The sequence below is a fragment of the Streptomyces adelaidensis genome, assembly GCF_016598475.1.
Lineage (GTDB): Bacteria > Actinomycetota > Actinomycetes > Streptomycetales > Streptomycetaceae > Streptomyces > Streptomyces adelaidensis.
The window spans coordinates 1-56,598 of record NZ_JAEMUX010000034.1; the positions used below are offsets into that span (position 1 = coordinate 1).

Genomic DNA, 56,598 nt, shown 5'->3' on the forward strand with positions numbered 1-56,598 from the left:
ATACGACTGGGCGGCCCTCCAGTTGCGCCCCGTGGCCGAGTACGACCACCAGGACGGCGTGTTGATCCGTCGGCGGTGGGCGCTGGCACGGCGCAGTCTGAGGCGGCCGGACGAGATCGCCTACTACCTCGGATACGCACCGCTGGATGTCGCAGTCGACGAACTGGTGCGCGTCGCCGGCGCCCGGTGGTCGGTGGAGGAGTGCCTCCAGACGGCAAAGAACGAGTGCCGCCTGGACGAGTACGAAGTCCGCCGCTACGTCGGCTGGTACCGCCACATCACCCTGGCCATGCTCGCCCACACCTTCCTCGCGGCGATGAGCGCGCGGGCAGCCGAAAAGGGGGATCCACCGGTGAGGATGCCGTGGTCATCGAGCTCACCGTGGCAGAAGTGCGGCGGCTCCTGGCAGCTCACACAACCCGACACCTTCACACCCTCACCCACGCGTTGAACTGGTCGCACTGGCCCGGACGACGCCAAGCGGTGGCCCGCCGCTGCCACTACCGACGTCGTGCGCACTCCTTCGAGGGGCACGCGGGCAGAAGCCGTCCATGACGGCATCCTGCCCGCTACACTCCCACCGCTCGACGTTCCCCCAGGTCAAGCCACAAAGTACTGCTGGAGTACTAGGTAGCTCACCTGGGCATTCGCCGGACGCTGAGGCGGCCTTCGTCTGACCATGTGCTCCGACCAAGGACGCACGTGACCACGACGAAGGCCGTGAAGGTGAGTTTGCTGCCTGATCATGTTCCGGGGGAAGCGTTCGCGAAAGCGTCACGCTTCCGGGAGGACTTATTCGACTGCCTGACCGTGCGCGGGGACGAACTGTTCGAGCTGGTCGACGCGTTGCTATGCGCGGACGGTCCGATGAGCGCCGCCAACGACGCCGCCGCCGCGGTCACCGGCCGCAAGCTGGTCCTGTCGCTCTGTGAGTGGGGCACCGGCAACCCCTGGAACTGGGGCGCGGGCACGGCGCCGATGTGGCGCACCAGCACCGACGTCATCTTCTGGGGCAACAGCCCGTCCACGGCCAACATGCTGGCCGGCTTCGACAAGGCGCTGCACCCCTCGTCCCAGCACACCGGGTACTACAACGACCCGGACATGCTCATGGTCGGCATGAACGGTTTCACAGCCGCCCAGAACCGCACGCACATGGGCCTGTGGGCGATCTCCGGCGCCCCGCTGCTGGCCGGCAACAACCTCGCCACCATGAGCTCCACCACCGCTGCGATCCTCAAGAACTCCGAGGTCATCGCCATCGACCAGGACGCCCGCGGCCTCCAGGGCGTCAAGGTCGCCGAGGACACCAAGGGTCTGCAGGTCTACAGCAAGGTCCTGTCGGGCACCGGCAAGCGTGCCGTGCTGCTGCTCAACCGCACCTCCTCCGCCGCGTCCATCACCGCCCGCTGGGCCGACCTGGGCCTGACCACGGCCTCCGCCTCCGTGCGCGACGTATGGACGGCGACGAACGCGGGCAGCTCCGCGACGAGCCACACCACCAGCGTCCCGGCCGGTGAAGCGGTACTGCTCACCATCTCCGGCACTGAGTGGACATTAAGTCCGTTTCTGGTAGCGGCCTCGTCCGGGTTCAGTGAGGAAGCCTTGTCGGACGAGACGTCCGAGGCGGCTGCGGGTGATGAGGACAGGCGCGTGGGCGTTTCTCAGCCGCCGTCGTCGGTGAGTTCGTCCTCGCTGTGGGCGATCCGCCAGAAAGCGACGGCGACGGTGGCGCGTTGACGCCCGCCCGGCTTCGTGACCGCGTAGCCGAGCTGGGTGGCGAGCCAGACCAGACGTTCCTGGAGTGTCGAGTGGTGCAGGTGGAGGCCAGTGGCCGCTTGCCGCAGGCTGGCATGGTCGAGCACTGCCTGGAGGGTGTCGATCACCCAGGGATGGGTGACCAGGGTCTGGTCCAGTCGGCGCACGTCGGCGATGCCGGCCGCCTCCTGCGGCGTGGTCCGCTCGGCGAGGACGGCGAGGGCTCCGAGATCGTCGTACGCCACCAGGGACGGGCCGGGGCCGTTCATCCGGTCGGTCAGCCGGAGCGCGAGACGGGCATGCTCCAGGGCGGTCGGCAGGTGTGCCGGCTCCTGGGCGATGGCTGTCCCGGCCCGCAGGTCCGATGGCGGGACCGCTGTCCCGGCGACCAGGGTGACCGCGTGCCGGCCGACCCGGGTGGAGTGGGGCGACGGTGGCTGGAAGGAGGAGATGACGATGACGGTCACCGGGCCGGTGAGCCCCAGCTGCTTGGCGGCGTCGCAGCGGTCGCTGTCGGGGGCGTCGGGGTCGCAGGCGATCCGCACCGCGGCGTCGGCGGAGCGATCGGCGGACGCTCCCGTGAGCGTCTGGATCGCTTTGGCCGAGCGTTCCAGGATGAGGGCGTCCAGCGGCCTCGCCTCGCCGGTCCGCTCCAGCCATACCCAGGCGCCGGGGCGATCGGGCACCGCCACGCGCGCCCACGAACCGCTCTGCACCTGGGGCAGAGAGTGCCCTTGGGGGTCGTACCGAGGGCTGATGTCCCGGCCGGCGTCGTGCAGTCCGGCGGGGCAGCCGGCCAGGGCAGCCACTGCCCGGACCATGGCCGCGACCGAGGCCCGTTCCGCGATCAGGCGGTCGAAGTGGTCGATGACGCGCAGCGCACTGGCCGCCGTGTCGTCGACGACTTCCAACTTGACGATGAGATCACGCAACGGAGCCTCCACGGCCATTGTCACACCGCTCACCTGTCAAGAGCCCGCCGGATGAACTCCTCACGGGTCGCGTTGGAGGCGCGCGACACAGCCGCGTGCCCCGCCGCCATGTCTGACCCGTGGAAGCCTCCGCCCCACAGGTGGAAATCGACGCTCACGCCCGCCTCGGACAGGCGGCCGGCGTAGATCAGGGCCTCGTCGCGGAACACCTCCACCGAGCCGGTGTCGATGTAGGTGCGCGGCAGCCCGCCGAGGTCCTCGGCGCGGGCCGGCGCGGCGTACTGCGACACCTCCGGACCGCCGCGCCGCTCACCCAGCAGGGAAGTCCACCCGTACAGGTTGCTGTGGCGGTCCCATCCGCACCCGCGGTCCACCATGCGACTGCTGTGCGTCTCGAAGCGGTCGTCGAGCATGGGGCAGATCAGAACCTGGTGGCTGAGCCTGGGAAAGGCACGGTCGCGGGCGAGCAGCGCGGTCCCCGCCGCGAGACCGCCGCCGGCACTGGATCCGACGATCAGGAGCCGCTCGGGGTCGATACCGAGCTCGGCCGCGTTCTTCGCCGTCCACACCAGCCCCGCGTAGCAGTCATCGAGCGGCGCGGGATCGGGGTGCTCCGGCGCCAGTCGGTACTCGACCGACACGACGACCGCACTCCCGTCGATCACATAGGGAAGGAAAAAGCTCACGCCCGTCCGGCGGGTCCCCGCGACCATCCCGCCGGAGTGGATGTGGAAGATGGCTCCCTTGGGGCCTCGGTCCTCGACGGGGCTGAGAATCAGCAGAGTGATGTCCGGCGCGCCCTCCGGCCCGGGTACCTGGCGCTCCTCCACCCGCACCCTGCCGCCCGCTGTCAGATCCTCCGGTTCCGGCCCGGAGGTCCAGTCGGCCAGCAGGCGTCGGGTCGCTGCCAGGGTCTCCTCCGACACGGTCGGAAACGCAGCGCGCATCGCCTCCTCGACGGGCGCGAGCTCCGGGTCCAACGGAGGCCGGATGGTCACGGCACCGAAGCAGTCTGCTGCTGTCTGGTCTGCCATCTGTTCTCTCCTTCGGGAACAACGGGGAGCGGGTGAACCCCACTCTCGGGTGCCGGTGCCCGCAGGGATACCCGCAGGTGGCTGGAACTGTCGCCGATGGCCCCGCCATATGGCGGGGCCATCGGTCAGGCGAGGGCGACCGCCCCTGCCGCATCCCCTCCCACTACGCCGCCGCGACCGCGTGAGCGACGCCGTCCAGGCAGTCGCCAGCGCGTAGACGGGTGGGTGTATACCACTGCGCCCACGTCCGGGCGGGCCACCATGATCTCCGTGTGGATCAGGCACCCGCTGTGTCGCGGCCCGTCACCGTCGACCACAGTGTCCGCACGGTCCGCAAGGTGCACCTTTGGTGCAACCCGACACCCGGTCAGTAGGAGGGTCCGCGCCTCGAAGGACTCTACGATGGCACCGGTCACGCCGGTGACGAGCCCGCGGCCCTGGGTGCGAGCCGGTCCGCGCATCGGCCGCGTCCGTTTCACCGCCGAGCTGCATCACAGTCGACCTGCGCTGAACGAGACGTGGGAGGAGATCGTCGAGGTGCCCTTCCGGCCTGTGTCGACGAAGACGAAGCTGGGTAGTGGAACGGGAGCGCCTCTTGGGAGTTGAGACTGGAGGAGTGCCTGGACGCCACCCGCGCCGACGGCGCCCGCATCAACGCTGCACTGCGGACCCGCCCGGACGAGGAGCCACCGCTGCTCGCCCACCACAATGCCGTCGGGGAGTGGCTCACCGCCCGTGACGCGCTCCGCCCGGCCGCCGCCGAGCGATGGCGCGCGCTGCTGCGGCTCGTGGACACCGAGCCGACGCTGTTCGCCGCGTACAAGCGGATCCGGGTCGGCACCCAGGGCGAGTCCGTGGCGATCATCGCCCATCGACTCGGTGTGAACCCCGCCCTGGATCTGCGTCCGGCCGTCGTCGTGGCGGCCGCCGCGGGGGTACTCAGCGCGGCCCTGCGTGGCTGGGCGCGCGAGGACCGCCGGGACGCGGGGGGGGGCCTGACCGGCTGGGTGAACCGGACCTACAACGCGCTCACCGAACAGGTGGACCGGAGCACGGTGTGACCGACCGCGACCGGAACCTCCACACCAGAAGAAGCGAAAGAAGAGGTGCTGTCATGAAGGCGCTGCAGTACAGGGAGATCGGCGCGCCCCCCGAGGTCGTCATGGTCCCCGACCCCCAGCCCGGCCCCGGCCAGGTACTGCTCAAGGTCACCGCCGCGGGTGTGTGTCACTCCGACATCGCGGTGATGAGCTGGCCCGCCGAGGGCTTCCCATACGCGCTTCCGCTCACCCTCGGTCACGAAGGTGTCGGCACGGTGGCCGCGCTCGGCACGGGCGTGACCGGGCTCGCCGAGGGCGACGCGGTCGCCGTCTACGGCCCGTGGGGCTGCGGGACGTGTGCCAAGTGCGCGGAGGGCAAGGAGAACTACTGCCTGCGCGCCGACGAACTGGGCATCCGGCCACCCGGGCTCGGGGCCCCCGGCGCGATGGCCGAGTACCTGCTCGTCGACGACCCGCGGCACCTGACTCCCATCGACGGCCTCGACCCGGTCGCCACCGTGCCGCTGACCGACGCGGGCCTGACCCCGTATCACGCGATCAAGCGGTCCCTGCCCAAGCTGCTCCCCGGCTCTACCGCCGTCGTGATCGGCGCGGGCGGTCTGGGGCATGTCGCCGTCCAGCTGCTGCGTGGGATGACCGCGGCCCGCGTCATCGCCCTGGACGTCAGCGAGGACAAGCTCGCCCTCGCCCGGGCCGTCGGCGCCCACGACACCGTGCTGTCCGACGCGCGAGCCGCCGCGACGGTCCGCGAACTGACGGGCGGTATCGGCGCGCAAGCCGTGTTCGACTTCGTGGGCGCCGAACCCACCGTGAAGACCGCAGCCGCCGTCGCCGCCGTGGAGGCCGACGTGAGCATCGTCGGCATTGGGGGAGCAGCGCTGCCCGTCGGCTTCGGCCATCTGCCCTTCGAGGTGTCCGTCTCGGCTCCGTACTGGGGCAGCCGCGGCGAGTTCATCGAGGTCCTCAATTTGGCCCGGGCGGGTGTCGTCGCCGTCCACACCGAGACCTTCTCCCTCGACGAGGCACCGCTCGCCTACGAGCGCCTGCACGCCGGAAAGATCAACGGCCGTGCCGTGATCCTGCCCAACGGCTGATCCCCGCATTGTGAAGAGAGGAGAGAAGAGAGGAGAAGTGAATACCGTGAGCCCCGCAGAACCGGCTGAGTACGCCACCGATTTCGCCGGGAAAACCGCACTCGTCACTGAGCTCTTTCAGCGTTGCCGCTCCAGGGTGAGGACGGCTGCGGCGATTGACGTCATTCGATTCGGGCTGCACCGGGATCGGCGGAAGATGCGCCAGGACTTCAGTCGTGCCACGCCGCGTTCGACCGGTGCCCGTGCTGCGGACAACGCACGGTTGACGGTTTGCTGCGTCGGCGTGAGCTCGCTGCCCGGCGGGCGTCTGAGGGGAGTCGTCACCCACGATCCGGCGCCCAGGTAGGCCCGGTCGGCGAGGATCGGGACGCCCTGGCGCTCACAGATACGGATGATCCGATGGGTGCGGGCCGACGTCAGGTCGTGGGCGCGGCCGGGCAGTGCAGGCGACAGCCACAGCAGCCGCCCCGCCGGGTCGGTCACCACCTGTACGTTCACTCCGTGCCGACGGTGCTTGTGGGAGTAGTCGGCCCGGCTGTCGCCGACCCGGTCGCACTCGGCAAGGGTGCCGTCCAGCAGGACGTACTCGGGGTCGGCTTCGCGCAGTGCGCGCAGCAGGCCGGGCGCGCGGTCGGCGAGCAGGAGGATCACTGCGGACGTGTAGGCGTGGGCGGTGCCGACGGAGATACCGAAGCCGGCGGCAAGCTGCGCAAGAGTGTCGTGCCTGCGCAGGTACACCAGACCGATCAGAGCACGCTGGTGCGGTGGGAGCTTGCAGCGGCGGTCACCCTCGCGGGTGACGATGAGCATGGTGACCCACTCGACCAGGGCATGGGGCAGATCGAGTGCGGCAGGACAGACAACCAACAAGGCTCCTGCGCTAGCGAGTTGGGAGGTCGAACACCTCGCTCAACGGCACGGGAGCCTTGTCCGTTGCGGACGCCTACTTCGTCACCCGATCAGTGGCCACGCTGAAAGACCTCACTGACTCCGCTCCAGGCATTGGCCTCGCCGTCGCCCGCCGGCCGGGCCAGGGCGGCGCCCGTGTCGTCGTCTCGCCGCCGACCACGACCTGGAAGGCGCCGAGAAGGCCGTCGAGCAGCTGAATGCGGAGGGCCTCTCGCTGCCGCTCCAGGGTGGCCTTGAATGAGCCGTAGCCGGGGTGTCTTTCCTGCAGTCGGAGCGCTGCCGCCGCGTAGGCGTCGTTGACCGCCTGGACCTCGACGAGAAGGGCTCCGGCGCGGGCGGCCGCGCCGGAGCGGACGATGGGGTTCATCACAGTGCCAGCTCCACGGGGGTGTGCCGTCGCGCCAAGGCAGGGCCCTGCCGAACCAGACCAGTTGGCCGTAGAGGGCCGGGGCGACGTGCTCGGCGAAGAACAGGTCGAACACGGCTTCGGCGGCCTGGGCGGGTGGCTGGGCATGGCTGTAGTCGCTGAACCAGGGCCGCGAGGTGGCGGTGTCGGCCATGCCGGGGCACACGGCCGCGATCAGTGTGCCGTCAGCGAGGTTACGGTCGCGGCGCTCGGTGGCGACCGCGCGGACGGCGGCGATCTGGGCCACCTGGAGGGCACGTTCGCCCGGCAGGCCCGGATGCGGGTCTGTCAAACGAGCGGCTCCGGCCCGTAGTCGGCGGTGACGCTGGGTGTCCGTCAGGGCAGGAGGATGCGGTGACGGATGCGGAAGGAGGTCGAATCCGGCGCGGCCGTGCATCTGTCTCATGATCCTTTGGTGCGGGTGTTGACGCCTTCGGTGCGGCCGTTGTGATAGGGCAGGGTGCGGCTGGAGTCCACGGCGGCCCGGTCGATTTCGAGGCCTCCTCGACGACCAGCACCGACAGCCCGGAAAACGCCGTGATCACCAGGGAATTGACATCCACCACAAGATCATCATGGATGACTACTCGGCGTCACCACCGACTACGGGCCAGAGCCAAACGAGCAGTGTAAATAGGGTTGTTGGAGTTACTGACGGGCTGCGGAGAGACGGCCGTCGCAGGTGATGTCGAAGGCGTTGCTCAGGTTGAACTTGCGGAGTCCGGTGGCCTGAGGGCAGGCGGACCCCGGCACGGCGCGGCAACCTCAGCCGAACGCGATCAGGCTGCGGATGCCGTCGGAGCCGTCCAGCTTTTCGAGACCCTGGTTGATGTCCGCCAGGTCGATGGTCTCGGAGACGAGTTCATCCAGCATGATCCGGCCGTCCAGGTAAAGCCTGCAGTACAGCGGGATGTCCAGGCGGAACTGGCTCGAGCCCATCTTGCTTCCCTGTATCCGCTTCTCCAGCATCATCGCCTCGGCCGGGAGCTGGATCGTCTCACCTGCCCGCGTCACGCCTACCACGGTGGTGGTCCCCCGGGTACGGGTCATGGCGAAGGCCTGCTCGATCGTGGCCGGGCGGCCGACGACCTCCAGTGCGTGGTCAACTCCCCCGCCGGTCAACGCCTTGACGGCCTCCACCGGGTCCTCCCGCGACGCGTCGACGACGTCGGTGGCGCCGAATCGGCGTGCCTGTTCCAGCTTGGCGGGCAGTACGTCGACGGCGATGACCCGCGCGGCACCGACGAACCGGGCGGCCTGGACCACATTGAGTCCGACCCCGCCGCAGCCGATCACCGCGACGCTCTGACCGGGCCGGACCCGCGCGCGGTGCCGGACGGCGCCCATTCCGGTGAGCACCGCACAGCCCAGCAAAGCGGCCCGGTCGAGGGGCATCTCCGTGGGCACCTTGGCCAGCGTCCGCTCGTAGACCAGCAGGTGCGATGCGAACGCGCCGAGCCCGGTGAGTACGTTGACCGGCTCGCCCGACCGGCTCAACCGCGGCGGCCTGCCCGTCGGGCGAGCCCGTCGCTTGGACTCGCAATGCTGAAGGAGGCCACGCATGCACCACTCGCACTCGCCGCAGAACGCCGACGCGCAGGTCACGACGTGATCGCCCGGGCGCAGCGTGGTGACGGCCGAGCCGACCCGCTCCACGATCCCGGACGCCTCGTGGCCGAGCAACAGGGGCAGCGGCAGCGGCTGAGCGCCCAGCTGCATCGACCGGTCCGTATGGCACAGGCCGGACGCGATGACGCGGACCAGCACCTCGTCCGGCGCGACCTCGTCGACCTCGATCTCACCGATGACGAGCGGCTGTCCGAACTCCTCGAGCACTGCTGCCAACACGGTCGTTCTCCTCCTGGTTGACGGCCGCACCATGACCCCATACGGTGCATTCCATTATCACAGATTAGAGGTCGCCATGAAAGACGCGGTGCGAACGAACATCACCGGCCTGCACCATCGCCCCCGGGTCTTCATCGGCGGTGCCTGGGCGGATTCCCGTGACGGCCGCGCCGTGGACGTGTGCAGCCCGGCGACCGGGGAGCCGATCGGCACGGCTCGGCTGGCCGGCACCGCGGACGTCGACCTCGCCGTCGAGGCCGCGCGAAGCTCGTTCGAGGCGGGGACCTGGCGCAGGCGGCCGGCGGTCGAGCGAGCGGCCGTGCTACGGGCCGCCGCAGACCACCTCGAAGGGCTGGGCGACGCCGTCGTGGACCTGCTCACCAGCGAACTCGGCTGCCCCCGGTCCTTCGCCGCACGGGCCCACGTCCCGAACCCGATCCGGCACCTGCGCTACTACGCCGACCTGATCGAGCGGACTTCGCTGGAGGAGGTGCGCGAGGACGGGAGCTACCGGAGCCTTGTCGTTCAGGAGCCCGCCGGCGTCGTCGCCGCCATCACCCCGTGGAACGGCCCGCTGAGCGGGCCGGCACTCAAGGTCGCCCCGGCGCTCGCCGCGGGCTGCTCGGTGGTGCTCAAACCACCGCCGGAGACGCCGCTGACCGCCTACCTGCTGGCGGACGCGTTCGCCGCCGCGGGGCTCGACGAGGGTGTACTCAGTGTCCTGCCCGCCGACCGTGAAGTGGGCGAGTATCTGGTCAGGCACCCCCAGGTGGACAAGGTGGCCTTCACCGGGAGCACCGCGGCCGGCAAACGCATCATGGCGCTCTGCGCCGACCGCGTCGCCCGGGTGACGCTGGAACTGGGCGGCAAGTCGGCCGCCGTCGTTCTCGACGACGCCGACATCGACGTGGTCGTACGCGGACTCGTGCCGATGGCGATGTCCGTCAACGGCCAGCTGTGCATCTCACAGAGCCGCGTACTCGTCCCCCATGACCTGCACACGAAGTTCATCGACGCGCTGTCGGCCGCGGTGACCGCTCTCGTGGTCGGGGACCCCTTCGACCCGGCCACCGACATCGGCCCGCTGGTCAGCGATGCCCAGCGGCACCGCGTCGAGGGCTACCTCGAGCTGGGCCGGTCCGAGGGGGCCCGCGTCGTCGGCGGTGGCCGCCCCCCTGGGCTGGACTCGGGGCACTTCGTGAATCCGGCCGTGCTCACGGACGTGCACAACGGCATGCGGGTCGTGCAGGAGGAGATCTTCGGGCCGGTCATGGCGGTGATCCCGTACGGCACCGAGGAGGACGCGGTGGCCGTCGCGAACGACTCGGTCTACGGGCTCTCCGGTTCGGTGTGGTCGGCCGACCCCGACCGTGCTCTCGCCGTCGCCCGTCGCATCCGAACCGGCATGGTGAGCGTCAACGGCGCCCCGCAGGCGTTCGGCACACCCTTCGGCGGCTTCAAGCAGTCGGGCGTCGGTCGGGAGATGGGCCCGGAGGGACTGCGCGGTTACCTGGAGCCCAAGTCCATCGCGCTGGGCCGAGCGGATCACTGATCGTCATGCAACAGCGCGGCGGCGTCGGCGGCGATCTGCCGGGCGGCGGTGACGGCGGCCGGCACGCGAGCCGTGAACCGCAGGAAGCCGTGGGTCAGCGAGCGGAACTCCCGCGTCTCGACCGGCACGCCTGCCGCTTCCAGTATGAGCCCGTAGGCGATGCCCTCGTCACGCAGGGGATCGTGGCCGGCGACCACGATCACCGTGCGCGGCAGGCCCGCCGGGTCGGCCGCGCGCATCGGTGAGACCAGCGGTGAGTCGCGCAGCCGGCGATCCGGGCAGTAGTGATCGAGGAACCCGGCGATCGCGGCATCGCTGATGACGAGGCCGGAGTTCGCACGGTACGAGGGCCGGCCGAGGTCGTGGTCGAGTACCGGGTAGACCAGCAGTTGGCCGGCCAGTCGGGTCCGCTCCTGCCGCGCACAGACAGCGGCCAGGTTTCCTCCCGCACTGTCCCCGGCCACCACGACGGGGCCCTCGAGGCCGGCCTGACCGGACAGGATCCAGCGCAGCGCGGCCGTGCCGTCCTCCACCGCGGCGGGGAAGGGGTGCTCCGGGGCGAGCCGATAGTCGACACTCACCACCGTCGCGCCCGCGACGTCGGCGATCCACCGGCAGATCTCGTCGGCGTAGTCCAGGCCGCCGCTGACCCACCCGCCGCCGTGGAAGTAGAGCACCGTACCCCTGATCGGCTTCGCGGCGGGCAGGTAGACGCGCCCCGTCGGCGCCCCCGCGGGGCCGAGGCGGATGACGCGTACGTCGGCCATCGTGGGACCGCCGGAGCACAGCGCGTTCCCACGCTCGATCCGTGCCCTGAGCTCCGCGAGCGGCAGCTCGGTCATCGGCCGGGGATCTGCCGCGGCCGCCTGCGTCAGCAGCTCGCACAACGCCGGGTCCAGTTCCGGGTAGCGGCCCGCCAGGCCGGTGCGGGTCATGTCGCGCTGAACGCGGGCAGGACCCGGTCGCGGAACATGTCCAGCGAGCGCAGCATGCGCTCCTGCGGCAGGTCGAACCACTGCATCCGCAGGATCACGTCGGTGATGCCCTGCCGCTCCAGTTCCTTGAGTGCCTGGACGCACGACTCCGGATCGGTGAACAGATAGGATTCCTCCGCGACGTCGGCGGCGGCGCTGTCGCTCTGGAGATGGCGATACGAGTCCGTCGCGTCCGGCGCGTTGAACGCCGCGTACTTCCGCGTGAGTTCACTGCGCGCGGCCACGCCGATCGCGCGTGCCCGTTCCCGGTCCTCGTCCAGCAGCAGCTCCCGCCGCACCACCAGCCCGCCGCCGTCGGGCCGGCCCAGCCGCTGCCGCTCGTCACGGTAGTGACCCATCAGCGTCCGGAGCCTTGTGGGCGAGACATGCGGCGGCACGATCCAGGCGTCACCGAGCCGGGCGGCCCGCCGCGCGCCCGTGCGATGCGGGCCGGCGCCGATCCAGACCGGTGGTCCGCCGGTCTGCAGCGGAGGCAGGCTGATCCGCTGGTCGTCGAGCCGGAAGTGCCGCCCGGCGAAGGTGACCGGAATGCCCTGCCACAGGGCCCGGATGATGTGGACGCTCTCCTCGTAGCGGGTGACCCGCTCGTCCATGGGGACGCCGAACGAGGCGAACTCGTTCTCGCGGTAGCCCATACCGAAGCCTGCGATCACCCGGCCGCCCGTGAGATGGTCGATCGTCGCGAACTCCTCGGCCACGGCCACCGGGTGCCGCAGCGGGAGGATGAACATGTTGGTACCGAGATGCATGGAGCCGGCGTCGGCGGCCAGCGCGCCCAGCAGCGGCACCGGCTGGAGCGTCGGCATGTTGCCCAGGTAGTGCTGCAGCACCCACACCGACGAGATCCCCGCGTCCCGGGCGGCGCGCACCTGCTCCCGAAGAGCGCCCACCCGTTCAGCCGGAACGGTCCCCGGAGGAAAGTCATTCATGATGGCCAGTCCGAACCGCACAGTGTCCTCCTCCGGTGGCGGGCGTCAGGCCCGCTGGTCGAACTTCAGGCCCAGCTTCTCGGACACGATCCTGATCCGCTGCATGGTCGGGGTGCCACCCGCGATCGCCCAGCCATGAGCGTCGCGGTGCAGCCGCTCGATGCCGTACTCCTCGGTGTACCCGTTGCCGCCGTGCAGCTGGATCGCCATGTCGGTGACCACCTTGCCCGCCTCGTTCGCGGCGCGTTTGGCGATCGACACCTGGAGCGAGTCGGGCAGCCCGGTGCCGGCGTCGGCGGCCGCACGGTAGACCAGCAGGCGTGCGCTCTCCATCTGGACGATCATGTCCGCGAGCGCGAGCTGAACCCCCTGGAACTCGATCAGCGGCTTGCCGAACTGTGTCCTGGTCCGCACGTAGTCGATCGTGCGGTCCAGCGCGGCCTGGCCGATGGCGAGGCTGACCGTGGCATTGCCCAGACGCTCCATCGAGAAGGCGGAGAACAGCGAGCGGAAGCCGCCCGCGGGCACGAGGAGGTTCGCCGCGGGCACCATCGCGTCCTCGTAGAAGATGTCGCACGACGGGATGCCGCGGAACCCCATGAGCTTCTCCCCAGCCCCGAACGACACCCCAGGGGTTTCCTTCTCCACGATCAGCGCCCCGATCCCCTTCGCTCCCGGGGCGTCGCTCAGCCGCACGTAGAGCAGGTACAGCTCGGCGTGCCCGGCGTTGGAGACCCATCGCTTCGCGCCGTTGACCCGGTACCGGTCCCCCTCCAGCACCGCATGGGTGCGCATGTCGGTGGCGGCCGACCCGGCGTCGGGCTCGGAGATCGCCACCGCCATCGAGGCCTCACCCTTGATGACCGACGGCAGGAACCGCGCCTTCTGCTCGTCCGTGCCCAGGTGCGCGACGACCTGCGCCGGACCGGTGTTGGACTCGAAGACCTGGAACGCCGCAGGGCGGCACACCTTGGCCAGTTCCTCGATGACGACCAGGGCGTCGACCACCGGAGCGCCGCCACCGCCGTACACCTCGGGCAGTGAGATACCTAGATACCCGAGATCACCGAGTCGCCCGCGCTCGTCGAGCGGGAACGGCGTGCGGTCCCGGTCCCACTCCTCCGCACGAGGCGCGTGCACGTCGGCCGCGACCCGCGCGGCGACCTCACGCAACGCACGTTGTTCCTCACTCAGCTCAAACGCCCGCATGCTCATCCTTCCGTCCGATACTGCTAATCATTAGCATCAATTTACGCCGCGTCAAAGGGATCCGACGCGTCGGGATCAGCGTTTGCCTTCCGTGGCGGCCCGGCAAGGCTCGGGATCACTTGCCGCTCCAGCGGGGCGGTCGCTTCTCCGTGAAGGCACGCGCGCCTTCTCGCGCGTCCTCGGAGGAGCGCACGTCCTCCGCCATCGGACGCTGCCGATCGAACGACTCCTCGGCGGACCAGTCCCGCGACAGCGTGATGATCCGCTTGGTCGCGGCCACCGCGAGCGGTCCGTTGCGAGCGATCGCCGCCGCCAGCTCCAGCGCGGCCGACGCCGCTTCGCCGGCCGGGACGAGCCGGTTGACCAGCCCCAGTTCGCGCGCCCGCTCCGCCGGGACGAACTCACCGGTCAGCGCCATCTCCATCGCCAACTGGTACGGAACCCGCTGCGGCAGCCGGAACAGGCCTCCCGCGGCCGCGACCAGGCCGCGCTTCACCTCGGGCAGGCCGAAGGCCGCGGTCTCGGAGGCGACGACGAGATCGCACGCGAGCACGATCTCGAAGCCCCCGGCGATCGCGTGCCCCTCGACCGCGGCGATCAGCGGCTTGTCCGATCCACGCTCGACGATCCCGGCGAACCCGCGCCCCGGCACCCCCGGGCGCTCACCGGCCAGAAACGCCTTCAGGTCCATCCCGGAGCAGAAGGTGGAGCCCGCCCCGGTCAGCACACCCGCCACCAGGTCCCGGCGGCGGTCGAGTTCGTCCAGCGCACCGGCGACGCCCTCGGCCATCGCCGTGTTCACGGCGTTGCGCACGTGCTCCCGGTTCAGGGTCACCACCAGGACGTTGCCGACGGCCTCGGTGAGTACCTCCGGCCGGATCGCGGCGCTCATCGGGGCGCCATCCGGAGCGCGCCGTCCAGGCGGATCGTCTCGCCGTTGAGCATGGGGTTGCCGATGATCGCCAGGGCGAGGTCGGCGAACTCCTCCGGCCTGCCGAGCCGCCGCGGGTGGGGTACCGCGGACTCGAGGGACTCCTTCACGTCGGGCCGGATGCCCGAGAGGATCGGGGTGTCGAACACGCCCGGCGCGATGGTGCACACCCGGATCTGCCGGCTCGCCAGGTCCCGCGCGGCGACCAGCGTCATCCCGACGATGCCGGCCTTGGCGGAGGCGTACGGAATCTGGCCGATCTGCCCTTCCCAGGCCGCGACCGACGCGGTGAGCACGCAGACGCCGCGCTCGCCGTCCGCCGGCTCGTTCCCCGCCATCCGTGCCGCGGCGAGGCGCAGCACGTTGAAGGTGCCGACCAGGTTCAGATGCACGATCTCCTGATACGTCTCCAGTGAGCCGGGACTGCCGTCCCGCTCCACCAGGCGCACCCGCTTCCCCTTGCCCGCGCAGTGCACGACCGCACGCAGCGGCCCCGCGGTCTCGGCCGCGTCGAGCGCCGCCTGCATCTGGGCGGTGTCGGTCACGTCCGCGGGAACGAAGGTCACCCGCTCCCCCAGCTCACGAGCGACCGCCTCACCCTCGGAGCCCTTCAGATCGGCGATGACGACCGACGCGTGCTGCCGGACCAGCGCGCGCACGGTTGCCAGCCCGAGACCCGACGCACCGCCCGTCACCAATGCCGACGAGTTCACTGTTCGCACACCGTCACTCCCTTCACAGCCCAAAAATCCATGCTTATGATTATCCTATCTGGCAAGAGTCGCCCGGTCCATGACATCGAAAGAGGCGGAAGATGAGCGATGCGCGACACCCCATCGACGGTCCCCTGCGCGGGGTCGTGGTCCTGGAGCTCGGCTCGATGTACGCAGCGCCCACGGCAGGCCGGATGCTGCGAGACTTCGGGGCGACCGTACTCAAGGTCGAGGACCCCGCCGGCGGCGACTACGCGCGAAACTGGACCCCGCAGAAGGACGGGATGTCGCTGGGCTTCGTCCGGATCAACGTCGGCAAGCTCTCGGTCGCCATCGACCTGCGCACCCACGCGGGCCAGGACCTCGTCCGGCGCCTCGCAGCCAAGGTCGACGTGGTCATCGAGTCCTTCCGCCCGGGCAAGCTGGAGGAGTGGAACCTCGGTTACGAGGTTCTGAGCGCCCGGAATCCGGGTCTGATCCTCACCCGGGTCAGCGGCTTCGGCCAGACCGGGCCCTACCGCAAGCGGCCCGGCTTCGGCACGATCGCGGAGACCCTCAGCGGTTACGCCTTCATCAACGGCTGGCCCGATTCCCCGCCGACGTCACCGCCGTTCGGCTTCGCCGACTCGATCGCCGGGATCTCGGCCGCGTACGGTACCGCGATGGCGTTGTACCGGCGTACGACGACCGGGCAGGGCGATGTCGTCGATGTCGCCCTGTACGAGCCGCTCATGTTCATGCTGGGCGACATCGTGCTGCGCTACACCGCGAAGAACGAGATCCAGCAACGGGAGGGCAACGCGTCCGGGGCCGCGTCGCCGCGTGGGATCTACGAGGCCGCCGACGGGCAGTGGTTGTCCATCGCCGCGTCCGCCCAGCGGATCGCACAACGGCTCTTCGTCGCGATGGGCCGTCCCGAACTGATCGAGGACGAGCGGTTCGCCACCAACGCCGCACGACTGGCGAACAACGACGAGATGCAGCGCATCGTCATCGGCTGGGTTCGCCGCAGGCCGCGCGCCGAGACGTTGCGGATCCTCGAGGAGCACGCGGTCGTGGCGGCCGCGGTGAACGACGCCCAGGACATCACCGATGACCCGCACTTCAGCGAGCGCACCCTGGTCGAACTCACCGATCCGGTCCTGGGCACCGTGAAGATGCCCGGTCCGATCCTGCACCTGGGCAGCTACGACGGCCCCGGCTACGGCGACGTACCGGCGGTCGGCCAGCACACCGACGAGGTGCTCGGCGACCTGCTGCGGCTGTCCGTCGACGAGCTGGCGACGCTCAGGAACCTCGGCGTCATCGGTGACCCCGTCGCACACCAGGTGTGATCGCGGGTGGAATCGGAGTGGCACCAGAAAGGGGGCCAGGCATGTTCGAGCTGATCCGGCTCGATGTCGCCGACCGGGTCGCGACGATCACGTTGAACCGCCCGGACACACTCAACGGTTACAGCGTCGCGATGAAGGACGAGCTGATCGCGGCCTTCGACGCCGTCGACGCCGACAGGGAGGTCGGCGCCGTCATCGTCACGGGTGCAGGGCGGGCGTTCTGCGCCGGGATGGACCTCTCGGACGGTTACACCTTCGCGCGGCTCGACGAACCGGAGCACGACCGTGTGCGGGACAGCGGCGGTGAACTCGCGCTGCGGATCTACGCGTGCACGAAGCCGGTCATCGCCGCGATCAACGGCGCCGCCGTGGGCGTCGGCATCACCATGACGCTTCCGATGGACATCCGGCTGGCCACGGAGAACAGCAAGTTCGGGTTCGTCTTCGCGCGCCGCGGGATCGTGCTGGAAAGCTGTTCGAGCTGGTTCCTCCCCCGGATCGTCGGCGTCTCCCGAGCAGCCGAATGGGCATACACCGGCAGGGTCTTCAGCGCCGGGGAAGCCCTCGCAGCAGGCCTGGTCCGCAGTGTCCACCCGGCCGACGAGCTCATGCCCGCCGCGCGCGAGCTGGCCCTCGAGATCGTCCGCAACACCTCCCCGGTGTCGGTCGCGCTCAACCGTCAGCTTCTGTGGCGGATGCTCGGCGCCGGGCATCCGATGACGGCGAACGTCGCCGAGTCCCGCGCGATGTACTCGCGTGGGCTCAGCGCCGACAGCGCGGAGGGGGTCGCGTCCTTCCTGGAGAGGCGGCCCGCGGTCTTCCCGGAGTCCGTCCCGGCCGATCTGCCGAACGTGTTCGGCGACCGGCCGGACCCCGAGTTCCACACCTGAGCCGGCGTCGACCGCCGGCTCAGCCCCGCTTGGTGAGCCGGCGCGCGAGCTGGCCGGTCAGTACCTCGTTGCCGCCCTCGTAGATACGCATGGGGCGGGCGTTGCGGTAGAGCCTGTCGATCGTGGAGCCGGTGACGATCCCGAACCGGCCCATCATCTGCACCGCGCGGTCCGTCACCTTGCCGGCCACCTCCGTGGCCGCCACCTTCGCCATCGACGACAGGTCGAGATGGGCCAGTGGATCGACGGCCGCCCGGCTCGCCGCCCGGTACGTCAGTGCCCTGGCCATCTCGATCTCCGTCCACGACGTGCCGAGCAGGTGCGGCAGCGGGCCCAGGGTCCACAGGGGCGCACCGAACTGCGATCTGCTCGTGGTGTGCCGGACCGCCTCGTCCAGCGCGGCCTGGGCCAGCCCCACGGCGGCGCCGGCGACCGAGACCCGGAACGTCGCCAGCGTCGCGAGCACCAACCTGAACGCCTCGCCAGGAGCGCCGACGCGGTACTCCGCGGGCACCTCGACCCGGTCGAAGTGCACGTCGCCGATGATGTGCGGGGCGAGCAGCCGCGGCCCGCTCACGACGCGGACACCCGGGGTGTCGGCGGGAACGAACACGAGGGAGTACCCGTCGCCTTCCCGGCCCAGGACGGTGTAGCAGTCGGCGGCGCCCGCGTTGGTGATGAACGACTTGTGCCCGCTGACGACAACCCGGTCGCCGCTCGCCTCGATCGACGTCGTGATCGCCTTGAGGTCGGAGCCCACGTCCGGCTCGGTGAGCGCCAGCGCGGCGACAGCGTCGAGTCTGGCGATCCGCGGCAGCCAGGCCTCGCGCACGGCGTCGCTGCCCCCGACCGAGAGCGCGTAACTGCCGACGCCCTGCATCCCGAACAGGCCGTCGAGATGGGCCGATGTGCCCATCAGCACCTCGCGGACCACGGTGATCGCCAGTGAGTCGATCTTCTCGTGGCGTCCGCCGTACGCGGCCGGCACGCACCACGCGGTGAGCCCACTGCTCACCAGAGCCTCGCGCATGACCGGGTCGACACCGTCCGAGTCGTCGGCCACGGCGGCGTGATCGGCCACGGAGGCGGTGACCTTGCGTGCGTCGGCCTTCAACTGTTCGTACGCGTCGGGAAGTTCGAAGGACATCCCCATGGCCGCGGTCACCCCTCACTCGGCTGGGCGTCGGCGCCCAGCAGCCGCAGAAAGTTCTTCCCGAGGATTCCCTCGGTGTCCTCGTCGGACAGACCCAGTCGCTTGATCGCGGCGATCTCCGCCGCCGGGTCCGCCATCGGCCAGTCGGAGCCGAACACGATGCGATCCGCCCCGTGCCTGCCGATGATCTCCCGCACCCGCTCCGGTGCGAGCTCCGCGAGCGTGGGGGGCCACGACGTCTCCAGGTGGACATCGAGGCCCAGCAGCTCCGCCTCGGCGTCGTCGAGCTGGTGGTAGCCGCCGAAGTGGCAGCAGACCAGCCGCAGTTCGGGAAACGTCCGTACGATGTCGCGGATCATCCGGGGAGTGCCTCGCTCGTTCGCGGCCCGGTCACCGCCGGACCCGACGTGGGCGATCACCGCGATCTCCGACCCGAACGCCTCGTACAGCGCGTACATCCGCGGGTCGTCGAGCGCGAAGCCCTGGAAGAGCGTGTGCAGCTTGACGCCACGTATCCCGGTGCGGCGCAGGATGGCCAGGTTCTCCTCGACGGGCAGGTCCGGATGGACGGTCCCGAACCCGAGAAAACCCTCGGCCTTCTGCGCGGCCACGAAGCGGTTGACACCGTCGACGTGCCGCGCCTCATCGGCGATCCCGAGCACCACGGCCTGATCGACGGCGCTGCGCGCCATGGCCTCACGCAACCCGGAGATCGTGCCGTTCCCCCGCCGCGGAAGCTGCGGCGACCTGCCGCCGAGAGCGCGCTCGGCGATCCGGTCCGGCCAGGCATGACAGTGCACGTCGACGACCGAGACGTCGTCCCTCATCGACTTCCCTCACTCGAATCTAGGTTCATGATTATGATAATATCCAAGTATCGGTCACAGGTGAAGAGCACGGAGGTACGCCGCTATGGGCAACGCCGCTTCATACGATCTCTCCGGCCGGGTGGCCTTGGTGACCGGCGGGAGCCGCGGGCTGGGGCGGGCCATGGCGCTCGGACTCGCCGCGGCCGGAGCGGATGTGGTCATCGCCAGCCGGAAGATCGAGGCCTGCGAGAAGACCGCGGCCGAGGTGGAGGCGACGACCGGGCGCCGGGCCCTGCCCCTCGCCTTCCACGCCGGGCGGTGGGACCAGGCCGCGTCGCTGACCGAGCAGGTCTACGAGCACTTCGGCCGGATCGACGTGCTCGTGAACAACGCCGGCATGTCCCCGGTGTACGACTCGGTGGAATCGGTGTCCGAGGAACTGTTCGACAAAGTCATCGGCGTCAACCTGAAGGGACCGTTCCGGCTCACGGCTCTCATCGGGACCCGCATGGCCGCGGCGGGCGGCGGTTCGATCATCAACGTCACCAGCATGGGTGCCGCGAGACCACGGCCCGACATTCTGCCGTACGCCGCGGCCAAGGCCGGGCTCAATTCCCTGACCGTCGGTTTCGCCCACGCCTTCGGGCCGGACGTGCGGTGCAACGCCATCATGGCCGGAACGTTCCTCACCGACGTCAGCAAGGACTGGGACGCCGACGAATTCCGCGCGCGAGCGGCCCGGTTCGCGTTGCGGCGAGGCGGCAGGCCGGACGAGATCGTCGGCGCCGCCCTCTACCTGGCCGGCGACGCGTCGAGCTACACGACCGGCGCCGTGATCCCGGTCGACGGCGGCCAGCCGTGATCCGTCCCGGACCACCGACAGCGAGGAGTGCAGCGTGAACACCGCGGTGATCGTGGAAGCCGTCCGTTCCCCCCTGGCCCGGGGCAGAGCGACGGGGGCGCTGGCCTCGTGCCACCCGGTGGACCTGCTGGCGCAGACGCTCTCCGCGCTCGTCACGCGCGCCGGGATCGACCCCGGCGAGGTGGACGACGTCCTGGTGGGCTGCGTCGGGCAGGTGGGCGAGCAGTCGGCGACGCCGGGGCGGCAGGCGTGGCTGGCCGCCGGATTCCCCGTCCACGTGCCCTCCACCACGATCGAGCGCAAGTGCGGCTCGGGGCAGCAGGCGATCGACTTCGCGGCGCAGGGCATCATGGCGGGCGCCTATGACATCGTGATCGCCGCCGGGGTCGAGTCGATGAGCCGGGTTCCGATGGGCTCGGCGCGTATGGGGGCCGACCCGGTCGGCCCGGGCGTGCGAGCCCGGTACCCGGTCCTCGCGCCCCAGGGCGTTTCCGCGGAGCTGGTCGCCGCCAAGTGGAACCTGCGCCGCGAGGAGCTGGACGCCTACGCCGCGCGCTCCCACCAGCGGGCCGCGGCGGCGCTGTCGACCGGGCGGTTCGCCACCGAGACGGTTCCCATCACCCTCAGCGACGGGACGGTCGTCTCGCAGGACGAGACGGTTCGTCCGGACACGACGGCGCAGCGGCTCGCGGCGCTGAAGCCGGCCTTCGACAGCGTCGAGCACCGGGCACGGTTTCCGGACCTCGACTGGAAGGTGACAGCGGGCACCTCCTCGCAGATCACCGACGGAGCCGCCGCACTGCTGCTGATGAGCGAGCGACGCGCCGCCGCGCTCGGCATCCGACCACGCGCCCGACTGGTCGCGTCGGCCGTCTGCGGCGACGATCCGCTGCTGATGCTCACCGGTCCCATCCCGGCGACGGCAAAGGTGCTCGCACGCGCCGGGCTCTCGATCGGTGACCTCGACACCGTCGAACTGAACGAGGCGTTCGCGCCGGTGCCGCTGGCCTGGCAGGCCGAGTTCGGCCTCGACGAGGAACGACTCAACCCTCACGGCGGCGCGATCGCCCTGGGCCACCCGCTCGGGGCTTCCGGGTGCCGCCTCATGACAACGATGATCCACCACCTGGAGCGCACCGGTGGCCGCTACGGCCTGCAGACGATGTGCGAGGCGGGCGGCATGGCGAACGCGTCCGTAGTAGAGCGCCTGGGCTGAGCGGTGACACGGCGATGACGGCCCCGACGATCGATGCCCACGTGCATGTCTGGAACCTCCGGCACCGGGACCAGCCATGGATCGACGCCGGCCGCGGTGCCATCCGGCGCGACTTCTCCCTGGACGACTTCACCGCGGCGACGAGGGACACGGGCGTCCGGCGGGCCGTACTCGTCCAGGTGCTCAACATGGCCGAGGAGACCCGCGAGCACCTGCTGCGAGCACAGCACGACGACCGGGTCGCGGGCGTCGTCGGATGGGTCGATCTCGCGGCTCCCGCAGTGGCCGAGCAACTCGCCGGACTGCGGGCCTGCCCCGGCGGCGAGTCCCTGGCCGGGATCCGGCACCAGGCGCTCGCCGAGGACGAACCGGCGGGCTGGCTGGAGCAGCCGGCGGTCCAGTCGGGCTTGCGGGAACTGGCCGGCCAGAATCTGCCCTACGACCTGATGTTCCTTCCCGAGCACATGGAGGCGGTCACGCGCACGGTGCGCACGCACGAGGACCTGACCTTCGTGCTCGACCACCTGGGCAAGCCACCGATCGCGACAGGTGCCCTCGCCCCGTGGGCGGCGGGTGTCAGGGAACTGGGGCGCTCGCCCAATGTCGTGTGCAAGCTGTCGGGAATGGTCACGACGGCCGCGCGATCCGGCTGGACGACAGGGGATCTGCGGCCCTATGCCGAGACCGCCATCGAGGTGTTCGGGCCGGAGCGTCTCATGTTCGGCTCCGACTGGCCGGTGTCGCTGCTCGCCGCCGCCTATCCGGAGGTGGTCAGGACCTGCGCGGAACTCGTCGCCGAACTTAGCCCGGACGAACAGGCGCTCATCTTCTCGACCACCGCCACGCGCGTGTACGGCCTCATGACGTCAACCTGAATCCGGCCGGGTCCCGCTCGACGAACTCCTCCAGCAGCGAAATCCGGCCTGCGACCGTCCCGAGACCAGGATCATCATCGTTATCATTGGCGGATGGACGACAACCAGGATCCGGGCCAACAACCGTTCAAGCGCGGCAACAAGGTGGCCGAGGCGGTTGCACGCAGCATCGTCCGGAGAATCCGCACGGAAGGTCTCGGTCCGGGGGCTCAGCTGCCCTCCGAGGCGCAGATGCTCAAGGAGTACGGCATCGGCAGAGGTTCCATGCGCGAGGCGCTGCGCATTCTGGAAGTCAACGGTTTGATCAGGCTCAAGCCAGGCCCCGGTGGCGGACCGGTCGTCTCCGGCGTGCAGAGCGAACACTTCGGCCGCATGGCCACGCTGTACTTCCAGGCGCAGGGCACGACGTTCCGGGAGCTGATCGAGGCGCGGCTGACGCTTGAACCGCTCATGGCCCGGCTGGCGGCGGAGCGGCAGGACCCGGAGCTGATGAAGAAGCTGCCGCAGACGGCCGAAATCGCCCGAGTCGGCGACGATGACGAGTACCTCAGCTCGACCAACGACTTTCACCGGCTGATCGCCGCCATGTCCGGCAACGGGATCATGAACCTGTTCGGCCAGTCGATTTCGGACATCTTCCGCGACAGGGTCAGCGGCATCGTCTTCCCGAAAACGCGGCGCAAGGAGGTCACCAAGGCCCACATGGACATCATGACGGCGATCAAAAACGGGCAGCCGGACGAGGCCCACGATCTCATGTACGAACACATGGCGCAGTACGTGGCCTACGTCAAACGCGGTCACCCGACTCTGCTCAACGAGGTCGTGGACTGGCGCTGAACACGCCCCCAGCCATCCGGCCGGTGCTCACCCGCCCGTCAGCCCGGGGAGGAAGTGGCGCCGGGGAACGGGACATGCCGCGGCGAAGCCCGCATCTCGCCGGGACCCCGGAAAGCCCTGGCAGCTGCACTGCCAGGGCTTTCCGGGGTGCGCTCGGCATGCTGAGCATCACCGATTCACCGATGGACACTTCACCCCTTGACGCCCCACAACTTGAAGTACTGCTCCTGGACGTCCTCGACCACGGGGAAGAGCGAACTCGAGGACGGCAGGTTGTCCTTGTTGATGATCCAGACCGGCGTCCCTGAGTCGACCAGCGGCACACCGACGGTCTTGCGGACCACGGCATCGACCATGGCGAACATCTCTTCGTAGTACGGGAACATGATGGTGCCGTCCATGCTGCCGTTCGCGATGTACTGGAGCACCGTGGTGTCCGGCCCCTCCCCGAAGACCTTGACGTCGCCCAGTCCTGCCGCCTTCAGCGCGGCCGGCAGCCCGATGGCCAGCGCGTTGTCGGCGCTGAGCACCACGTACTTCACCTTGGGATGGGAGCGCAGGTAGGACACGATGCGGTCCGGCACGTCCTTGCCGAGCGCGGAGAGCGGGACGTCCACGCTCTCCACGTCGCAGTCCGGGCACAGCCGGGCCAACTCCGGCTTCAACGCCTTGTAGAGGGCGGTGAGGATCGGGAAGGCGCCGATGTCGAAGAACACCGCGTTGCCCTTGCCCTCGCTCTCCGCGACGACCCAGGCCGCCATGACCTTGCCGAGTTGCTCGTTCTGCTTCGGCGTGCCGACCACGAAGTCGATGCCGTCGGCGGTCGCCGGGTCGGTGGTGCAGCACGCGGCCACGACTGTGCCGTTGGCCTTGACCTGCTTGAGCTCCTTGGCGAAGATCGCCTTCGGTGTCGCGGTGTAGAGCACGCCGTCAGGCTTGTCCCGAACCACCTGGGTCCACGCGGCCTTGACCTTCTCCGGGGTGCCGTCCGTGTTGATCGTCTTCAGGGTCCAGCCGAGCGCGTCGGTCGCCGACCGGATCACGTCGCTTTCCAGGTTGCAGGCCGGGCTGCCACAGCTGATGAAGGTCAGTTGCTTGCCGCGGGGTATCGGCTTGTCGATGGCTTCCTTGGCCGAGATCTCGGTCGGCCGCTTGGTGTGCTCGGCGACGATGCTCTTCGCCTCGTCGACACGCGCGGTCGAGGCATCGCTCGAGGCTGTCTCCGTTCCTCCCCCGCACGCGGCGAGCGCCAGGGCCATGATGACTGTCACCGCCAGAAGCACCGGTCGGCGCCGTCCAGCGTTGTGGAACACATGTCTTCTCATCGGATCCTCCATTGGACCGACTGGAATGGTGCAGGGGGGTGGTTCAGGGGGCCCGACGGCCCCGGAGGCGCGTGCGGCGCTGGACCCCCGAAGACGCCAGGGCGGCGATCAGGACGACGCCGGTGAACATGTTCGACGCCCACGGCGGCGCGCTGCCCAGGGCGAGACCGGTGAGTCCCGTCCCCAGCATCAGGACCGCGGTGAGAGTCCCCCAGGCGTTGAACCTGCCGTGCTTGAACTGCGTCGCGCCGAGGAACACTGCGGCGAACGCGGGCAGCAGGTACGGGGTGCCCGCGGTGGGCGAGCCCGAGCCGAGATTGGACGCGAGCACGATGCCGGCGAAGCCGGCGATCAGCGACGACGCGATGAGCGAGAGAAAGCGGAGCCGCTCCACGCGGACCCCGGCCAGGCGCGCGGCATCCGCGTTGAAGCCCGCCGCGTAGAGCCTGCGTCCCGTCGCGGTGTGCTCCAGCACGTACCAGGTCGCCGCCGCGGCGAGCACCGCGTAGAAGACAGGGAGCACGATGCCGCCGACGTCGGTCTGCCCGATCGAGGTGAAGCTGCCGGTCAGCCGGTCGTCGGTGATGCTGATGTCCTTGGTGACGAAGGTGATCAGCGCCTGGATGATCGAGCCGGTACCGAGCGTGCCGATGAGTGACTCGACGCCCAGCACGACCACCACGATCGCGTTGATGACCCCGACCAACAGCGCGGCGAGAAGCGCGATCCCGATCGCGGCCGGAAGGCCCATGCCGGTGTGCACCATGAGGTAGGCGACGGTGACACCGCTGAGCGACATCGTGTACGCGAAGGACAGGTCGAACACCCGGGCCGTCAGCGGAACCACCAGCGCCAGCGCCGCCAACGCTATGCCGGCGTTGCTGTTCAGGATCTGCTTGGCCGTCGCGGCGGTCGGGAAGACGTCGGGCAGCCAGACCGAGAAGAGCACGATCTGCAGGAGCAGGACCCAGATCGCTCCTATGTTGCCGAAGCCGAACGTGGCCCGCAGTGTGCGAGCCGTCAGCTCGGGTGCGGCTGCCGGGGGTTCACCGCCGGTGGGAGCGTGGGTCGGGTGGGCGGTGCTGTCGGTGGTCATCAGTGTTCTCCGGTCCCCAGGACGCTCATCATTGCGCGCTCGGATATGTCGTTGCCCTCCAGTTGGGCCACCACCGTGCCGCGGCCCAGGACCAGGACTCGGTGGCACATCGCGACCAGGTCGCCCGCGTCGGTCGAGGACACGACGACCGCGAGGCCCGCGGCTGCCTGCTCCGCGATCAGGTCGTAGATGGCCTCGCGCGTCCCGATGTCGACGCCGGCGGTGGGTTCGCTGAGGACGAGGACCCCTGCCTGTGCTGCCAGGCAGCGGGCCAGGACGACCTTCTGCTGGTTGCCGCCGGACAGCGAGGTGACGACCGCGCCGGTCGAGGCCGCCTTGATCTGGACGCGCCGCGTCCAGGTGTCCACCAGCTCGCGCTCCGCCGCCTTCAACAACCGTCCACGGCAGCCCAGCTTCCCGAGCACGGACAGAGAGAGGTTCTCGGCCACGGTGAACTCGGCGATGACGCCCTCGCGACCGCGATCGGCCGGCACGATCGGCAGCCGGGGCCGGCGCGTATCGCCGACGCTCCACCACGCGGCGGAGCTCCCGGGCAGTTGCACCTCCCCGGCGGCCGGACCGTCCGGAGCCTCACCGGCCAGGAGGTGCGGAAGCTCTTCCATGCCCGACCCGGGCAGACCCGCGATGCCGAGCACCTCGCCAGCGCGCAGTTCGACGTCGACGCCGGCGAGATAGCGGGCCCGCAGGCCTCTGCCGCGCAGCACCACCTCGCCGTCGCCTCCGGTCCGACTCCCCGCCCGGTAGTCAGCGTTGACCGCGCTGCCCACCATCAGCTCCGCAAGCGAGTTCCTCGTCAGGCCGGCCACCTCGGTGGTGGCCGCGACGCTGCCGTCACGCAACACCGTGACGCGGTCGGCGATCTGGAAGATCTCGTCCAGCCGGTGGGAGACGTAGAGCACGCTGGAGCCGCTGCGCCGCAGCTCCCGCACGATCTGCAACAGCCGTTCGACCTCGGTGTGAGGAAGTACCGCCGTCGGTTCGTCCAGCACCAGCACGCCGCGGCCACCCTCCCATCCGGCGAGCGCCGCCGCGATGGCCACGATGGTGCGTTGCACCGGAGTGGCCTCGGTCAGCGGCCGTCGGACGTCGATATCGGCGCCGAAGCGCGACAGCATCGCCTCCGTCGTCCGCCGCTGCTGAGCCCAGTCGATCCGGCCGGGCCGGCGGGCGAACCCGCCCAGCAGGGCGAGGTTGTCCATCGCGCTCAGTTCCAGGATGAGTCCGAGGTCCTGGTGCACGAACCGCAGCCGGTCGTGGCGCGACGCGGCCACCACACCGAGGGCGACCGGGGCGTCGTCGAGCCACGCTTGAGCCCCGTGATCGGCGTGGTAATAGCCGGCCAGGATCTTGATCAGGGTGGACTTGCCCGAGCCGTTCTGCCCCATCAGGGCATGCACCTCGCCCTGATGGACGTCGAGGCTCACGTCGCTCAGAGCGCGGGTGCCCGGGAACGTCTTGGACAGCGAGCGCAGACGAAGTACGGAGATACCCGAAGACACGGGTTGATCAGCCATGTGATGCACGTCGCAACCATAATCAGCGACTTCAAACAGTGTCAATCATGCGCATTGATTTCATTCATCGCCTTCGATGCGATCACGCCGAGACCATTGATTACTATGTGCATGGTTATTAGGGTCGTGCCCAACCTCGACGAGGAGGAGCGCACCCATGGCGCGGACTTCACCCAGCCGGCCCACAGCATCTCGGGACACCGGCACCTGCCCTGTCGATCACACGGACTACCGCGTCGATCGGCCCGTACTGTGGCACTACGGACACCTGGACGGCGGGCGCGAGCAGGCCGCCGTGGCGTGGAACGACTCCACGCCGCACGGCTTCTGGATGGTGCAGCGCTACGACCACGTGCTCGAAGCACTCCAGATGCCCGATGCCTTCGGCAACGAGCAGGTCAACGCCTTCGATCCGTCGATGGCGCTCAAGTTGCTGCCGAACATGCTGGACCAGCCGGAGCACAGCAAGCTCCGCAAGGTGCTCAACCCGTACTTCTCCCCCGCCGCCGTGAAGCGGGTGGAACCGATGGCGCACGAGCGGGCGGCAGCCCTCATCGACGAGGTGGCCCAGAAGGGCTCGTGCGACTTCGTGGCCGAGTTCGCGATCCGGTATCCCACCGATCTGTTCCTCGCGCTGCTGGGCCTTCCCACGTCCGACGGTGAGATGTTCGTACCGTGGGTCGAGGGCATCTTCGGCGGCTTCTTCGGTGCCGACGAACAGGCGGCGCGGCACTCCGAGGAGTCGGCGGCCAACATCATGGCCTACTTCGCCGACGCCGTGGAGGACCGGGCCCGGCATCCCAAGGATCCCAGAACCGACCTCGTGTCACGGCTGCTCGAGGCCCGGATCGACGGTGAACTGATTCCCCGCGCGGACGTCCTCACCATCTGCCTCACCTTGATGACCGCGGGCCTGGACACCACCCGCAGCGGCCTCGGCTACCTGCTGTACCACCTCGCTCGTTTCCCGGACGACCGCCGTCGGATCACCCGGGAGCCGGAGCTGTGGCCCAAGGCCATCGAGGAGGCACTCCGGCTCTACGGACTCATCATCGGGGGCAACGGTCGTCTCGTCACCCGGGACATCGAATTCCATGGTGCGCCGATGAAGAAGGGTGACATGGTGTGGATCGGCAACACCTCGGCCAACCGTGACCCGCGGGTGTACGACAACCCGGACCGGTTCGACCCGGACCGCGCCGGGCTCAACCGCCATCTCGCGTTCGGCGCCGGTCCGCACCGCTGCATCGGGATGCACCTGGCAAGGTCGGAGATGGCGATCGCCCTGCGTGAATGGCACCGGCGCATACCCGACTACCGGCTGGCCGACGGTGAGCCGCTGACCGAGCGTGGCGGCCAGCTCAGTCTCAAGTCCCTCCCGCTGGAGTGGGACCGGTGACTTTCATCCTGTCGATCGACCCCGCCAAGTGCACCGGGCACGGCCGGTGCTACACCACTTCCCCCGACCTCCTCCACGATGACGAGGACGGCTTCGTCACCCTTCGCGGGGGCGCGATGGTCGTTCCGCCCGATCGCCTCGCCGAAGCGCGGCAGGCGACGGGTGCCTGCCCGGAACGCGCCATCTCACTCGGCCGGCAGCGGGGCGCCGACAGAGCCGACAGAAAGGATTCCGATGACCACCTTCACCGATCGTGAGGTCGCGGCCCTCACCGAGCGGCTGAACCGGCTGGAGACCGCGGAGCGTGCACGCGAACTCACCGCTCACTACGCTCTCTGCCTCGACCGCAAGGACTTCGAGGCACTCGCCGGACTGTTCACCGAGGACGCCGTGCTGCACGCCGGCCCGGACACCTGCACCGGCCACGCGGCGGTCATGGCTTTCTTCCACAGTGCCATCGAAGTGGTCGACCCGTCGGTGAAGAAGCACCTGATGGCCAATCCCCGCGTGACACACACCGCCCCGGACGAGGTGCGCGTCGACTCCTACTTCCTCTACACCGCGATCGGTGAGGCATCCGTGCTGGGCTGGGGCAGCTACGCCGACGTGGTGCGGATCGGTGAGGACGGCATGGCGCGGTTCAGCGAGAAACGGATCACCGTCGACGTCGCGGCGGATGTCCGTGAGGGATGGGCGAAGCCGTGACCGGGCGCATCGAGGGCAAGGTGGCGATCGTGACCGGCGGTGCCAGCGGCATCGGCGCCGGCACCGCCCGGCGCTTCGTCGCCGAGGGCGCGCGGGTCGTTGTCGCCGACCTCCAGGAAGACGCCGGCAAGGCGCTGGTCGACGAGCTCGGCGAGGCCGCCCGGTTCGTCAGGACCGATGTCGCGGACGAGGACGATGTCGCGGCTCTTGTGGACTACGCCGCCGAGGAGTTCGGGCGGCTGGACGTCATGTTCAACAACGCGGGGATCATCGGCGCGATCGGCTCGATCGCCAAGTGCCGGATGAGCGACGTCGACCGCACGTTCTCCGTCATCCTCCGCGGGACGTTCCTCGGTACGAAGCACGCGGCGCGGGTGATGATCCCCCGGCGGTCGGGGGTGATCCTCTCCACGGCGAGCCCCGGCGGGATGCACGGCGGGCTGGGCCCGCACGCCTACAGCGCGGCGAAGGCCGGAGTGATCGGTCTGACCCGGTCGGTCGCGGCCGAACTGCGGCACCACGGCATCCGGGTCAACGCCATCGCGCCGGGCGCCGTGGTCAGCGCCATGACGGCGGACCTGGTGCTGAACGACCCGACCGACCTGGCCAGGGTGACCGAGGCGTTGAGCGCCGGCGGCGAGCGCCCCGGGATGCCGGAGGACATCGCGGCCGCCGCCCTCTATCTGGCCAGCGACGAGGCGGCGTTCGTCACCGGAAGCGTCCACCTGATCGACGGCGGCATCACCTACGCGAGTGGCCCGTCGGCATTCGCCCGCGGTGACCACGAGGAGCCCGCCGGAATCCTCGAGGCGGGACGGCGGTCATGAGCGGCCGGCCGCCGGTGGCGCTGGTCACGGGCGGCGGATCGGGTATCGGCGCCGCCTGCTGCCGGCGCCTGTCCCGGGCCGGGTACCGCGTGACGGTCGCGGACATCGACGAGGCCGCGGCCAAGACCGTCGCCGCGGACGTCGGTGGGGTCGCCGCCGTGGTCGACTGCGCCGACGCGGACGCGGTGGACGACCTGGTGGGCACGGTCGTACGCACCGAGGGCCGGCTGGCGGCGGCGGTGAACAGCGCGGGGGTCGCCGGCCCACCGCAGCCCGTCGCCGAGTACTCCACACAGGACTGGCGGCGCGTGCTGTCGGTCAACCTCGACGGCGTCTTTCACTGCGTGCGGGCCGAGGTGCGTGCCATGCGCGAGTCCGGCGGCAACATCGTCAACATCGCCAGCGTGTTCGCCGCAGTCGGCGCTCCCCTGGCCCCGGCCTACACCGCCGCCAAGCATGGCGTCGTCGGGCTCACGCGCAGTGCCGCGCTGGCCCATGCCGAGGACGGGATCCGGGTCAACGCCGTCGGCCCCGGCTTCGTCCGCACGCCTTTGCTGGAGGACCGCAACGACGACGAGGGGCTCGCCCGGCTGGCGGGGCTGCACCCGGTGGGGCGGCTGGGCAAGCCGGACGACATCGCGGCGCTGGCCGTATGGCTGTGCGGACCGGAAGCCGGATTCGTCACCGGCGCCTTCTTTCCCATTGATGGCGGCTATCTCAGCCGGTAGAGGAGAACGGGATGTTGGACGGCAAGCGGCTGCTCGTGACGGGCGCCGGACAGGGCATGGGACGCGCGATCGCGGTCGAGGCCGCCCGCCAGGGAGCAGAAGCGGTCATCGTCGCCGACCGGAACCGCGAGAGTGGGCGGGAGACGGTCGAGCTGGTCGCCGAGGCCGGCGCGAAGGCCGCCTTCGCCGAGGTCGACCTGCGGGACGGCGCGTCCATCGAGCGCATGGTCGCGACCGCGGTCGAGTGCGCCGGGGGCCTTGACACCCTGGTGAACAACGCCGGAATCCTTGAGGCGGCACTGACCTCGCAGTCCACGGTGGACACGCTCGCGGAGGAGGTCTGGGACGCCGTCATGGGTGTGAACCTGAAGGCGGTATGGCTTGCCACGAAGGCGGCTGCCCGGCACCTGCGCGCATCCGGACGTGGCCCGTCGATCGTCAACGCGGGGTCGGTCTCCGGACTGACCGGCTACCCGGCGGCGCCCGCCTACTGCTCGAGCAAGGGCGGCCTGATCCAGTTGACCCGGGTCACCGCGATCGACCTGGCCCCGGACGTCCGCTGCAACGTCTACTGCCCCGGCTCGATCGACACTCCCATGGCCCGGGGCTTCATCGAGGCGGCCCCGGACGAGGAGGCGGCCGTGCGGATGTTGACCGGCGCCCACCTCCTACCGCGTCCGGGCCGGCCCGAAGAGGTGGCGAAGTTCGCCTGCTTCCTCGCCTCGGACGACGCGTCCTTCATCACCGGCGGTGTCCACCCCGTCGACGGCGGCACGTCGGCCTGGCGCGGCACCCGATGATGAAAAACCGGCACTCGGAAGGGCGGGACAGGAGCATGAATGACGATGCGAGCGTCGTCGACGTCTTGGTCGTCGGCGCGGGATTCTCCGGGCTCTACGCCCTCTACCGGCTACGGCAGCAGGGTCGCGTGGCGCGGGTCGTCGAGGCCGCCGGCGACGTGGGGGGCACCTGGTTCCACAACCGCTATCCGGGGGCCCGCTGTGACATCGAGAGCCTCGACTACTGCTACTCGTTCTCCGACGAACTGGTGCAGGAGTGGAACTGGACGGAGCGGTACCCGGCCCAGCCCGAGATCCTCGCCTACATCAACCACGTCGCGGACACGTTCGACCTCAGACGGGACATCACCTTCGACACGGTGGTCACGTCCGCGTCGTTCGACGAGCAGGCCAACACCTGGCACGTCGTGACCGACCACGGTGACCGGATCACGGCACGCTACGTGATCATGGCCACCGGCATGCTCTCTGTCGCCAAGCTGCCCGAGATCTCCGGGCTGGAGGAGTTCACCGGCGAGCTACGGCACACCGGGGACTGGCCGCAGGCGGGCGTCGACTTCACCGGCAAACGGGTGGGCGTGATCGGCACCGGATCGTCCGGTGTGCAATGCATCCCCCAGATCGCCCGCCAGGCCGATGATCTGACAGTCTTCCAGCGCACCCCGCATTACGTGGTCCCGGCGCGCAACCATCCGCTGGACACCGAGTACGTGGCCGATGTCAAGGCCCGGTTCGGGGAGTTCCGGGAAGCGGCGCGCCGCCACCCGGGCGGGACCCACCGCGTGATCGGACGGGAGTCGGCCCTGGAGGCCGATCCCGTCGAGCTGCGAAGCCGGCTCGAGGCGCATTGGCAGCAGGGTGGTCCGGACATCCTCGCGTCCTACCGGGACCTGCTCACCGACCGCACGGCCAACGAGAAGGTGGCCGCGTTCGTCCATGGCAAGATCCACGAGCTGGTCGAGGACCAGTCCGTCGCCGACGCGCTCTGCCCGCAGAGCTACCCGTTCGGCGCCAAGCGGCTCGTGCTCGAGATCGACTACTTCAGCACTTTCAACCGGCCGAACGTGCACCTGGTCGATGTCCTGTACACGCCCATCGAGCGGATCACACCCACCGGAGTCCGCACCACCGAAGGGCACTACGAGCTCGACTGCCTGGTACTCGCGACCGGGTTCGACGCCATGACGGGTGCTCTGCTCAAGGTCGACTTCCGCGGGGCCGGCGGGGTCAGCCTCCGCGAGCGCTGGGCCGCAGGACCGCGCACCTACCTCGGACTGTCGACGGCCGGTTTCCCGAACCTGTTCTTCATCACCGGACCCGGCAGTCCGTCCGTGCTCAGCAACATGCTCGTCTCCATCGAGCAACACGTCGAATGGGTCACCGAGTTCATCGCGTACCTGTACAAGAACGAACTGGCCCGCGCAGAGCCGTCCCTCGACAAGGAGGACGCCTGGGTGGAGCACGTCAACGAGGTGGCCGGCGCGACCTTGTACCCCACGGGCAACTCGTGGTATCTCGGCGCCAACGTTCCCGGCAAGCCTCGGGTGTTCATGCCCTACATCGGCGGGGTCGGCCGTTATCGGGAGATCTGTGACCAGGTCGCCCGCGACGAGTACGACGGCTTCGTGACGTCCGCCTCGTGAGATCCGTATCAATTGGCGCGACGTAGGCGCGGTGCGTGCGTCCGGCGCGGGCGGGTCACCGCCCGCGCCGGCTTCCGTCCGGTCGGTCTCTGCCCCGCGGAGTACGGCTGAGGGCCCGGAGGCAAGGCCTCCGGGCCCTTGTCGCATCGCGCGACGGTGACCTCCCGCGCGGATACTCGTCTGCGTCGGCGCCGCGACGTCGGCGCCCGGTTCCCCGCGGTTCGTCTGGATGGTTTCGCCGCGAGCGGTGGTCGTCACCGGGATCGGACGACGCGCCGGAGCCGCCACCGGCCGGGACGCCGCGCCGCGCCGCGGGCCGACAGCCAGGCTCGGCCCGCGGCGATTCAGCTTCTGACCGCGTCGGCCAGCCGCTTGGTGATGGTCTCGACCGCCTCGCCGATCACCCGGTCGACGAGCTCGGCCACTGTCGGCACGTCGTCGATGAGTCCCTGGCTCTGGCCCGCCCACCACATGCCGTCCTCCACATGGCCGGCGGCAAGCACACGCGCCCGGCCACGTGCGCCGGACGCGAGGTCGGCGATGTCGTCGAAGGTGGCGTCCGGCAGCGATTCGATGTGCCGTATCTCCTCGCTGACCGCGTTGCGCACCACGCGGGCGGTGTTGCCGAACCTGCGGAACACCAGCACGGTGGACCGCTCGTCGTTCGCCACGATCTGCCGCTTCACATTCTCATGCACCGGAGCCTCGGCGGTCGCCACGAACCGCGTGCCCATGCTCACCGCCGACGCGCCGAGCGCGAGGGCCGCCACCAGGCCCGTGCCCGTCGCGAGGCCACCACTGGCGACCATCGGAATGGTCAGCCGCTTCGCCGCGACAGGGATCAGGATCAGTCCGGGGACGTCGTCCTCACCGGGATGGCCGGCGCACTCGAAACCGTCGATGGCGACCGCGTCGACGCCCAGGTTCTGCGCCTTGAGCGCGTGCCGCACGGTGACCGCCTTGTGGATCACCTTCACCCCGGCGGCCTGGAACGCCGGCAGGTGCGGCGCGGGACTGCTGCCCGCCGTCTCGACGATGCGGACACCCGAGCTGATGATCGCGTCGCGGTACTCGTCGTAGGGCACCGGACGCACGGTGGGCAGCAGGGTGAGGTTGACCCCGAACGGCTGATCGGTCAACTCCCGGCAGCGCGCGATCTCGGCCGCCAGGGCCTCGGGGGTGGGCTGGGTGAGCGCGGTGAGAAAGCCCAGCGCGCCGGCCTCGGAGACGGCGGCGATGAGTTCAGCGGTACCCACACCGGTCATCCCTCCGCACATCAGCGGGTGGCGTACACCGAACAGATCGGTGAACGCAGTCTTGAACACGGTCCCGGTCACATGTTCTCCTCCATCGTGAAGTCGTCTAATCATTAGCATAAATCGTCCTGACCAGCAAGAATCGCGCAAATCTCAGCCCATCTTGACGGAAATTCATACGCATGAATATCATAGTGATCGTGACGAGAACGCAAGGACGGGCACTCATCGAGGACCGCGCGGACGCACGGTGGATCACCCTGGACAACCCGGCTCGGCGCAACGCCTACGACGAGGTGATGGCGGAGCAGGTCGCCGTCGCCCTGGAACACAGCCAGGACGTGCGCGCGGTCGTACTGACCGGATCCCCCGGCGCCTTCTGCGCGGGCGGAGCGCTCACGGGACTGAGCACACCCACCACGCGCGGGATGCGCCGGCTGTATCGCGCGTCGCTGCGCATGTTCGACGCCATCCGGTCCTGTCCGCGACCGGTGATCGCGGCCGTCAACGGCGCCGCAGCCGGGGGCGGCAACGAGCTGGTCGTCGCCTGCGACCTCGCCATCTCCGCCGAGTCGGCCACCTTCGGTCAGACCGGGCCACGCGTCGGATCCGCACCGGTCACCGGCGCCACCAACGTGATGGGGGTGCAGATCGGCGAGAAGCGGGCGAAGGAGCTGGCCATGCTCTGCCGGCGCTACACCGCGGCGCAGGCGCTGCAGATGGGACTGGTCAACGCGGTCGTCCCGGACGACGCACTGACCGACGAGGTGGACGCGTGGTGCGCCGAGCTGGGCCGGCTGAGCCCCAGGTACCTGGAGATCACCAAGATCAGTTCGAACCTCTGGTGGAACTCCGCGCGCGACTCCTTCAGCAACGGCATCGGCATGCTCGTCCAGGCCGTGGGGAGCGCCGACATGATCGAAGGCGCCAACGCCTTCCTGGAGAAACGGCCCGCCCGGTTCCGGCTGGACGAGGGCGACCGATCCGAGGGGGACCAATGATGCGGACGTACCGCGACTTCGCCCTGAACTTTCCCTGCTGGACCGACTGGCACCTCGGCGCGGTCCTCCGCCACCACGCGGAACGCACCCCGGACCGGGTGTTCCTCGATGTCATCGATGAACCGGGGAGCTGGACCTACTCCGCGATCCTCGGCGCGGCCGAACGCGTCGCCCAGAACTTCCTGGGGCACGGCGCCCACCCGGGTGACCGCGTGGTCATCATGGCGGGCAACTCCTCCGAACTGATCCGGTCCTGGTTCGGCTCGGCGCTGGCCGGCCTGGTCGAGGTGCCGCTCAACACCGCCTACGAGCATGAGTTCCTGGCCCACCAGCTCCGGGTCTCGACCCCCCGGTGGGCGGTGATCGACGACATGTACGCCGTCCGGTTCGGCGGCGGTGGCGTCGCGGCGGCCTGCCCGGACGTCGAACACTTCTGGGTGATCGACACCGGGCACCTCGACGAAGCGCTGTCCGTGCTGACCGCCCTCGGCCGCAGCGCCTCCCCATGGCCCGAACTGGACCGCGCGGTGGCCGACCCCCGGCCGTTCCCGGCAGTCCGGGCGCAGGACCTGGCGTCGATCTTCTTCACTTCGGGCACCACAGGCCCCTCCAAGGGCGTGGCCATGCCGCACGCGCAGATGTACTTCTTCGCCCAGCAGGACGTCAACCTCACCCGGCTCACCACCGACGACACCTACCTGTCGCTCACCCCGCTGTTCCACGGCAACGCCCAGTTCCTCGCCGCGTACCCGGCACTCGTCGCGGGCGCACGCTTCGTGACGCGGCGGAAGTTCAGCGCGAGCCGGTGGATCGACCACGTCCGTGACTACGACGTGACGGTCACCAACTTCATCGGCGTGATGATGGACTTCGTCTGGAAGCAGCCGCCCCGGCCCGACGACGGGGACAACCACCTGCGCTGCGTGTATGCGGCACCGACCGCCTTCTCCATCGTGGAGCAGTTCCAGGAGCGGTATGGCATCGAGGCGTTCGTCGAGGCGTTCGGCCTCACCGAGACCTCCATGCCCTTCATGACCCCCTACGGTGTGCCGCGCCCGGCCGGGGCGGTCGGGCTGAAGGTCGCCGACTGGTTCGACGTGCGCCTGGTCCACCCCGAGACGGACATGGAGGTCGCTGTCGGCGAGCTCGGCGAGCTCGTGGTGCGCCCACGGCACCCGTGGACGGCCGGCATGGGCTACTACAACATGCCCGAGAAGACCACGCAGGCGTGGCGCAACCTGTGGTTCCACACCGGCGACGCGATGAGGCGTGACGAGGACGGCTGGTACTACTTCGTCGACCGGTTCAAGGACGCCCTGCGCCGCCGCGGCGAGAACATCAGCTCCTACGAGGTGGAGCAGGCCATCCTCGGCCACGACGAGGTGCTGGAGTGCGCGGTCATCGGCGTGCCGGCCGCCGTCGACGCCGGCGAGGACGAGGTGATGGCCTGCGTCGTGCTCGCCGAGGGGGCGGACGCGACCGCCAAGGACCTCTGGGCCTGGTGCGACAGGACGCTGCCGAAGTTCGCCGTTCCGCGCTTCATCCGGTTCTGCGCCGAACTGCCGAAGTCCCCGTCACAGAAGATCCAGAAGGCACGGCTCCGCGACAAGGGCGTCACCGCGGACACCCTCGCCAGGGACTCCTGATCGCCGACCCACCAGACCGAATCGAGACAAACCGTGGACTTCAGCACCAGTCCCCTGCACGAGGAAATCCGCCAGGCGGTCCGCGAGATGATGAAGCCGTTCGACGACCAGTACTGGATGGAACACGACAACAACCACGAGTTCCCCTGGACCTTCTACAACGCGGTCGCCGAGGCCGGCTGGCTCGGCATCACCATTCCCGAGGAATACGGCGGTGGCGGGCTCGGTGTCACCGAGGCGGCCATCGTGGAGCAGGAGATCTCCGCCTCCGGCGGCGGAATGAACGCCTGCAGCGCCGTCCACATCGGGATCTTCGGCCTCGACCCGATCATCCGGCACGGTTCGGAGGACCTCAAGCGCCGCTTCCTGCCCCGAGTCCCGTCCGGTGACCTGCACATCTGCTTCGCGGTGACAGAGCCGGACGCCGGCACCGACACGACCGGGATCACCACCTTCGCCCGCAAGGTGCCCGGCGGCTACCGGGTGTCCGGCAAGAAGGTGTGGATCACCAAGGCCCAGCAGGCCGAACGGATGTTGCTGCTGTGCCGCACCAAGAAGCGTTCCGAGGTGACCAAGCGCACCGACGGCATGACGTTGTTGTTCGCCGAGATGGACCCGGACCACGTGGAGATCCGGGAGATTCCCAAGCTGGGCCGCAACGCCGTGAACACCAACGAGGTGTTCATCGACGACTTGTTCGTGGCCGATGAGGATGTCGTCGGTGTCGAGGGCCAGGGCTTCAAGGCGATTCTCGCGGGTCTCAACGCCGAGCGGATCATCGCCTCCAACGCCGCCCTGGGCATCGGCCGCGCGGCGATCCGCCGTGCCACCGCGTACGCCAAGGACCGCGAGGTCTTCGGCCGGCCCATCGGCAAGAACCAGGGCGTGGCGTTCCCGATCGCCGAGGCACTGATGCGGCTGGACGCCGCGGAGCTGATGGTGAACAAGGCGGCCTGGCTGCTGGACGCCGGCCGGCCGTGCGGGCGAGAGGCCAACATGGGCAAGTATCTCGCGGCGGACGCGGCCTTCAACGCCGCCGATGTGGCACTGCAGACGCACGGCGGATACGGCTTCGGCAAGGAGTTCCACGTCGAGCGGTACTTCCGCGAGGCCCGGCTGAAGCGCATCGCGCCGATCAGCCAGGAGATGGTGCTCAACTACCTCGCCGAGCACGTGCTCGGACTCCCCCGCAGCTACTGAGACATCCTGGAGCAACCCCCGTGAAGCCGTACCGCACTGTGCTTTTCGTGCCCGCGCACAAGACGTCCTGGTTCGACAAGGCCGCGGACTCCGGTGCCGACGCCGTCTGCTTCGACCTGGAGGACTCGGTCCCCGCCCATCTCAAGGCGGGGGCGCGTGACGAGGTCGAGGCCGCCATCGCCCGGATCGCTGCGAGCCACCCAGCGATGGGGCTGTTCGTCCGGCCCAACTCGCTGGCCACCGGCCTGACCGGCCTGGACCTGGAGGCCACCGTCAAGCCCGGCCTCACCGGTGTGTTCGCGCCCAAGGTGAACACCGCCACCGACGTGATCCGCTACGACACCCTGCTCGACCACTTCGAGGCCCGGGCCGGCGTGCGCGGCGTCGAGTACATCATCCCGGTGGAGACCGTGCACGGCATCCAGAACTGCGCCGAGATCGCGGCGGCGTCCAGGCGGGTCGGCGCGATGATCGGGCCGACCGCGGAACACGCGGACATCGCCAAGGCTGTCGGCTACGAGTGGACCCCGGAGGGCCTGGAGTCGCTCTACCACCGGACCCGGATCCTCCTCGCCACGCGTGCCGCCGACAGACATCCGCTCACCGCGCTGTGGGAACGCATCCACGACCTCGAGGGCCTGCGCGAATTCACCGTCCGAGGGCGCCGGATGGGCTTCCGCGGCCAGATCGTGCTGCACCCCTCGCACGTGCCGGTGGTCAACGAGGTGTTCACCCCGGACGCCGCCGCCATCGACTTCTACCGCGGGCTGCTGGAGACCTACACCGCGGCCGAGGCGCGGGGCGACGGCGCGGTGATGTACGGGGACATCCACGTGGACAAGGCCCACGCCGACAAGGCCGAGGAGTGGCTGGCCCGGGTCGACTCGCTGGCCGAGCTCAACGGCAGCCTTTGAGATCCAGCCCCTTATTCGCACGACTCCTGGAGAAACCATGACCGGCCTGTACTTCGAGGACTTTGAGATCGGCAAGGAATACCGCCACGAGTGGACGCGGACGGTCACCGAGACCGACACGATCCTGTACACCTCGCTGACGATGAACCCGGCGCCGATTCACCTGGACGAGCACTACATGCAGGGCACCATCCACAAGCGCAGGCTGGTACCCAGCCTCTACACGGCCGGCCTCATCGGCGGCATGATCGTGCACGACCTCACCCTGCGTACCACGCTGGGCAACCTGGGATACACCAAATTCGACTTCCCCAAGCCGGTGTTCCACGGGGATACGCTGCGGGCCGAGAGCACCATCCTGGACAAACGGGAGTCCCGCAGCCGCACCGACTCCGGCATCGTCTACTTCGAGCACCGTGGGATCAATGAGCGCGGCGAGATCGTCCACATCGCGCACCGTGCCGGGCTGATGCTCAAGCGCCCGGATGCGTCGACCTGACGGCCCTGTCGCATCTCGTGTAGGCAATTGCCTGGTGGCGGCGCCAGTCGGACAGCCTGTGGGCTCCTCCTCGAGGACGTGGAGGAGCCCACAAGATGACGGGGTATCAGGTCACCTGTGGTGCGGTGACGTCAGGTAGTGCTGCCTGAGGAGTTCAACGTGGTGGCCGGACCGGGCGCACTGCTGCTCTACCGCCGTACGGGCCTGCTGTACAGCCCTCTGACCCGCCGCCTGGTGGCCGGCACCCTGCCCGGCGTGGTCATCGGCGCCGTCGTGCGGGTCTTCGCCGTGCCGGGGCCAGCCGTCTTCCGCCTCCTGGTCGCCGGCCTGCTGATGCCACTGGGTCTGTGGCTCATCACCCGCACCCTCTCCCCCGGCCGGCCCCAACCGACAGCGGAACCCTCACCCCGCACCATCACCGGCCTGGCCCTGACCGTCGGAATCGTCGGCGGGATCTACGGGATCGGTGGCGGTTCCATCCTCGGCCCCGTCCTGGTCGGCCGGGGCATGCCTGTCGCCAAGGTCGCCCCGGCCGCACTCGCCTCCGCCTTCGTCACCTCCCTCGCCGGCGCCGCGGCATTCACCCTGCTGTCCTTGACCGGCGCCGACGGCGTCACCCCCGACTGGTGCCTCGGCCTGGCCTGCGGCCTCGGCGGACTGATCGGCGGCTACCTCGGCGCACACCTCCAACCCCACCTGCCGGAAACCGCCCTGCGCCTGCTGCTCGGCGCACTCGCCGCCAGCCTCGGCGTCGTCTACGCCTCGAAGTCACTGCTCTGACGCACCGCTCCGGCACCGGGCAGCATTCCTGCGACAAAGACGGTGACCGACGCCGGGGTCTCCTTGCGGCTACTTGATGTCTGAACCAAGCCTCGGACGGGGCACTGGCATCTGGGGCTGCTCCCCGAAGTCCGGCCCCCCTGCCCTTCCTGCTCGCCCAGCTCCGTGCGCATCCACCGCCGGGGGGCGTGGTCAACACCGCAGAAGCCGACGGACGCCATTGGATGACGGGGAGGCAATACAGAGAGCCCTTCGTTCTCCGGGGGCCACCGGGATCACCGATGCGTCCGCCTTCGGCCGTCGGCTCCGCAAGGTGGGATGTGAGCCCTCGGCAAGGAACAACTCCAACCCACGAGCGCCGAAGCTGACCTTCTCTATGCGCATTGCCCGGCGCCGCCCGCTGCCCACAGGGCACCCCCACACACTGCACAGAGCCGAAAGAGGGACAGCGGGCGGTGGGAGCCTCCTGGGACTTTTCTGGGACTTCCAGCTGCATCAAGGGGCGCGAGCGTGAAACACACGAAAGGAGATTCGCCCAGGTCAGCAGCTCATTCCCATCAAACGTGGCAGGTCACGGGGCTCGCTGGTCTCTTCCGGGACATCTGAGGGGCTGACACCGGGGCCGGGGGCCCCGCCGTAGCTACGGCGGGGCCCTCGGGAGAGCGGTTCGGTGGGTCAGGGATGCGGCAGTGCCTGTCCGGCTAGTTCGTGCCGGGCTCCAGCTTCACCCATTTCGCGGTGCTCGGCACGCCCCGCTCGTCCAGCAGGAACAGCATGTACCAGCCGGGCGGGGCGTCAGCGGCCGTTGCCGGGGTGTGCAGGCTGAGCCTGTTGCCGGCACGGTCGTTGATCTTCACCTGGAGGTGGCGCTGGTTGGGGTTCGTCGAGTGTGTGATGGTCGACGGCGCCACCAGGACGGCCTTGTCGACGCTCCTCGGCGTGGAGGTCTGCACGGAGAAGGTGGAGTCGTAGTGCAGCGCACCGGCCGGGACCCGGTTGAGCTGGGGCCGGTTGCCGACGTGCATGTACCACGGCTCGAACATCTCGATGCTGCCGTGCATGTCGTCCTTGATGTCCGGGTCATTGGCGATCTGCTGAGCCTCGTCCCCGGTGACCAGGATCCGTCCGTCGGGCATGAGCACCGCGTTGGAGTGGTAACCGCGCGGCAGCCGCTGGGCCGGGCCGAGCTTCCAGTTGCCGTCCACGTCGCGCGCCTCGGTGTGGCGGTACTTCGGCAGGGCGTTCGGGTTGTACATGCCGTTGCCGTAGTTACGGATGTGGAAGGAGCCGTTGACCGTGAACAGCTTGCCGTCCGGCAGGATCACGGTGTTGTCGTTCGACCGGCCGAAGGCCCGCGGCTCGCGTTTGGTCCAGCTCGCCCCCTTGACCAGTTCGTAGGTGTTCGCGTCGTCCCGGTTGCCGCCGAGGATCAGCACCGAGTCCGGGCCCTGGAAGCCGTTGGGCAGCGCCACCGCGGAGCCGTTGATGCGCTCCGGATTGCAGCCCTCGCCGTTGCCGTCCCTCGCGTCCTTGCAGGGGATGTTGGGCCGGTCCGGCAGCTTCGCCCGCGACTCCGTCTCCAGGTCGAAGACGTACTGCTCGTTGGCCATCCGGCCGAGGCCGTAGATCTTGCCGTCGCGCAGCGAGAACAGGTGTGGGTAGTCCCTGGTGAAGGGCGCCTGGGCACGGAACCTGTCGACCGGTACGTTCACCGGGACGTCGCCCTTCTGCCACGGCACCGGGTGCGCCTTGGCGGGGAAACGCTCGACGACGGGTGTGGGGGTGCCCCAGCCGATCTCCGACTGGCCCGACATGATGAGCAGCCGGCCGTCGGCACCCTCCACGACACCGGGATACCACCGGCCGACCGACATGTCCTGGTTGCGGTGCCAGGTCTCGGTCCAGGGGTCGAAGACGAGTGACAGCTTGGCGCCGCTGCCGCCGTTGCCGCCGAGGTTGCCGCCGAACACGCCCACCATGCCGTTGGGCAGGAACGCGTGGCCGGAACAGAAGAACGGTGCGGGGCGCGCCTCGTTCTTGCCGTCCGGCATCACCACCATCGGCGGGGGAACGCTCTTGAACGCGTCGCGCCCCGTGCCCCTGTCCGGGTCCCACACATAGGCACGGCCCGCGTTCTCCTTGCCGATGACGTCGGTGGGGGCGGTCTCCTTCTGGGGGTTGTCCTCGATCGGCTCGAAGGAGAAGAGCAGCACCTTGCCGGTGGGCAGCATGGCGATGTGGTCGCCGTAGTCCGGTGAGGGGAAGTACTCCGTGAACCGGCCGAACCGGTCGGGCGCGTACTGCTTGTTGGTCTCCGCCTGGGACTCCGTCAGCTTCTTCAGCCGCTCGGTACGGGTCGTCTGCGGGTACTCACCCAGGGCTTTGGCCGTCGCCCGGAGCCGGGCGTGCTCCTTGGCGTGTTCCTCGCCCAGGACGGCCGCCTCGTCGGCTCTCATCTCCTTCTTGACCTGCTTCTCGGGCACCTGGCCCTTCTTGGCCTCGCCCGCGCCCGACCCATCGTGATGGGCACCGTCGTGCGTGTACGCGGAAGGCGCGGCCAAGCCTGCCGTGACGGTCAGCGCGGACACCAGCGCGCATACCGAAATGGCCGCGGAAATCTTTCGTGGGGGCATGGGTCTCCTAGCCACCTGAGGAAAATTTGGATGGAAATTTGAAGAAAGGAAAATCCAGGACTTCACCTGCCCAGAACACAGGCCGCGAGGCGTCCGAATCCCTTCCGAGAACCGAGTCGTTGCACCAACCAACAACAAATATCAGAGATCCCGCGCTCCACGCACCCAGTTCCGTCTCCCCAGTTCAGGTGATGGAGGCGCATATGACCGGCGCATGAGGAAGGAAACGCGCTCCGACATGCGCTCCCCCATCGGAGTGAATATCAAAGCTGTTTGGATGTTTGACTCGGACTCATCTGTTTCATCGATTCAGACGGGGTAACGGGAGACCGAAACGATGCTGTCGAATTCCCCGGAGGAAGCACACGGATGTACACGAACACAGCACCGACCGACCCCAAAAATCCGACCGGTCCCCAAAACCTGTTCCTGCGTGAGGACACCGAGATCCAGGGCGATGTGCTCGCCGGGTTCAAGAAGGACCACATGCAGCTGGTCTTCCTCCGGTTCGAGGACCAGCAGTTGACGCGTACGTGGCTGAAACAACTCCGGCCGCTCATCGCCACCACCGGTCAGGTGGCGAAGTTCAACAGGGAGTTCTCCCGGGCCCGCTCGTACTCAGGTGGCGACGACCCGCAGAATTTGAACGCGCTGTGGTACGGCATCAGCTTCACCTTCGCCGGTCTGCAGTTCCTCACCGGCAACAACCCGCTCCCCGGCATCGACAACAACAGCACCGACGGACCGCTGAAGGCCTTCGCGGAAGGGCCGGCCAAGCGCGCGGCGCAGCTGGGTGACACAGGGCAGAACGCTCCCCAGAACTGGCTCTTCGGCAACTTCGGCGGCGGCAGCGTCCACGCGGTGCTCACCGTCGCCGCCGACCAGCCGCACGTGCTGCGGGCCACCCTGGGAGACGTACGCCAGGACCTCGCCCGCGCCAAGATCGTGACCGTCTACGAGCAGGACGGCGCCACCCTCGAAGGCCCCCGCCGGGGTCGGGAGCACTTCGGTTTCAAGGACGGCGTCAGCGAGCCCGCGATCAAGTACCTCGACGAGCCCGACCCCAAGAACGCGGTCTACGAGAAGGGCCACCCCGGCACCATCCTGATCAACCCCGGTGAGTTCGTCGTAGGGCTGGAGCGGGAGCGCCCGCACCCCCTGCCGTACCCGGAGTGGGCGCATAAGGGCTCCTTCCAGGTGGTGCGCCGACTGGCCCAGGACGTCCCCGGCTGGTGGGCCGGCGTGGCCGCCCAGCTGAAGGTGCTGAAGGAGGCGAAGGCCGCGCCCCAGGAGGCGACGACCGAGTGGCTGGCGGCCCGGCTCGTCGGACGCTGGCGCACCGGGACCCCCGTGGCGAAGTGTCCGCACGCCGACATGTCGTACAACGCGGAGGCGTCGAACGACAACCTGATCTCGTTCAGGGACGACCCCGACGGAAAGGTCACCCCGCTCTGGTCCCATCTGCGCAAGACCAATCCCAGGGACGGCTTCAAGGACCCGAGGACCGGCCAGTTCGTCGAGGACACGAAGTTCAACCACCGCCGGATCATGCGCCGCGGCATTCCGTACGGGCTGCCGTTCGACCCGTCGGCCTCGGCCCTCAACGGCCCGGACGGGCCCCGGGGTCTGGTCTTCGTCTCCTACCAGGCCGACCTCTACCGGCAGTTCGAGTTCATCCAGCGGGACTGGATGAACGACGAGACGTTCCCCAGGCCCAACCCCAACACCCACCACGAGCAGATCGACCCCGGCCCGCACCCCGCCGGCTCCGACACCGTGGCGGGCGAGGAGACGGTGGTGTCCTGGGAACGCCCGGACGGCCAGGGTGAGCCGGTCCCGCTGAGCTTCTCCCAGTTCGTACGGACCGAGGGAGCGGTGTACGCCTTCATGCCGTCGATCTCGGTCATCGACCAGCTGGCAGAGGGCCGGATGAACACCAACATGGTGGTCCACGGGAACACGGTGTTCACCTCCGACAGCTTCGACAACACCGAGCGGGACACCGTCGACTCGGGCACGGTGCGGCTCTTCCTGACGGAGAAGGGCGACCTTCAGGTCATCGGCAGCGGGGACAACAAGGTCCGCTGGTCGGCGAAGACCTCCGCCGGCCCGAAGGCGCAGGCGTGGTTCAAGGACGGGGAGCTCTTCGTCATCGATCCGCAGAACAGGGACAAGAAGCTCTTCAGTTCCGGCACCGCGGGCAACGCGGAGGCCAAGCTCGTCGTCCAGGCCGACGGGAACGTGGTGATCTACAACAAGGACAAGGCGATCTGGCACACCGACACCGTCGGCCGCTGACGCCTTCCTCCACACCGGTCGTCCGACACCGCCCGCCCCACGTGGGGCGGGCGGTGTCAGTCCGCGGGGCCGAGCAGACAGCAGTGCTGCCGCTCCGGCGCCGCCGGGGGCCGTACCTCGGCGGCCGGGAACAGCGACCTGGTGTGGTCAGGGCTCCACAGGACGTCGTACCGTCCGCACGGGCCGTTCGGGACATGCTCGTCGAGCAGCAGGGTGTCGTCCACGACCGTGCACCTGGGCGCCTTGCCCGCCCGCTCGACGACGGGCTCCAAGTGCGCCGGCACCGGGGGCGGCTCCGCCGTGTTCCCCAGGGAACGGCTGCTCAGCCGCCACCGCACATTGGACTTCTGCCCCTCGCCCCGCGGCGCCCATCCCGGGGCGATGAAGGTGAACGCGAGCAGGCCGTCGTCGGTCAGCATCGACCGCAGCGCACGCACCAGTTCAACCGTCTCGTCGTCCGGTGTGTGGGTGAAGACGGAGTACGCGAGTACGTAGTCGAAACGCGTCCCCAGGTCGGGCAGCGCGAGCCCGGGGATGCCCGCGGGGTTGAACTGCGGGTTGTACCGGTCGTAGCGGACCCAGTGCGCTTCCGGCCTGCGTCGCCTGCCCTCCTCGATCGCGTCCCGCGCCACGTCCACACACCAGTAGAGCGACGGCTGGATCCGTCCCGCGGCCTCTTCCAGGAGCACACCGACGTTCCCGCCGAAGTCCAGCACTGTGCGCCCGGACCAGTCCGGATGACCGAGCTGGGTGTCGAAGTAGGCGAACTGGCCCTTCTTCGTGGAAGTGAAGGACATGGGCGCTCACCAGGTGACGGGGAGAGCGGCGAGCGACTGCAGGCGGCGGTGTTCCTTCCAGTCGGCGGACGCCTCGGGGTCCGCCGGGCGCAGCCCGGGAAAACGGGACAGCAGCGAGGTGAGGCCGATCCGCAGCTCCGCCCGCGCCAGATGGGACGCCAGACAGCGGTGGATGCCATGGCCGAAGGCCACATGCGGATTGGGGTCACGGCCCAGATCGAGGAGTTCGGGGTCGGCGAAGGCGTCCGGGTCGTGGTTGGCGGAGTTGAGGGAGGCCACGACGGACTCTCCGGCGCGGACGGTGACCCCGGCGAGGTCGACGTCCTCGGTGGCCACCCGGATCTGACCGTCCCGCAGCACCAGGTGGTAGCGCAGGAGTTCCTCCACCGCGCTCTGGACCAGCGCCGGGTCGTCCCTCAGCCCGGCGAGGTCGGTGGGCCGGTGCAGCAGCGTGCGCAGGGCGGCGGCCAGGGCGCTGGTCACCACCGTATGGCCCGCGAAGAGCAGACTGACGCCCATCCCGGTCAGCTCGGCGTCGGAGAGCGCGCCCCGCTCGTCGTGTGCCGTGACCAGGGCGCTGAACAGATCGTCGCCGGGTGCCGCGCGCCGGGAGTCCGTCAGGGTGGCCAGGTAGTCGCTCATCTCCCGCTGTGCCGCCGTGATCCGCTCCAGAGGGCCTTGGCCGTTCATCCTGTCCACCAGGGCCAGGATCAGGTCGCTGTCCTCGACCGGAACACCCAGCCAGACGCAGATCACGGCCATGGGCAGGGGGCGGGCGAAGTCGGCCACCAGGTCGGCGGGCGGGCCGGTCTCGGCCATGTCGCCGAGCAGCCCGTCCGTGATGCTCTGGATCAGCGGCAGCGAGCGCTGGACCTGCCGGGCCCTGAACTCCGGCATGACCAGCCGGCGCAGCCGGGCGTGGTCGGGCGGCTCGGTGTCCCGCAGGAGGGAGACGTCGGGCGGGAACGGGGTGGTGAACAGCCGGGGGGCGTCGGGCGCGGTGTTGGCCGTCACGCTGAACCGCCGGTCGCGGAGCACCCGGCGTACGTCCTCGTACCGGGTCACCAGCCACACCTCGTGTCCGCTGGCGATGACCACTCTGGTCGCCGGTTCGTTCTCGCGCAGCCAGGCCAGCCTCTCGAACACCTCGGAGTGGACACGGGTGTCGAAGGGGAAGGCGAAGGGCCGGTGGTCCGGGACGGGCATCGCGGTCCCTCCTCACTCGACTCAGGGTTTGTGGAAGGACGGGTCGTGGTCCTCGCCGAGCGCGGCGCGGCCGATGGTGGCGAGGATGTGGTCGTCGTTGTCGTGGCGCTGGTAGAAGGTCAGATCGCGCAGGATCCGTTCGACCGGGCTGGGGCGGACCAGACTGCGGGCGCCGCAGGCACGGATGCAGTGGTGCACGGTCTCCTCCGCCAGGTGCTCCACGACATGCCGGGCCTTGCTGCCGGCGAGCCCGGCCTCCTCCACCCGGCCCTCGTCCCACAGCGCGGCGACATGGCGCAGCCACAGCCGGGCGGTGTCCACGTTGACCGCCATGCTGCCCGCCCGCTGCCGTACGTACGGGTCGGCCCCCTTGCCCTGCTTCCTGAGGTACTCCAGCCCGTAGGCGCACGCGGCCTGGGCAGCGCCCAGGAAGCTGGAGGCGTAATGGGGGACGAACGCGGCCTGCCACCGCCCGGTGAGATAGCTGCCGGGTGTGCCGAGGAGATGGTCGCGGGGGATGAACGTGTCGTCGAACCGCACCAGGTGGCTGACCGTCGCGCGCATGCCCACCGGGTCCCACCACGAGCTGTCGACGCTCACCGTCGGGTCGGACAGCTCGCAGGCGAGCATGAGCAGTCCGCTGCCCGCCGCCCGGCCGTTCGGGGCGGCCTGCGCGTGCCGGGCTCCGCCCGGTCCGGCGGGATCGACGAAGAGGATCGCCCACTGGGCGCCCGTGGCACTGGTGGCGAACGCCTTGGTGCCCCGTACGGTCCAACCGCCCTCGACGGGGGTGAGGGTGGTGCCGAAGCGGCCGGCCTCCCCGGGCTTGGGGGCCCGGGGCTCGCCGCTCCAGGCCACCCATTTCTCCCCCCGCTCGACGACGCCCGTGAACCAGCGCCGCTTCTGCTCGGGCGTTCCCAGGGCGTCGATGAGCACCAGGGAGTTGGCGTGTCCTTCCCAGCAGCGCGCCAGCGAGAGGTCCGCCGAGGCCAGGGTGGTGGTCAGCTCCCACAGGGGCAGCGTGTTGCGCTGCTGCGGACCGAAGCCCAGTCCGCCGTACTCGCGCGGCGCGGCGGCCGCCAGCAGACCGGCGGCGAAGAGGTCGTCGAAGTCCTCGGCGGGGAAGGCCGCCCTGCGGTCGTAGTCGTCGGCGCGGGCGGAGAACGTCTCCGTGGCCAACTTCCGCGCGGTGTCGAGGGCGGCGCGTTGCCCGGGAACCGGACTGTGCGGCTCGCGGTAGCCGTGCATCAGGTCGCCGGTCATGTCAGAGGAGCCCTTCACGAGGTTCGGACGGCTGTGCGAGTCCTGGCCGGTAGTAGTGGGCGCGGTACATCACGGGCGGCACCCGCGGGTCGTCGGGGTGGGCCGTGTGGACGTCGATGGTGAGCAGGCCGCGGTTGAGGTAGCCGCAGAGGACAGTGTCCAGGGTCCCGAGCCGGCCCTCGGCGAGGAAGCCCACGGCCGGCCCGTCGCCGCCCGCGTCCACCAGGGGCGTGGCCGCGAGCGTGGTGCGGGTCCCGGCGGCGCCGGGGCCGTCCTCGGCGATACTGAGCGCGAGTCGGCCCTTGTCCGGTCTGGCGTCGACGGACCGGATGCCGGTGGCCGCGGTGTCGAAGTTGACCCATCCGCCGGTGAGATCGGCCAGGTCGTCCGGGTCGGTCGGCGGTGCCGTCATGTGCCCTCCCGGAAACGGTGGAAGAAGGAGCGGGTCCACTCGCCGGGGCGCTCGCCGTCGAGGGGGATCCGGGACGCGGTGACCACCAGGATTCCCGTCTTGTGGTAGGCGGAGAGAACCGTGCGGGACCCGTCGAGTTCGTAGACGGCGGTGAACGACCAGACGACGGACGGCGCGCCGGGCGCGGTGTGGACGGCCGCCGGTACCTCGCCCCAGTCGCGCGTCCGAAGCGGCTCGCTGCCGATGGCCCGTACGGAGAGACTCGTTCCGCCGTCGGTGACGGTCAGCCGGAGAGGGCCCTTGGAGACCGCTCCGCGGTCGGTGTTGAGCCAGTCGCCCAACAGGGCCGAGACATCCGGACGGTCCGGTGGGACCGGCCCGGCCGGGGGCGGCGCGGGGGCCGCCGAGCTGGTGGTCATGAGGTGCTCTCCCTTCCGGAGAGGTTCGCCGTGAGGTCCTGACGGGAGCACAGGGAGCGCAGCGGTAGGCCGGGAGGCATCGGATGGCCGGTCAGCAGCCGGAACTGCTCCTGGACCTCGATGAGCAGCACCTCCCAGCCGTCGATGCCGAGCAGCCCGCGCACGCGTGCCTCCGCCATCAAAGGGGTGGGCGGATCCCGGTACGCCATCTCCAGCACGACGGCGTCGGGGTCGGCCGTCACGACGGGAAAGGGCGGCCGCTCCACCAGCGGTGTGGCCTGGACCAGCACGTCGTAGCCGGTGGCGCTGAACCCGGACAGCGGCAGGTACGGGACACGCATCCGCTGTGCGGCGTCCCGGCCGCGTGCGTGCCCCCGGTTGACGAGCGTCACCTGAGCCCCGGCGCTCCGCAGGGCCAGCGCGACCGCCCGCCCGGCGCCGCCGCATCCGACGACGGCCGCCCGAAGTCCCGCCGGGTGGATGCCGTTCCGCGTCAGTGCGTGCAGGGCGCCGACCGTGTCGGTGGTGTCGGCCCGCCAGAGCCCGTCCTGCCGCCAGATGAGGTTCGCCGCGCCGCACGACAGGGCCGTCGTGCTCGGCACGTCCGCCAGGTCGAGGGCGGTCTCCTTGTAGGGGGCGGTCACGGTCAGCCCCCGTACGGGCAGTCCGCTCTCCTCCCCGAAGCGGACGGCCGCCCTGAAGAACGGTGCGAGGGCCGGTGCCGGGAAGGGGAGATACAGCGCGGGCAGACCCAGGGCGCGCAGGGCCGCGTTGTGCAGGCGCGGCGACAGCGAACGTCCGGGGTCGCGGCCCACGATCCCGTAGAGGCCGCGCAGCCGGGGGAGCTCCGGCAGGCCGTAGTCGGTCATGAGTTGTCCGAGGCTCGGCATGCCGTCCGGGCCCGGCACGGAGATCCGTCCGAACACCACGGGTGCGCCCAGCCAGGGGGCCAGGATCCGGGTCCAGGTTCCGGCGGTGCCGGACGCGAAGGCGGTCACGTCGTCGCGCCCGAGGCCGGCCAGCATCAGGGGCGCCGCCGTGCTGTCGTGCTCCTGGTCCAGAGGTCCGGGTCGGGCGGCGAGGAGGTACAGCGCCGCGGGGACGGAGCTCAGCGAGGCGAGTCGTACCCGCAGGGCGGCGTGGCCGTCGGTGCCCCTCCCGGCCGGGAGCGTCCCGTGCCAGGAGACGCGCCGCCGCCGTGCGGGAACGGCGGCCAGCAGCTCCGGCCGTGCCAGATCGTGGGGCCATTCGAGATCGACCAGGTCGTAGTGGTCGGCCGCGCGCAGCAGCCGTGTGAGCCGCTCGGCCGGGCCCGCATCGCAGACGCCGCCGTGTGCCCGGGTGCGCAGACAGTACGTCAGGGTGCCCGGGAAGTGCTTGCGCAGGCGGCCGGGGTCGGGGTCGCCGACCAGGTCCGCCCGTACCTCCACGGCCTCGGCGATCCCGTCGAGGTCGCGCAGCCGGGCTCTGCCGAGATCGTCGGGTTCGGTGGCCACGGCCACCAGCCGGGCCCGGGGCACGGCGCCGGCCTGACCGTCTCTTCCTGAGGTCAGCTCCACCGGACGTACTCCTCCAGGCCGGCCCGCCGCGGGACGAACCGGTTGACCGGGGCCGTCTCGTCGGGGTGACCGACGGCCAGGGTGCAGACGATGATCCGGTCGGCGTCGATGTCCAGCTTCCGGCGGAGGGCGTCCGCGTAACCCGCGACGCTGAACTGCGGACAGCTGCCGAGCCCTCGGGCGACCAGTCCGAGCATGGTGTTCTGCAGGAAGAGGCCGGTCTCCAGGAAGGTTGCGGGCACCGCGTCGGCGGGGAGGTGGCAGACAAGGGCGGCCGGCGCGCCGTAGAAGCGCAGGTTGTCGCGGAGATGGGCGCGGCCGGCCGTGGTGTCGTCGGGGGCGTGGCCCTTGGCGCGCAGCACTCCGGAGAGGGCCGTGCGGGCGCGCTCCGCCGCGGTGTCGTCGAGAGTCGGCGGCCGGTTGGCGTAGTCCGGCCGGGGGGATTCGCCGCGGTCGAAGGCTTCGCGGAGGGTGCGGGTCAGCGCGTCCAGGGTGGTGCCGGTCACCACGGTCACCCGCCACGGCTGGATATTGCGGCTGGAGGGGGCCTGCCCTGCGGCGAGGAGCACCTCCGCCAGGACGTCCCGGGGCACGGGCCGGTCGAGAAAGGCCCGCTTGCAGTGCCGGGACGCGATCAGGGACAGGCCGTCGTACACGGGGTCGGTGTGAGCCGTCACGGGCGCCTCGCTCATCCGCGCCTCAACCCAGCCCGGCGGCGCGGACGTCGGGACCGGGGTCGCCGTCGAGGAACTCGTGCAGGCGGGTGCGGACCAACTCCTGGATACGGTGGGCGCACTGGCGGTAGAACTCGGGCGACTGCCCTTCGGGGTTGGGGACATCGCCGTGCGGGTCCAGACAGAGGGTGCGGCTCTCCGCGTCGGGTACCAGGGCGAGCACGGCGTCGCGGTGCGCGCGCGTCATGCAGTAGATGGCCGAGCTGTTCCGGCACAGCTGGGGAGTGAGCGACCGCGCCCGGTGGCGGCCGGGGTGAAGGGGGCCCGGCACCCGCCGTATGCCGAGGTCGGCCAGCGCGGTCCGGGCCGCGAGGGCCAGCGGTTCTCCGTGCCGTGCGGGGGCGACTCCCGCACTGGCGAAGCGCACGCGGCGCGCGGAAGCCCCCGCTTGCGCGGCGTGGGTCCGGGCGATGGCCTCGGCCATGGGCGAGCGGGAGGTGTTGCCGCCGCAGACGAACAGCACCCGCCGGGTGCGTGTGCCGCGTTCCCGCCACCAGGAGACCGCCGCGGGCTGGGACAGGGCCCCGATGGCGATGACGATGAAGACGAGCGCGAGAAGCTGCGCGTCCCCCGGCACCGGCAGTCCGGCGAGACCCGCGAGGGCGTACGAGGCGACCAGGCCGGACAGCAGGCTGGCGCAGCGGTTGGCCGGGACGCACCACGTGTACACGCGGCGGTCGAGGTAGATCAGGGTGCCGAAGACGAACAGCACCTCGTAGGCCACACCGATACCCATGGCCGCCCAGGCGGCGGGAGTGCCGAGGAAGGTGGTGAACCCGGCGCGCAACTCCGGCTGTCCCGCGAGGGCGGCGGCCGCCAGGATCGCGACCAGGAAAACCGGTGCGGTGGCGTGCTCCTCCACGAAATAGCGGCGATCGGTTTCCTTCACTCCGGTCTTGGCCACCCGGCTCATGATCTCGAACCGCCCCACGTAGCCGACGAAATAGACGAGCACGCTCAAACCCGTCGCCAGAGTGAGGTGATAGCTGTCCACATCACCCAGGGCCACCACAACCGCCACCAGACTGAAGGCCAGTCCGGCCCACGCGGAACCGGGAACCTTTCGTTTACGCATCGAGTCGACGAGCGGCGAGAGAATCAGCACACCCCCGCGCATCAGAAGCAACACGAGGAGGATGGAGACACCGGCGAAGGTGAAATTCAGCGTGGTGGTTCCGATGATGAGCGAGGTGAACATCCCCGCCAACAGCATTTCCCTTCCCGGAATGCGGACACGGCGACCCACCCCGGGTATCTCGCGCCGCCCGCTGTAGCGCCACCACCCGCTGACCGTCAGAAAGAGCGGCATGACGGCGAGTTGCCCCAGGGCGGCCGCCGGCAGCAGCACCAGCCCTTCGACCGGCCCTTCGGCCAGCGGCGAGACCCCGCTGGAGAGAGCCTTCACGAGCATCGCGTAGGGAATGTAGGCGAGAAAGTATCCGAGCGCGAGCCAAGCCATATACGTGCTCCTCCGAAGTGGCCCAGCAGAGAGGTCGGTCGGTCAATTTCGCGACGGAACGTACGGAAGGAGCCCGTGTTGAAGATCCCCCCCACACGCGGCCGGCCCATGCACAGATCAGCACACCGACTCATTCGAGTGTGCAGGGGTTCGGTGCCCCACGCAAGTACTTCAAGTCCCCGAGCACGGAAGGAATTTCGTTCCGAATGCAGCTTCGGGCATATTTATCGCAGCGTCGCACAGGCGCGCGAATAGCGTAATGGTGACGTGCGCCCCACGTGCGCCGGTCGAATGCCCCTGTTCTCCGCCCATGCGAACTTGATTGTGGTGGCCGATGTTCTGATTGCGTGGTGATAGGGCGGACCGGGACGCGGGCCGCCATTCGGAGCAGTGACACGCCTTCGGAAGAGTGACCGCAGGATTCACCCCGCCGCACGAGAGCCAGATCGTGGGTGATCCGAGCGAGCGCTTCAGGAGGCGGTGGCCATGGGCCCGCGAGTGCGGCGACGACCGAACGCAGTGGGGCCGTTGCTCATCTACTGCGCCCTGTCCGCCACCATGGTGAGCTCACTCGGCGCGCTGCTGGTTCCGGCCGTCGCCCGGGCGCACCACGTGCCGGTGAGCGCCGCCCAGTCGATGCTGACGGTGACCCTGCTCGTGGGGGCGGTGAGCACCCCGGTGCTCGGCCGGCTGGCGGACGGGCACCGCAGTCGCCGTGCGCTTGTGGGAGTGCTCGCCCTGACGATGTCGGGTTCCGTCCTGGCGGCCGTCGCCGACACCTTTGCGCAGTTACTCGTCGGACGGGCGCTCCAGGGGCCGGCCTGCGGGATGCTGCCGATGACGATCGCCCTGGCGCACCGTCACCTCGCCCCGGCGAAGGTCACGGACGGCATCACCACTCTCGCCGTCACCGCCGCCACCGGGGCCGGGCTCAGCTTCCCGCTGACCGGCCTGATCGCCGAGTATCTCGACCACCGCTGGGGTTTCTGGTGCGCGGCCGGCCTCGCCGCACCGGCCGTCGTGGGGGTCCTGCTGGTTCTGCCTCCGGACGGGCGCCCCCCTGCAGGCCCGGGTGCGGACCCGGACATGCCGGCCTTCTCCGCGCGCACCGACCTGGCGGGCACCGTTCTCCTGGTGGCCGCGCTGACGAGTCTGCTCCTTCTGCTGAAGGAGGGGTCACGCTGGGGCTGGACCTCCGCCCTCGTGCTGACCGTGCTGGTGGATGCCGCGCTGCTGCTCACCGCCTGGGCATGGTGGGAGCGGCGGGTCGCTCGGCCGTTGGTCCGGCCCGAGCTGCTCGTCCATCCCGATGTGCTGCTGGCCAATCTCGCCACGGTCGTGCTCGGCGCCGCGACGTTCGTCGGGGTCTCCGTTCTCGCCACTCTCGTGCAGGCGCCCGTGGGCACGGGTTACGGGCTCGGCCTGTCGGTCTTCGCGGCCGGGTGTGTGATGCTCCCGTTCTCGGCCGGGAGTCAGCTGGCGGGTCGGCTGGCTCGCCGTCCGGCCGTCCGCGCGGGGCAGCACGCGCTGCTCCTGTTCGGAGGCGTTCTGCTGGCCGGTACCCATGTCGCGCTGACCGCTCACCACAACGGGTTGTGGCAACTGCTCCTGGCCATACTGACGTTCGGCCTGGGCAGCAGCATCGTCTGGGCCGTCGTAGCCACCCTGCTCCACGCCACGGTCCCGGGCGGCGATCTGGGCTCCACGACCAGCTTCAATCATGTGCTCCGTGTCGTCGGCAGCGCGATCGGCAGCGCCGCGACCGGTGTGATCCTCGCCGCCCACACCGCCCCCGACGGTTTCCCGACGAACGACGGGTACGTCGCCGTCTTCACCGCCTGCGCGATCGGCTGCACCACCGTGCTGCTCGGACTGCTGGTGTGGGCGCTCACCGAGCGGCGCCGGGCGACAGGTTCGAAGCCGCCGGGATGAACCGGCGCGAGCGCGCCTTCCTTGATCATGTCGTTCCGTACGGTCTACTGGCAGACATTCGTCCACCGGGCGCCGACCGATTCACGAGGTCCGTGCGGAAGCAACTCCGGCCGCTGAGCGGACAGACGGCACCGGCCGCCGCACGCGATCCGCGCCAGGCTCGTATCCCGTTTCCCTGGAGTCGTGTTGTCCCCACTCCGTATGCCCGTGAAAGACCGGACCGTCTCCCCCGATCAGTCCCGCAAGGCGATCAGGGCAGGTGCGATCGGCAACCTCATCGAGTACTACGACGCGACGATCTACTCCCTGCTCGCCCCGGTGTTCGCCCAGCAGTTCTTCCCCGTGGCGAACAAGGCGTACGCGCTGCTCTACACCTACGGTCTCGTGGTGGGCGTGGCCTTCGTGGTGCGCCCCGCGGCCGCGATGCTGCTGTCGCCCTACGGGGACCGGCGGGGGCGTGGCAGACTCCTCTCGCTCAGCCTGTTCCTCATGGGATCGGGACTGCTGATCATCGGCCTGTCGCCCACCTACGGCACCATCGGATGGCTCGCGCCCGTCTGTCTGGTCCTCGGCCGGGCCATGCAGAACATCTCCAACTCCGGGGAATTCCAGGCGGCTTCCGCTTTCATCGTCGAGCACGCGCCGGCCGACCGCCGGGCGACGGCCGGCGCCGCCCAGTACATGACCGCCGGTCTCGGCATCCTGTCCGCCACGTTGGTGGCGACCGTGCTGACCACCGTTCTACCGAAGGCGGTGGTGGCCGACTGGGCCTGGCGGATCCCGTTCCTGATCGGGGCGGTGCTCTGCCTCTACGGCGTCCGCCTGCGGCGCACGGTTCCGGAGAGCCCGCTCTTCACCGCACTGCAGGCCACGGGACAGGTCGAGCGAAGGCCACTGCGGACGGCCGTCAAGCAGTACCCGCGAAGCCTTCTGCTGGTGATGGTGATCCAGTTCAGCCAGGTCACCTACTTCACCTGGCAGGTCTTCCTGCCCACCTACGCGCACCTGGTCGGGAACTTCCCGTTGAAGACCGGCCTGGCCCTGAACTGCGTCGCGCTGGCGGCCTTCGTGCTCGTGCTGCCGCTGGTCGGCATGGTCTCGGACCGGAAGACCGGCCGACGGCCGCTGATCATCGCGGAGGCCCTGGGCTTCGCGGTCCTCGCGTATCCGATGCTGCGCCTG

Annotated in this window: 50 protein-coding genes and 4 pseudogenes (1 of these 54 only partly in view); 27 read left to right on the forward strand and 27 right to left on the reverse strand. The window is 69.7% G+C overall.

Translation table 11 applies throughout. The features are described from left to right. Window positions 1-451: pseudogene (locus I8N67_RS20540) on the forward strand (IS701 family transposase); the annotation flags it as partial. A gap of 416 nt (window positions 452-867) precedes the next feature. After that, a pseudogene (locus tag I8N67_RS20545) lies at window positions 868-1,569 on the forward strand (alpha-galactosidase); the annotation flags it as partial. Between the two features lie 95 nt (window positions 1,570-1,664). Here the strand turns inward: I8N67_RS20545 and I8N67_RS20550 are convergent. From I8N67_RS20550 to I8N67_RS44640, 3 genes are all read right to left on the reverse strand, one after another. Next, window positions 1,665-2,690, reverse strand: a complete 1,026-nt coding sequence (locus tag I8N67_RS20550) for a helix-turn-helix domain-containing protein (protein ID WP_200304624.1) — start codon at window positions 2,688-2,690, stop codon at window positions 1,665-1,667. 29 nt (window positions 2,691-2,719) lie between these two features. Beyond that, complete coding sequence (locus I8N67_RS20555; protein WP_200304625.1) at window positions 2,720-3,724, reverse strand: alpha/beta hydrolase; 1,005 nt, start codon at window positions 3,722-3,724, stop codon at window positions 2,720-2,722. 125 nt (window positions 3,725-3,849) lie between these two features. Further along, complete coding sequence (locus tag I8N67_RS44640; protein WP_372443765.1) at window positions 3,850-4,185, reverse strand: class II aldolase/adducin family protein; 336 nt, start codon at window positions 4,183-4,185, stop codon at window positions 3,850-3,852. A gap of 141 nt (window positions 4,186-4,326) precedes the next feature. Between I8N67_RS44640 and I8N67_RS20565 the strand changes: the two genes are divergently transcribed. Together I8N67_RS20565 and I8N67_RS20570 are read left to right on the forward strand one after the other, a co-directional pair. Next, complete coding sequence (locus tag I8N67_RS20565; RefSeq protein WP_200304627.1) at window positions 4,327-4,785, forward strand: acyl-CoA-like ligand-binding transcription factor; 459 nt, start codon at window positions 4,327-4,329, stop codon at window positions 4,783-4,785. Window positions 4,786-4,838: 53 nt separating this feature from the next. After that, window positions 4,839-5,879: an NAD(P)-dependent alcohol dehydrogenase gene (locus tag I8N67_RS20570; protein ID WP_200304628.1), complete on the forward strand. Its 1,041-nt coding sequence runs from the start codon at window positions 4,839-4,841 to the stop codon at window positions 5,877-5,879. A 117-nt stretch (window positions 5,880-5,996) separates the two neighbouring features. Here the strand turns inward: I8N67_RS20570 and I8N67_RS20575 are convergent, their stop codons facing one another. The 4 genes and pseudogenes from I8N67_RS20575 to I8N67_RS20590 all read right to left on the reverse strand — a co-directional run bounded on the left by I8N67_RS20575 (window position 5,997) and on the right by I8N67_RS20590 (window position 9,030). Further along, window positions 5,997-6,746 (reverse strand): transposase family protein, encoded by a 750-nt coding sequence (locus I8N67_RS20575; RefSeq protein WP_200304629.1) that lies wholly within the window; start codon window positions 6,744-6,746, stop codon window positions 5,997-5,999. A 76-nt stretch (window positions 6,747-6,822) separates the two neighbouring features. Next, complete coding sequence (locus tag I8N67_RS20580; protein ID WP_200304630.1) at window positions 6,823-7,155, reverse strand: hypothetical protein; 333 nt, start codon at window positions 7,153-7,155, stop codon at window positions 6,823-6,825. A 16-nt stretch (window positions 7,156-7,171) separates the two neighbouring features. Further along, window positions 7,172-7,444, reverse strand: a pseudogene (locus tag I8N67_RS42730) (carbonyl reductase); the annotation flags it as partial. 515 nt (window positions 7,445-7,959) lie between these two features. Beyond that, a complete protein-coding gene (locus tag I8N67_RS20590) occupies window positions 7,960-9,030 on the reverse strand; it encodes a Zn-dependent alcohol dehydrogenase (RefSeq protein ID WP_307835302.1) in 1,071 nt (356 codons plus the stop codon). Between the two features lie 100 nt (window positions 9,031-9,130). Here I8N67_RS20590 and I8N67_RS20595 point away from each other — a divergent pair, with 100 nt between their 5' ends. Next, the gene (locus I8N67_RS20595) at window positions 9,131-10,594 is read left to right on the forward strand and encodes an aldehyde dehydrogenase (RefSeq protein WP_307835296.1); all 1,464 of its coding nucleotides are present in this window, start codon (window positions 9,131-9,133) and stop codon (window positions 10,592-10,594) included. Here the strand turns inward: I8N67_RS20595 and I8N67_RS20600 are convergent. From I8N67_RS20600 to I8N67_RS20620, 5 genes are all read right to left on the reverse strand, one after another. Next, window positions 10,588-11,529, reverse strand: a complete 942-nt coding sequence (locus I8N67_RS20600) for an alpha/beta hydrolase (protein WP_200304633.1) — start codon at window positions 11,527-11,529, stop codon at window positions 10,588-10,590. The two genes, I8N67_RS20595 and I8N67_RS20600, sit on opposite strands and share 7 nt — an antisense overlap. Continuing rightward, complete coding sequence (locus I8N67_RS20605; protein ID WP_200304634.1) at window positions 11,526-12,539, reverse strand: LLM class flavin-dependent oxidoreductase; 1,014 nt, start codon at window positions 12,537-12,539, stop codon at window positions 11,526-11,528. The genes I8N67_RS20600 and I8N67_RS20605 overlap by 4 nt, the downstream gene beginning before the upstream one ends. 24 nt (window positions 12,540-12,563) lie before the next feature. Further along, on the reverse strand, window positions 12,564-13,727 hold the full coding sequence (locus tag I8N67_RS20610; RefSeq protein WP_234046006.1) for an acyl-CoA dehydrogenase family protein: 1,164 nt from the start codon (window positions 13,725-13,727) through the stop codon (window positions 12,564-12,566). A gap of 115 nt (window positions 13,728-13,842) precedes the next feature. Then, window positions 13,843-14,619: a crotonase/enoyl-CoA hydratase family protein gene (locus tag I8N67_RS20615; RefSeq protein WP_200304636.1), complete on the reverse strand. Its 777-nt coding sequence runs from the start codon at window positions 14,617-14,619 to the stop codon at window positions 13,843-13,845. Then, the gene (locus I8N67_RS20620) at window positions 14,616-15,380 is read right to left on the reverse strand and encodes an SDR family NAD(P)-dependent oxidoreductase (protein ID WP_200304637.1); all 765 of its coding nucleotides are present in this window, start codon (window positions 15,378-15,380) and stop codon (window positions 14,616-14,618) included. Before I8N67_RS20620 ends, I8N67_RS20615 begins: the two co-directional genes overlap by 4 nt. Window positions 15,381-15,472: 92 nt before the next feature. Here I8N67_RS20620 and I8N67_RS20625 point away from each other — a divergent pair, with 92 nt between their 5' ends. Next, window positions 15,473-16,705: a CaiB/BaiF CoA transferase family protein gene (locus tag I8N67_RS20625; RefSeq protein ID WP_200304638.1), complete on the forward strand. Its 1,233-nt coding sequence runs from the start codon at window positions 15,473-15,475 to the stop codon at window positions 16,703-16,705. 41 nt (window positions 16,706-16,746) lie between these two features. Continuing rightward, entirely contained in the window at window positions 16,747-17,595 is an 849-nt protein-coding gene (locus tag I8N67_RS20630) for a crotonase/enoyl-CoA hydratase family protein (RefSeq protein ID WP_200304639.1), read from the forward strand. Between the two features lie 19 nt (window positions 17,596-17,614). On the opposite strand, the gene I8N67_RS20635 is transcribed toward I8N67_RS20630, so the two are convergent. Together I8N67_RS20635 and I8N67_RS20640 are read right to left on the reverse strand one after the other, a co-directional pair. Next, window positions 17,615-18,748, reverse strand: coding sequence for an acyl-CoA dehydrogenase family protein (locus I8N67_RS20635; RefSeq protein ID WP_200304640.1), 1,134 nt, complete (start codon window positions 18,746-18,748; stop codon window positions 17,615-17,617). A gap of 8 nt (window positions 18,749-18,756) precedes the next feature. Then, a complete protein-coding gene (locus tag I8N67_RS20640) occupies window positions 18,757-19,575 on the reverse strand; it encodes an amidohydrolase family protein (RefSeq protein WP_200304641.1) in 819 nt (272 codons plus the stop codon). Window positions 19,576-19,660: 85 nt separating this feature from the next. Here I8N67_RS20640 and I8N67_RS20645 point away from each other — a divergent pair, with 85 nt between their 5' ends. The 4 genes from I8N67_RS20645 to I8N67_RS20660 all read left to right on the forward strand — a co-directional run bounded on the left by I8N67_RS20645 (window position 19,661) and on the right by I8N67_RS20660 (window position 23,350). Continuing rightward, entirely contained in the window at window positions 19,661-20,419 is a 759-nt protein-coding gene (locus I8N67_RS20645; RefSeq protein WP_200304642.1) for an SDR family NAD(P)-dependent oxidoreductase, read from the forward strand. A 34-nt stretch (window positions 20,420-20,453) separates the two neighbouring features. Further along, on the forward strand, window positions 20,454-21,635 hold the full coding sequence (locus I8N67_RS20650; RefSeq protein WP_200304643.1) for a thiolase family protein: 1,182 nt from the start codon (window positions 20,454-20,456) through the stop codon (window positions 21,633-21,635). A gap of 14 nt (window positions 21,636-21,649) precedes the next feature. Further along, window positions 21,650-22,510, forward strand: a complete 861-nt coding sequence (locus tag I8N67_RS20655; protein WP_200304644.1) for an amidohydrolase family protein — start codon at window positions 21,650-21,652, stop codon at window positions 22,508-22,510. A gap of 93 nt (window positions 22,511-22,603) precedes the next feature. Then, entirely contained in the window at window positions 22,604-23,350 is a 747-nt protein-coding gene (locus I8N67_RS20660) for a FadR/GntR family transcriptional regulator (RefSeq protein WP_200304645.1), read from the forward strand. A 191-nt stretch (window positions 23,351-23,541) separates the two neighbouring features. Here the strand turns inward: I8N67_RS20660 and I8N67_RS20665 are convergent, their stop codons facing one another. Genes I8N67_RS20665 through I8N67_RS20675 form a run of 3 tightly spaced genes read right to left on the reverse strand, consistent with a single transcriptional unit; the run spans window position 23,542 to window position 27,291 of the window. After that, window positions 23,542-24,675 carry a sugar ABC transporter substrate-binding protein gene (locus I8N67_RS20665; RefSeq protein ID WP_200304646.1) on the reverse strand — a complete coding sequence of 378 codons (1,134 nt, stop codon included), beginning with the start codon at window positions 24,673-24,675 and terminating at the stop codon, window positions 23,542-23,544. A gap of 43 nt (window positions 24,676-24,718) precedes the next feature. Further along, window positions 24,719-25,771, reverse strand: coding sequence for an ABC transporter permease (locus tag I8N67_RS20670; protein ID WP_200304647.1), 1,053 nt, complete (start codon window positions 25,769-25,771; stop codon window positions 24,719-24,721). Further along, entirely contained in the window at window positions 25,771-27,291 is a 1,521-nt protein-coding gene (locus tag I8N67_RS20675) for a sugar ABC transporter ATP-binding protein (RefSeq protein WP_200304648.1), read from the reverse strand. Before I8N67_RS20675 ends, I8N67_RS20670 begins: the two co-directional genes overlap by 1 nt. Before the next feature lie 172 nt (window positions 27,292-27,463). On the opposite strand from I8N67_RS20675, the gene I8N67_RS20680 reads away from it, so the two are divergent. The 7 genes from I8N67_RS20680 to I8N67_RS20710 are packed head-to-tail and all read left to right on the forward strand — an operon-like array spanning window position 27,464 to window position 33,408. After that, window positions 27,464-28,705, forward strand: coding sequence for a cytochrome P450 (locus I8N67_RS20680; protein ID WP_200304649.1), 1,242 nt, complete (start codon window positions 27,464-27,466; stop codon window positions 28,703-28,705). Continuing rightward, the gene (locus I8N67_RS20685) at window positions 28,702-28,962 is read left to right on the forward strand and encodes a ferredoxin (protein WP_200304650.1); all 261 of its coding nucleotides are present in this window, start codon (window positions 28,702-28,704) and stop codon (window positions 28,960-28,962) included. The genes I8N67_RS20680 and I8N67_RS20685 overlap by 4 nt, the downstream gene beginning before the upstream one ends. Then, window positions 28,940-29,410: a nuclear transport factor 2 family protein gene (locus I8N67_RS20690; RefSeq protein WP_200304651.1), complete on the forward strand. Its 471-nt coding sequence runs from the start codon at window positions 28,940-28,942 to the stop codon at window positions 29,408-29,410. The genes I8N67_RS20685 and I8N67_RS20690 overlap by 23 nt, the downstream gene beginning before the upstream one ends. Further along, window positions 29,407-30,237, forward strand: a complete 831-nt coding sequence (locus I8N67_RS20695) for a glucose 1-dehydrogenase (RefSeq protein WP_200304652.1) — start codon at window positions 29,407-29,409, stop codon at window positions 30,235-30,237. The genes I8N67_RS20690 and I8N67_RS20695 overlap by 4 nt, the downstream gene beginning before the upstream one ends. Next, a complete protein-coding gene (locus I8N67_RS20700; protein ID WP_200304653.1) occupies window positions 30,234-30,965 on the forward strand; it encodes an SDR family NAD(P)-dependent oxidoreductase in 732 nt (243 codons plus the stop codon). The genes I8N67_RS20695 and I8N67_RS20700 overlap by 4 nt, the downstream gene beginning before the upstream one ends. Before the next feature lie 11 nt (window positions 30,966-30,976). Continuing rightward, on the forward strand, window positions 30,977-31,765 hold the full coding sequence (locus I8N67_RS20705; RefSeq protein ID WP_200304654.1) for an SDR family NAD(P)-dependent oxidoreductase: 789 nt from the start codon (window positions 30,977-30,979) through the stop codon (window positions 31,763-31,765). Window positions 31,766-31,800: 35 nt separating this feature from the next. Next, window positions 31,801-33,408: a flavin-containing monooxygenase gene (locus tag I8N67_RS20710; RefSeq protein WP_200304655.1), complete on the forward strand. Its 1,608-nt coding sequence runs from the start codon at window positions 31,801-31,803 to the stop codon at window positions 33,406-33,408. Between the two features lie 344 nt (window positions 33,409-33,752). On the opposite strand, the gene I8N67_RS20715 is transcribed toward I8N67_RS20710, so the two are convergent. Further along, the gene (locus I8N67_RS20715; protein ID WP_307835297.1) at window positions 33,753-34,745 is read right to left on the reverse strand and encodes an NAD(P)H-dependent flavin oxidoreductase; all 993 of its coding nucleotides are present in this window, start codon (window positions 34,743-34,745) and stop codon (window positions 33,753-33,755) included. A gap of 119 nt (window positions 34,746-34,864) precedes the next feature. Here I8N67_RS20715 and I8N67_RS20720 point away from each other — a divergent pair, with 119 nt between their 5' ends. The 6 genes and pseudogenes from I8N67_RS20720 to I8N67_RS20745 all read left to right on the forward strand — a co-directional run. Next, window positions 34,865-35,665: an enoyl-CoA hydratase/isomerase family protein gene (locus I8N67_RS20720; RefSeq protein WP_307835298.1), complete on the forward strand. Its 801-nt coding sequence runs from the start codon at window positions 34,865-34,867 to the stop codon at window positions 35,663-35,665. After that, on the forward strand, window positions 35,662-37,311 hold the full coding sequence (locus tag I8N67_RS20725; protein ID WP_200304657.1) for an AMP-binding protein: 1,650 nt from the start codon (window positions 35,662-35,664) through the stop codon (window positions 37,309-37,311). Before I8N67_RS20720 ends, I8N67_RS20725 begins: the two co-directional genes overlap by 4 nt. A 33-nt stretch (window positions 37,312-37,344) precedes the next feature. Further along, window positions 37,345-38,511 carry an acyl-CoA dehydrogenase family protein gene (locus tag I8N67_RS20730; protein ID WP_307835299.1) on the forward strand — a complete coding sequence of 389 codons (1,167 nt, stop codon included), beginning with the start codon at window positions 37,345-37,347 and terminating at the stop codon, window positions 38,509-38,511. Between the two features lie 20 nt (window positions 38,512-38,531). Next, window positions 38,532-39,425 carry an HpcH/HpaI aldolase/citrate lyase family protein gene (locus I8N67_RS20735; RefSeq protein ID WP_200304658.1) on the forward strand — a complete coding sequence of 298 codons (894 nt, stop codon included), beginning with the start codon at window positions 38,532-38,534 and terminating at the stop codon, window positions 39,423-39,425. Window positions 39,426-39,462: 37 nt separating this feature from the next. Beyond that, a complete protein-coding gene (locus I8N67_RS20740) occupies window positions 39,463-39,924 on the forward strand; it encodes a MaoC family dehydratase (protein ID WP_200304659.1) in 462 nt (153 codons plus the stop codon). 153 nt (window positions 39,925-40,077) lie between these two features. Further along, window positions 40,078-40,704 (forward strand): annotated as a pseudogene (locus tag I8N67_RS20745) (TSUP family transporter); the annotation flags it as partial. 701 nt (window positions 40,705-41,405) lie between these two features. Here I8N67_RS20745 and I8N67_RS20750 read toward each other — a convergent pair. Continuing rightward, complete coding sequence (locus I8N67_RS20750; RefSeq protein ID WP_234046008.1) at window positions 41,406-43,265, reverse strand: galactose oxidase early set domain-containing protein; 1,860 nt, start codon at window positions 43,263-43,265, stop codon at window positions 41,406-41,408. 441 nt (window positions 43,266-43,706) lie between these two features. Between I8N67_RS20750 and I8N67_RS20755 the strand changes: the two genes are divergently transcribed. Then, window positions 43,707-45,635: a Dyp-type peroxidase gene (locus tag I8N67_RS20755; protein ID WP_234046009.1), complete on the forward strand. Its 1,929-nt coding sequence runs from the start codon at window positions 43,707-43,709 to the stop codon at window positions 45,633-45,635. A gap of 56 nt (window positions 45,636-45,691) precedes the next feature. Here I8N67_RS20755 and I8N67_RS20760 read toward each other — a convergent pair whose 3' ends face one another. Genes I8N67_RS20760 through I8N67_RS20795 form a run of 8 tightly spaced genes read right to left on the reverse strand, consistent with a single transcriptional unit; the run spans window position 45,692 to window position 53,484 of the window. Further along, entirely contained in the window at window positions 45,692-46,432 is a 741-nt protein-coding gene (locus I8N67_RS20760; protein ID WP_200304662.1) for a class I SAM-dependent methyltransferase, read from the reverse strand. Window positions 46,433-46,438: 6 nt separating this feature from the next. Then, window positions 46,439-47,638: a cytochrome P450 gene (locus I8N67_RS20765; protein ID WP_200304663.1), complete on the reverse strand. Its 1,200-nt coding sequence runs from the start codon at window positions 47,636-47,638 to the stop codon at window positions 46,439-46,441. Between the two features lie 21 nt (window positions 47,639-47,659). Further along, window positions 47,660-48,901, reverse strand: a complete 1,242-nt coding sequence (locus I8N67_RS43885; RefSeq protein ID WP_200304664.1) for an acyl-CoA dehydrogenase family protein — start codon at window positions 48,899-48,901, stop codon at window positions 47,660-47,662. Window position 48,902: 1 nt separating this feature from the next. Continuing rightward, entirely contained in the window at window positions 48,903-49,313 is a 411-nt protein-coding gene (locus tag I8N67_RS20775) for a hypothetical protein (RefSeq protein ID WP_200304665.1), read from the reverse strand. Further along, window positions 49,310-49,732: a hypothetical protein gene (locus tag I8N67_RS20780; RefSeq protein WP_200304666.1), complete on the reverse strand. Its 423-nt coding sequence runs from the start codon at window positions 49,730-49,732 to the stop codon at window positions 49,310-49,312. The genes I8N67_RS20775 and I8N67_RS20780 overlap by 4 nt, the downstream gene beginning before the upstream one ends. Beyond that, window positions 49,729-51,291: a type I 3-dehydroquinate dehydratase gene (locus tag I8N67_RS20785; RefSeq protein ID WP_200304667.1), complete on the reverse strand. Its 1,563-nt coding sequence runs from the start codon at window positions 51,289-51,291 to the stop codon at window positions 49,729-49,731. The genes I8N67_RS20780 and I8N67_RS20785 overlap by 4 nt, the downstream gene beginning before the upstream one ends. After that, window positions 51,282-51,983, reverse strand: coding sequence for a nitroreductase (locus tag I8N67_RS20790; protein ID WP_200304668.1), 702 nt, complete (start codon window positions 51,981-51,983; stop codon window positions 51,282-51,284). The genes I8N67_RS20785 and I8N67_RS20790 overlap by 10 nt, the downstream gene beginning before the upstream one ends. A 7-nt stretch (window positions 51,984-51,990) precedes the next feature. Next, window positions 51,991-53,484: an arsenate reductase/protein-tyrosine-phosphatase family protein gene (locus tag I8N67_RS20795; protein WP_200304669.1), complete on the reverse strand. Its 1,494-nt coding sequence runs from the start codon at window positions 53,482-53,484 to the stop codon at window positions 51,991-51,993. 486 nt (window positions 53,485-53,970) lie between these two features. Here I8N67_RS20795 and I8N67_RS20800 point away from each other — a divergent pair, with 486 nt between their 5' ends. Further along, window positions 53,971-55,416, forward strand: a complete 1,446-nt coding sequence (locus I8N67_RS20800; protein ID WP_200304670.1) for an MFS transporter — start codon at window positions 53,971-53,973, stop codon at window positions 55,414-55,416. 207 nt (window positions 55,417-55,623) lie between these two features. Next, window positions 55,624-56,598: the 5' portion of an MFS transporter gene (locus tag I8N67_RS20805; protein ID WP_200304671.1), read on the forward strand. 318 nt of this gene lie beyond the right edge of the window; only the first 975 of its 1,293 coding nucleotides appear in the window; its start codon is at window positions 55,624-55,626; its stop codon lies beyond the right edge, outside the window.

Coding starts and splice junctions, on each gene's coding strand:
- I8N67_RS20580 (WP_200304630.1), bottom strand. CDS start 7,155: ATGAACCCCATCGTCCGCTCCGGCGCGGCCGCCCGCGCCGGAGCCCTT.
- I8N67_RS20690 (WP_200304651.1), top strand. CDS start 28,940: ATGACCACCTTCACCGATCGTGAGGTCGCGGCCCTCACCGAGCGGCTG.
- I8N67_RS20760 (WP_200304662.1), bottom strand. CDS start 46,432: ATGTCCTTCACTTCCACGAAGAAGGGCCAGTTCGCCTACTTCGACACC.
- I8N67_RS20610 (WP_234046006.1), bottom strand. CDS start 13,727: ATGCGGGCGTTTGAGCTGAGTGAGGAACAACGTGCGTTGCGTGAGGTC.
- I8N67_RS20615 (WP_200304636.1), bottom strand. CDS start 14,619: ATGAGCGCCGCGATCCGGCCGGAGGTACTCACCGAGGCCGTCGGCAAC.
- I8N67_RS44640 (WP_372443765.1), bottom strand. CDS start 4,185: ATGCGCGGACCGGCTCGCACCCAGGGCCGCGGGCTCGTCACCGGCGTG.
- I8N67_RS20795 (WP_200304669.1), bottom strand. CDS start 53,484: ATGGCTTGGCTCGCGCTCGGATACTTTCTCGCCTACATTCCCTACGCG.
- I8N67_RS20790 (WP_200304668.1), bottom strand. CDS start 51,983: ATGAGCGAGGCGCCCGTGACGGCTCACACCGACCCCGTGTACGACGGC.
- I8N67_RS20700 (WP_200304653.1), top strand. CDS start 30,234: ATGAGCGGCCGGCCGCCGGTGGCGCTGGTCACGGGCGGCGGATCGGGT.
- I8N67_RS20780 (WP_200304666.1), bottom strand. CDS start 49,732: ATGACCACCAGCTCGGCGGCCCCCGCGCCGCCCCCGGCCGGGCCGGTC.
- I8N67_RS43885 (WP_200304664.1), bottom strand. CDS start 48,901: ATGACCGGCGACCTGATGCACGGCTACCGCGAGCCGCACAGTCCGGTT.
- I8N67_RS20665 (WP_200304646.1), bottom strand. CDS start 24,675: ATGAGAAGACATGTGTTCCACAACGCTGGACGGCGCCGACCGGTGCTT.
- I8N67_RS20640 (WP_200304641.1), bottom strand. CDS start 19,575: ATGAGGGACGACGTCTCGGTCGTCGACGTGCACTGTCATGCCTGGCCG.
- I8N67_RS20635 (WP_200304640.1), bottom strand. CDS start 18,748: ATGGGGATGTCCTTCGAACTTCCCGACGCGTACGAACAGTTGAAGGCC.
- I8N67_RS20775 (WP_200304665.1), bottom strand. CDS start 49,313: ATGACGGCACCGCCGACCGACCCGGACGACCTGGCCGATCTCACCGGC.
- I8N67_RS20765 (WP_200304663.1), bottom strand. CDS start 47,638: ATGCCCGTCCCGGACCACCGGCCCTTCGCCTTCCCCTTCGACACCCGT.
- I8N67_RS20630 (WP_200304639.1), top strand. CDS start 16,747: ATGTTCGAGCTGATCCGGCTCGATGTCGCCGACCGGGTCGCGACGATC.
- I8N67_RS20705 (WP_200304654.1), top strand. CDS start 30,977: ATGTTGGACGGCAAGCGGCTGCTCGTGACGGGCGCCGGACAGGGCATG.
- I8N67_RS20680 (WP_200304649.1), top strand. CDS start 27,464: ATGGCGCGGACTTCACCCAGCCGGCCCACAGCATCTCGGGACACCGGC.
- I8N67_RS20555 (WP_200304625.1), bottom strand. CDS start 3,724: ATGGCAGACCAGACAGCAGCAGACTGCTTCGGTGCCGTGACCATCCGG.
- I8N67_RS20600 (WP_200304633.1), bottom strand. CDS start 11,529: ATGACCCGCACCGGCCTGGCGGGCCGCTACCCGGAACTGGACCCGGCG.
- I8N67_RS20710 (WP_200304655.1), top strand. CDS start 31,801: ATGAATGACGATGCGAGCGTCGTCGACGTCTTGGTCGTCGGCGCGGGA.
- I8N67_RS20755 (WP_234046009.1), top strand. CDS start 43,707: ATGTACACGAACACAGCACCGACCGACCCCAAAAATCCGACCGGTCCC.
- I8N67_RS20655 (WP_200304644.1), top strand. CDS start 21,650: ATGACGGCCCCGACGATCGATGCCCACGTGCATGTCTGGAACCTCCGG.
- I8N67_RS20725 (WP_200304657.1), top strand. CDS start 35,662: ATGATGCGGACGTACCGCGACTTCGCCCTGAACTTTCCCTGCTGGACC.
- I8N67_RS20740 (WP_200304659.1), top strand. CDS start 39,463: ATGACCGGCCTGTACTTCGAGGACTTTGAGATCGGCAAGGAATACCGC.
- I8N67_RS20670 (WP_200304647.1), bottom strand. CDS start 25,771: ATGACCACCGACAGCACCGCCCACCCGACCCACGCTCCCACCGGCGGT.
- I8N67_RS20625 (WP_200304638.1), top strand. CDS start 15,473: ATGAGCGATGCGCGACACCCCATCGACGGTCCCCTGCGCGGGGTCGTG.
- I8N67_RS20570 (WP_200304628.1), top strand. CDS start 4,839: ATGAAGGCGCTGCAGTACAGGGAGATCGGCGCGCCCCCCGAGGTCGTC.
- I8N67_RS20645 (WP_200304642.1), top strand. CDS start 19,661: ATGGGCAACGCCGCTTCATACGATCTCTCCGGCCGGGTGGCCTTGGTG.
- I8N67_RS20660 (WP_200304645.1), top strand. CDS start 22,604: ATGGACGACAACCAGGATCCGGGCCAACAACCGTTCAAGCGCGGCAAC.
- I8N67_RS20800 (WP_200304670.1), top strand. CDS start 53,971: ATGGGCCCGCGAGTGCGGCGACGACCGAACGCAGTGGGGCCGTTGCTC.